At 72.1% G+C, this 55889-nt stretch carries 53 protein-coding genes (1 of these 53 running past the window's edge); 24 read left to right on the plus strand and 29 right to left on the minus strand.

What is annotated here, in order from left to right; all coding sequences use genetic code 11:
- Nucleotides 1-169: 169 nt before the first annotated feature.
- A complete protein-coding gene (locus ACH4LD_RS32430) occupies nucleotides 170-964 on the minus strand; it encodes an enoyl-CoA hydratase/isomerase family protein (protein WP_398057626.1) in 795 nt (264 codons plus the stop codon).
- Between the two features lie 152 nt (nucleotides 965-1116).
- Between ACH4LD_RS32430 and ACH4LD_RS32435 the strand changes: the two genes are divergently transcribed.
- Entirely contained in the window at nucleotides 1117-1746 is a 630-nt protein-coding gene (locus ACH4LD_RS32435; protein ID WP_398057625.1) for a hypothetical protein, read from the plus strand.
- Nucleotides 1747-2045: 299 nt separating this feature from the next.
- Here ACH4LD_RS32435 and ACH4LD_RS32440 read toward each other — a convergent pair whose 3' ends face one another.
- Nucleotides 2046-3170 carry an adenylate/guanylate cyclase domain-containing protein gene (locus tag ACH4LD_RS32440; RefSeq protein WP_398057624.1) on the minus strand — a complete coding sequence of 375 codons (1125 nt, stop codon included), beginning with the start codon at nucleotides 3168-3170 and terminating at the stop codon, nucleotides 2046-2048.
- A 214-nt stretch (nucleotides 3171-3384) separates the two neighbouring features.
- Nucleotides 3385-4245, minus strand: coding sequence for a biotin--[acetyl-CoA-carboxylase] ligase (locus ACH4LD_RS32445; RefSeq protein ID WP_398057623.1), 861 nt, complete (start codon nucleotides 4243-4245; stop codon nucleotides 3385-3387).
- A 110-nt stretch (nucleotides 4246-4355) separates the two neighbouring features.
- Between ACH4LD_RS32445 and ACH4LD_RS32450 the strand changes: the two genes are divergently transcribed.
- From ACH4LD_RS32450 to ACH4LD_RS32465, 4 genes are all read left to right on the plus strand, one after another.
- Nucleotides 4356-5969: an acyl-CoA carboxylase subunit beta gene (locus ACH4LD_RS32450; RefSeq protein ID WP_398057621.1), complete on the plus strand. Its 1614-nt coding sequence runs from the start codon at nucleotides 4356-4358 to the stop codon at nucleotides 5967-5969.
- A gap of 23 nt (nucleotides 5970-5992) precedes the next feature.
- Complete coding sequence (locus tag ACH4LD_RS32455; protein WP_132792877.1) at nucleotides 5993-6202, plus strand: acyl-CoA carboxylase epsilon subunit; 210 nt, start codon at nucleotides 5993-5995, stop codon at nucleotides 6200-6202.
- A gap of 82 nt (nucleotides 6203-6284) precedes the next feature.
- A complete protein-coding gene (mmpB, locus tag ACH4LD_RS32460; protein ID WP_398057620.1) occupies nucleotides 6285-6413 on the plus strand; it encodes a morphogenic membrane protein MmpB in 129 nt (42 codons plus the stop codon).
- A gap of 32 nt (nucleotides 6414-6445) precedes the next feature.
- Nucleotides 6446-7063, plus strand: a complete 618-nt coding sequence (locus tag ACH4LD_RS32465) for a Maf family protein (protein ID WP_398057619.1) — start codon at nucleotides 6446-6448, stop codon at nucleotides 7061-7063.
- On the opposite strand, the gene ACH4LD_RS32470 is transcribed toward ACH4LD_RS32465, so the two are convergent.
- Nucleotides 7035-7610 (minus strand): hypothetical protein, encoded by a 576-nt coding sequence (locus tag ACH4LD_RS32470; RefSeq protein WP_398057618.1) that lies wholly within the window; start codon nucleotides 7608-7610, stop codon nucleotides 7035-7037. The two genes, ACH4LD_RS32465 and ACH4LD_RS32470, sit on opposite strands and share 29 nt — an antisense overlap.
- A 378-nt stretch (nucleotides 7611-7988) precedes the next feature.
- On the opposite strand from ACH4LD_RS32470, the gene ACH4LD_RS32475 reads away from it, so the two are divergent.
- Entirely contained in the window at nucleotides 7989-9761 is a 1773-nt protein-coding gene (locus ACH4LD_RS32475) for an acetyl/propionyl/methylcrotonyl-CoA carboxylase subunit alpha (protein WP_398057617.1), read from the plus strand.
- Nucleotides 9762-10014: 253 nt separating this feature from the next.
- On the opposite strand, the gene ACH4LD_RS32480 is transcribed toward ACH4LD_RS32475, so the two are convergent.
- Together ACH4LD_RS32480 and ACH4LD_RS32485 are read right to left on the minus strand one after the other, a co-directional pair.
- Complete coding sequence (locus ACH4LD_RS32480) at nucleotides 10015-10923, minus strand: DeoR/GlpR family DNA-binding transcription regulator (protein ID WP_398057616.1); 909 nt, start codon at nucleotides 10921-10923, stop codon at nucleotides 10015-10017.
- Between the two features lie 202 nt (nucleotides 10924-11125).
- Nucleotides 11126-12574: an NAD(P)H-quinone dehydrogenase gene (locus tag ACH4LD_RS32485; protein ID WP_030659166.1), complete on the minus strand. Its 1449-nt coding sequence runs from the start codon at nucleotides 12572-12574 to the stop codon at nucleotides 11126-11128.
- A 105-nt stretch (nucleotides 12575-12679) separates the two neighbouring features.
- Here ACH4LD_RS32485 and ACH4LD_RS32490 point away from each other — a divergent pair, with 105 nt between their 5' ends.
- The 3 genes from ACH4LD_RS32490 to ACH4LD_RS32500 all read left to right on the plus strand — a co-directional run bounded on the left by ACH4LD_RS32490 (nucleotide 12680) and on the right by ACH4LD_RS32500 (nucleotide 16267).
- A complete protein-coding gene (locus tag ACH4LD_RS32490; RefSeq protein WP_103816328.1) occupies nucleotides 12680-13117 on the plus strand; it encodes a gamma-glutamylcyclotransferase in 438 nt (145 codons plus the stop codon).
- A 134-nt stretch (nucleotides 13118-13251) separates the two neighbouring features.
- Entirely contained in the window at nucleotides 13252-14076 is an 825-nt protein-coding gene (locus ACH4LD_RS32495) for a purine-nucleoside phosphorylase (protein ID WP_132786692.1), read from the plus strand.
- Nucleotides 14077-14635: 559 nt separating this feature from the next.
- A complete protein-coding gene (locus ACH4LD_RS32500) occupies nucleotides 14636-16267 on the plus strand; it encodes a phospho-sugar mutase (RefSeq protein WP_398057615.1) in 1632 nt (543 codons plus the stop codon).
- Nucleotides 16268-16434: 167 nt separating this feature from the next.
- Here the strand turns inward: ACH4LD_RS32500 and ACH4LD_RS32505 are convergent, their stop codons facing one another.
- Both ACH4LD_RS32505 and ACH4LD_RS32510 read right to left on the minus strand, forming a co-directional pair.
- Nucleotides 16435-18129 (minus strand): hypothetical protein, encoded by a 1695-nt coding sequence (locus ACH4LD_RS32505; protein WP_398057614.1) that lies wholly within the window; start codon nucleotides 18127-18129, stop codon nucleotides 16435-16437.
- Nucleotides 18130-18536: 407 nt separating this feature from the next.
- Nucleotides 18537-19232, minus strand: coding sequence for a PH domain-containing protein (locus ACH4LD_RS32510; protein ID WP_398057613.1), 696 nt, complete (start codon nucleotides 19230-19232; stop codon nucleotides 18537-18539).
- Between the two features lie 135 nt (nucleotides 19233-19367).
- Between ACH4LD_RS32510 and deoC the strand changes: the two genes are divergently transcribed.
- Genes deoC through ACH4LD_RS32525 form a run of 3 tightly spaced genes read left to right on the plus strand, consistent with a single transcriptional unit; the run spans nucleotide 19368 to nucleotide 22641 of the window.
- Nucleotides 19368-20327 carry a deoxyribose-phosphate aldolase gene (deoC, locus tag ACH4LD_RS32515; RefSeq protein WP_398057745.1) on the plus strand — a complete coding sequence of 320 codons (960 nt, stop codon included), beginning with the start codon at nucleotides 19368-19370 and terminating at the stop codon, nucleotides 20325-20327.
- A 6-nt stretch (nucleotides 20328-20333) separates the two neighbouring features.
- On the plus strand, nucleotides 20334-21764 hold the full coding sequence (locus tag ACH4LD_RS32520; RefSeq protein ID WP_398057612.1) for an aldehyde dehydrogenase family protein: 1431 nt from the start codon (nucleotides 20334-20336) through the stop codon (nucleotides 21762-21764).
- The gene (locus ACH4LD_RS32525) at nucleotides 21757-22641 is read left to right on the plus strand and encodes an aldehyde dehydrogenase family protein (RefSeq protein WP_398057611.1); all 885 of its coding nucleotides are present in this window, start codon (nucleotides 21757-21759) and stop codon (nucleotides 22639-22641) included. Before ACH4LD_RS32520 ends, ACH4LD_RS32525 begins: the two co-directional genes overlap by 8 nt.
- A 111-nt stretch (nucleotides 22642-22752) precedes the next feature.
- Here ACH4LD_RS32525 and ACH4LD_RS32530 read toward each other — a convergent pair whose 3' ends face one another.
- A complete protein-coding gene (locus ACH4LD_RS32530; RefSeq protein WP_398057610.1) occupies nucleotides 22753-23154 on the minus strand; it encodes a hypothetical protein in 402 nt (133 codons plus the stop codon).
- A 160-nt stretch (nucleotides 23155-23314) separates the two neighbouring features.
- Between ACH4LD_RS32530 and ACH4LD_RS32535 the strand changes: the two genes are divergently transcribed.
- A complete protein-coding gene (locus ACH4LD_RS32535) occupies nucleotides 23315-23917 on the plus strand; it encodes a uridine kinase (RefSeq protein WP_398057744.1) in 603 nt (200 codons plus the stop codon).
- Nucleotides 23918-24066: 149 nt separating this feature from the next.
- Here the strand turns inward: ACH4LD_RS32535 and ACH4LD_RS32540 are convergent, their stop codons facing one another.
- Nucleotides 24067-24837, minus strand: coding sequence for a SigE family RNA polymerase sigma factor (locus tag ACH4LD_RS32540; RefSeq protein ID WP_398057609.1), 771 nt, complete (start codon nucleotides 24835-24837; stop codon nucleotides 24067-24069).
- Nucleotides 24838-25078: 241 nt separating this feature from the next.
- Between ACH4LD_RS32540 and afsQ1 the strand changes: the two genes are divergently transcribed.
- The 5 genes from afsQ1 (at nucleotide 25079) to ACH4LD_RS32565 (ending at nucleotide 29145) form a co-directional block, all read left to right on the plus strand.
- Nucleotides 25079-25756 (plus strand): two-component system response regulator AfsQ1, encoded by a 678-nt coding sequence (gene afsQ1 / locus ACH4LD_RS32545; RefSeq protein WP_106980762.1) that lies wholly within the window; start codon nucleotides 25079-25081, stop codon nucleotides 25754-25756.
- Nucleotides 25753-27342, plus strand: a complete 1590-nt coding sequence (locus tag ACH4LD_RS32550; RefSeq protein ID WP_398057608.1) for an ATP-binding protein — start codon at nucleotides 25753-25755, stop codon at nucleotides 27340-27342. The genes afsQ1 and ACH4LD_RS32550 overlap by 4 nt, the downstream gene beginning before the upstream one ends.
- Nucleotides 27339-27941 (plus strand): hypothetical protein, encoded by a 603-nt coding sequence (locus ACH4LD_RS32555; protein WP_398057607.1) that lies wholly within the window; start codon nucleotides 27339-27341, stop codon nucleotides 27939-27941. The genes ACH4LD_RS32550 and ACH4LD_RS32555 overlap by 4 nt, the downstream gene beginning before the upstream one ends.
- Before the next feature lie 329 nt (nucleotides 27942-28270).
- On the plus strand, nucleotides 28271-28834 hold the full coding sequence (locus ACH4LD_RS32560) for a VanZ family protein (RefSeq protein ID WP_132786701.1): 564 nt from the start codon (nucleotides 28271-28273) through the stop codon (nucleotides 28832-28834).
- 110 nt (nucleotides 28835-28944) lie between these two features.
- On the plus strand, nucleotides 28945-29145 hold the full coding sequence (locus ACH4LD_RS32565) for a PspC domain-containing protein (protein WP_014674578.1): 201 nt from the start codon (nucleotides 28945-28947) through the stop codon (nucleotides 29143-29145).
- 93 nt (nucleotides 29146-29238) lie between these two features.
- Here ACH4LD_RS32565 and ACH4LD_RS32570 read toward each other — a convergent pair whose 3' ends face one another.
- Together ACH4LD_RS32570 and ACH4LD_RS32575 are read right to left on the minus strand one after the other, a co-directional pair.
- A complete protein-coding gene (locus tag ACH4LD_RS32570) occupies nucleotides 29239-29622 on the minus strand; it encodes an ATP-binding protein (protein ID WP_132786702.1) in 384 nt (127 codons plus the stop codon).
- 151 nt (nucleotides 29623-29773) lie between these two features.
- Nucleotides 29774-30937 (minus strand): adenosine deaminase, encoded by a 1164-nt coding sequence (locus ACH4LD_RS32575; protein ID WP_398057606.1) that lies wholly within the window; start codon nucleotides 30935-30937, stop codon nucleotides 29774-29776.
- A 134-nt stretch (nucleotides 30938-31071) separates the two neighbouring features.
- Between ACH4LD_RS32575 and ACH4LD_RS32580 the strand changes: the two genes are divergently transcribed.
- A complete protein-coding gene (locus ACH4LD_RS32580) occupies nucleotides 31072-31839 on the plus strand; it encodes an alpha/beta fold hydrolase (protein ID WP_165951674.1) in 768 nt (255 codons plus the stop codon).
- Nucleotides 31840-31851: 12 nt separating this feature from the next.
- Here ACH4LD_RS32580 and ACH4LD_RS32585 read toward each other — a convergent pair whose 3' ends face one another.
- Complete coding sequence (locus ACH4LD_RS32585) at nucleotides 31852-32805, minus strand: LysR family transcriptional regulator (RefSeq protein ID WP_132786704.1); 954 nt, start codon at nucleotides 32803-32805, stop codon at nucleotides 31852-31854.
- Nucleotides 32806-32868: 63 nt separating this feature from the next.
- On the opposite strand from ACH4LD_RS32585, the gene ACH4LD_RS32590 reads away from it, so the two are divergent.
- On the plus strand, nucleotides 32869-34161 hold the full coding sequence (locus ACH4LD_RS32590) for an MFS transporter (RefSeq protein WP_398057605.1): 1293 nt from the start codon (nucleotides 32869-32871) through the stop codon (nucleotides 34159-34161).
- Nucleotides 34162-34310: 149 nt separating this feature from the next.
- Entirely contained in the window at nucleotides 34311-35324 is a 1014-nt protein-coding gene (locus tag ACH4LD_RS32595) for a sigma-70 family RNA polymerase sigma factor (protein WP_398057603.1), read from the plus strand.
- On the opposite strand, the gene ACH4LD_RS32600 is transcribed toward ACH4LD_RS32595, so the two are convergent.
- The 9 genes from ACH4LD_RS32600 to ACH4LD_RS32640 form a co-directional block, all read right to left on the minus strand.
- The gene (locus tag ACH4LD_RS32600; RefSeq protein ID WP_398057602.1) at nucleotides 35208-35594 is read right to left on the minus strand and encodes an STAS domain-containing protein; all 387 of its coding nucleotides are present in this window, start codon (nucleotides 35592-35594) and stop codon (nucleotides 35208-35210) included. The two genes, ACH4LD_RS32595 and ACH4LD_RS32600, sit on opposite strands and share 117 nt — an antisense overlap.
- A 69-nt stretch (nucleotides 35595-35663) precedes the next feature.
- Nucleotides 35664-36248, minus strand: coding sequence for a Uma2 family endonuclease (locus ACH4LD_RS32605; protein WP_398057601.1), 585 nt, complete (start codon nucleotides 36246-36248; stop codon nucleotides 35664-35666).
- A 119-nt stretch (nucleotides 36249-36367) separates the two neighbouring features.
- On the minus strand, nucleotides 36368-37645 hold the full coding sequence (locus tag ACH4LD_RS32610; RefSeq protein WP_398057743.1) for a thymidine phosphorylase: 1278 nt from the start codon (nucleotides 37643-37645) through the stop codon (nucleotides 36368-36370).
- 80 nt (nucleotides 37646-37725) lie between these two features.
- The gene (locus ACH4LD_RS32615; protein ID WP_398057599.1) at nucleotides 37726-38130 is read right to left on the minus strand and encodes a cytidine deaminase; all 405 of its coding nucleotides are present in this window, start codon (nucleotides 38128-38130) and stop codon (nucleotides 37726-37728) included.
- A complete protein-coding gene (locus ACH4LD_RS32620; RefSeq protein WP_132786710.1) occupies nucleotides 38127-39413 on the minus strand; it encodes an ABC transporter permease in 1287 nt (428 codons plus the stop codon). Before ACH4LD_RS32620 ends, ACH4LD_RS32615 begins: the two co-directional genes overlap by 4 nt.
- Complete coding sequence (locus ACH4LD_RS32625; RefSeq protein WP_058081670.1) at nucleotides 39413-40540, minus strand: ABC transporter permease; 1128 nt, start codon at nucleotides 40538-40540, stop codon at nucleotides 39413-39415. Before ACH4LD_RS32625 ends, ACH4LD_RS32620 begins: the two co-directional genes overlap by 1 nt.
- Nucleotides 40537-42063, minus strand: coding sequence for an ABC transporter ATP-binding protein (locus tag ACH4LD_RS32630; RefSeq protein ID WP_398057742.1), 1527 nt, complete (start codon nucleotides 42061-42063; stop codon nucleotides 40537-40539). The genes ACH4LD_RS32625 and ACH4LD_RS32630 overlap by 4 nt, the downstream gene beginning before the upstream one ends.
- Before the next feature lie 197 nt (nucleotides 42064-42260).
- Entirely contained in the window at nucleotides 42261-43316 is a 1056-nt protein-coding gene (locus tag ACH4LD_RS32635) for a BMP family ABC transporter substrate-binding protein (RefSeq protein ID WP_132786713.1), read from the minus strand.
- 300 nt (nucleotides 43317-43616) lie between these two features.
- Entirely contained in the window at nucleotides 43617-44852 is a 1236-nt protein-coding gene (locus tag ACH4LD_RS32640) for an amidohydrolase (protein WP_398057598.1), read from the minus strand.
- 232 nt (nucleotides 44853-45084) lie between these two features.
- Between ACH4LD_RS32640 and ACH4LD_RS32645 the strand changes: the two genes are divergently transcribed.
- A complete protein-coding gene (locus ACH4LD_RS32645; RefSeq protein WP_398057597.1) occupies nucleotides 45085-45738 on the plus strand; it encodes a class I SAM-dependent methyltransferase in 654 nt (217 codons plus the stop codon).
- Between the two features lie 13 nt (nucleotides 45739-45751).
- Here ACH4LD_RS32645 and ACH4LD_RS32650 read toward each other — a convergent pair whose 3' ends face one another.
- The 7 genes from ACH4LD_RS32650 to ACH4LD_RS32680 all read right to left on the minus strand — a co-directional run bounded on the left by ACH4LD_RS32650 (nucleotide 45752) and on the right by ACH4LD_RS32680 (nucleotide 53807).
- Nucleotides 45752-46330 carry a hypothetical protein gene (locus ACH4LD_RS32650; RefSeq protein WP_398057595.1) on the minus strand — a complete coding sequence of 193 codons (579 nt, stop codon included), beginning with the start codon at nucleotides 46328-46330 and terminating at the stop codon, nucleotides 45752-45754.
- A gap of 15 nt (nucleotides 46331-46345) precedes the next feature.
- Nucleotides 46346-48148, minus strand: coding sequence for an alpha/beta hydrolase (locus tag ACH4LD_RS32655; protein WP_398057593.1), 1803 nt, complete (start codon nucleotides 48146-48148; stop codon nucleotides 46346-46348).
- 9 nt (nucleotides 48149-48157) lie between these two features.
- Nucleotides 48158-48604 (minus strand): hypothetical protein, encoded by a 447-nt coding sequence (locus ACH4LD_RS32660; RefSeq protein ID WP_398057591.1) that lies wholly within the window; start codon nucleotides 48602-48604, stop codon nucleotides 48158-48160.
- Between the two features lie 147 nt (nucleotides 48605-48751).
- A complete protein-coding gene (locus ACH4LD_RS32665) occupies nucleotides 48752-49759 on the minus strand; it encodes a hypothetical protein (protein WP_398057741.1) in 1008 nt (335 codons plus the stop codon).
- 524 nt (nucleotides 49760-50283) lie between these two features.
- Nucleotides 50284-51222, minus strand: a complete 939-nt coding sequence (locus tag ACH4LD_RS32670; protein WP_014674560.1) for an N-acetylneuraminate synthase family protein — start codon at nucleotides 51220-51222, stop codon at nucleotides 50284-50286.
- Between the two features lie 12 nt (nucleotides 51223-51234).
- Entirely contained in the window at nucleotides 51235-52464 is a 1230-nt protein-coding gene (locus ACH4LD_RS32675; protein ID WP_103816301.1) for an N-acylneuraminate cytidylyltransferase, read from the minus strand.
- A gap of 23 nt (nucleotides 52465-52487) precedes the next feature.
- Nucleotides 52488-53807, minus strand: a complete 1320-nt coding sequence (locus tag ACH4LD_RS32680; RefSeq protein WP_398057590.1) for a DUF6716 putative glycosyltransferase — start codon at nucleotides 53805-53807, stop codon at nucleotides 52488-52490.
- A 198-nt stretch (nucleotides 53808-54005) separates the two neighbouring features.
- On the opposite strand from ACH4LD_RS32680, the gene ACH4LD_RS32685 reads away from it, so the two are divergent.
- Both ACH4LD_RS32685 and ACH4LD_RS32690 read left to right on the plus strand, forming a co-directional pair.
- Entirely contained in the window at nucleotides 54006-54983 is a 978-nt protein-coding gene (locus ACH4LD_RS32685; RefSeq protein WP_398057589.1) for a glycosyltransferase family 2 protein, read from the plus strand.
- Nucleotides 54980-55889, plus strand: partial view of a polysialyltransferase family glycosyltransferase gene (locus ACH4LD_RS32690; protein ID WP_398057588.1) — the 5' portion only. 425 nt of this gene lie beyond the right edge of the window; only the first 910 of its 1335 coding nucleotides appear in the window; it begins with the start codon at nucleotides 54980-54982; the stop codon falls past the right edge of the window. Before ACH4LD_RS32685 ends, ACH4LD_RS32690 begins: the two co-directional genes overlap by 4 nt.

A 55889-nucleotide genomic window follows, 5' to 3' on the forward strand; every position in this document is an offset into this window, starting at 1 on the left:
TCCCCGTTGCCGCGTGCGGGTGCGGTGTGGCTTGCGGCGTGCGGCCAGCGACTCGGGGGCCCAGACCGTTGCCCGGTGCGGGGTGCGGTGTGGCTGGTCGCGCAGTTCCCCGCGCCCCTCCGGGCGCCGGCTGGCGTCGGCACCGGCGGCGCGCCCCTTCAGGGCGGTTCTACTCCCCCGGCCACTCCGGCTTGCGCTTCTCGTTGAAGGCCGCCACTCCCTCCGCCCGGTCGCCCGAGAAGGCCACCGAGCGCCAGGCCGCGTCCTCCACCTCCAGTCCGGCCCGCAGGTCCAGCCCGTGCCCCAGGCGCAGCGCCCGCTTCGCCGCCCGGAGCCCCACCGGCGAGTTCCCGGCGATCCGCTCGCCCAGTGCCAGCGCCTCCTCGCGGTCCCGGCCGGGGTCCACGAGCCGGTCCACCAGGCCCAGCTCGGCCGCCTCGGCCGCCTCCACCCGCCGCGCCGAGAAGATCAGCTCCGCCGCGCGGGCCGCGCCGACCCGCCGGGGCAGCAGCTGGGTGCCGCCACCGCCCGGGATCACGCCCACGGACACCTCCGGCAGCCCCACCACGGCCGTACGGTCCGCCACGATCAGGTCGCAGGACAGCGCCAGCTCGAACCCGCCGCCCAGCGCGAAGCCGTGCACCGCCGCGATCGTCGGCATCGGCAGCTCCAGCACCCCGGTGTACGCCCCACGGGCCACCGGCCGCTGCCGTACCAGGTCGGCGTCCGTGAAGGAGTTCCGCTCCTTCAGGTCCGCCCCCACGCAGAACGCGCGTTCGTGCGACGAGGTCAGGACGACCACCCGGGCGTCCCGGTCGACGGAGAGCGCGGCGCACGCGCCCGCGAGGGAGCGGGCCATCTCCGTGGAGACCGCGTTCATCGCCTTGGGCCGGTCCAGCACCAGCTCCGCGACATGCCCGTGCCGCCGCACCAGCACGAACTCCCCGAACCGCTCCTCACCCATGACACCCTCCGGTTAACGCGGGTTAACTGCCGTCGACCCGATCATCGCAGCCGTGCCCTTTCTCGTGAAGTCCAGGGGGCTACACCCGTTCGAGTGACATCCCGGCCTTCTCCGCGCACACCGCCCACACGAGCGCATAGCGTGCGGGACCCATGACACCGATACCTGCACACTCCGACGCGGAGCGGGAACGCGCGCCGGAGCGTGCGCCGGGAGTACGGCGCGGCCGGCATCGCAAGCCCCGACCGCGCAAGGTGCTGCTCGCCGCCGGTGGCCTCGCCCTGGCCGCGGGCGTGCTCAGCCTGGTCCGGGCCGCCCCGGACGCGGGGGTCGGCGCGCCCGGCACGGCGGAGGCCGAGCCCCGGGTCGGCCCGGGCGGCGGGCCCACGGGCCGCTCCGCCGACACCGCGGCCACCATCGCCGCCGCCCCGACCGCACTGCCGTCGGCGACCTCCGTCATGGGCGGCAGGAGCCCCGCGCCGACGCCCACCGGCTCCCCGCTCCCCGCGGCACCGGACCCGGGAACGGCCACGCCGGCGCCCGGCGACCCCGTCGTACCGACCGCCCGGCCGGGCCGGACCCCGGGCCGGCCGAGCGGCACGTCCCGGCCGCCCGCGCCGACGGCCTCCGCCCCGCGCCCGGACCCGGCCACCACCACACCGACCCCGGCCCCGACTCCGCCCCCGAGCCACGGCCCGGATGAGCCGGAACCCCGTCCGGGCGGGGTGTGCGTGCCGGTGATCGGGCTGTGCGTGGACGTACTCGGCGACCGGCACGGCTAGGTCCTGTCGTCGAACTCCCGTCGTCCGCCCGGAGGGCGGGCCGTGCGGCGTCAGGTGCGTGCTCTCGCCGTGCCAGCCACAGGCCCTCGTACCGGGCGTACTCGGGACTGGGGCCGGTGCGGCGAGAGTGCGTGCATGGCGTCGCGCGGCAGACGGGAGTTCGACGACAGGGCCCAGGGCCCGGCGCACATGGGAATCGCGCCCGGGCGGTCGAGTGAGGCGCCCCCGGGGCAGGGGGCGGGCCCGTCAGGCTTCGCGGGGCGGACGGGAACGCGACGACGGGCCCTCGCGGCCGACGGCTACGGCTGGCCGTCGCGGCGCGTGAGCAGCCACGGTTCGACCACGCCGAGCCCGCGCACCGGGCGCTGCCACATCGGCTGGAGCGCGAAGCGGTACACCGGCGGGTCCTCGCCCTCCTTCTCGGCCGCCGCAGCGGCCTCCGCCATCTCCGCCTCCGAGGCGGGCGCCTCGCCGCTGCGGATCAGCTCCTCGGCGAACGCGCTGTCCACGAGGACGGCGTCGCGCGGGGCTATCGAGGTCAGCCGGGAGGCCAGGTTCACCGTCGTACCGAACACATCGCCCATGCGGGTGGTCACCGTGCCGAACGCCATGCCGACCCGCAGCTCGGGCATCGTCTCGTCGTTCGCCAGCGTCTCCACCAGCCGCAGCGCGATGTCGGCGGCCACACCGGCGTCGTCCGCCGCGTACAGCACCTCGTCCCCGAGGGTCTTGATGAGCCGGCCGCCGCGCGCCGCCACCAGGTCGGCCGCGGTCGTCTCGAACGCCTCGACCAGCTCGCCCAGCTCCTCCTCCTCCATGCGGCGGGTGAGCCGGGTGAAGCCGACGAGGTCGGCGAAGCCTACGGCGAGCCGCCGGTCGACCATCTCCTCGTCGTCGGCGGTCTGGACGACCCGGCCGGCCGACGCGGCGAGCTGGCGCCGCCAGACGTAGACGAGGAACTCCTCCAGCTCGGGCAGGAGCAGCTCGACGATCGGGTACGTCACCTCGGTGCGGGTCATCCCCGGTTCCGGCGGCTCGGTCAGGCCCTCCAGGAAGGAGTCGATCTGCCATTCCGCCAACCGGGCGGTGGTCTGCCCGGTGGACCGCGCCACCTGCACCGCCATGGCCTCGCTCAGCAGTCCCGCCTCCACCAGGCCGGCGAGGCGGCGCAGGGCCAGGACGTCGGCCTCGGTGAGGGCCTTGGCCTGGCCGATGTCGGCGAAGCCCATCGCCCGCCAGAACCGGGACGCCAGCTCCATGGAGACGCCGGCGCTGCGCGCGGCCTGGAACGGGGTGTAGCGGCGCTCGGCCCCCAGGATGAGCTGTTCGAGACGCAGGGCCAGCGGGTCATCGCCGGTCTCGGGGGCGTGGGGGTCCACCCGGCCGTCCCCGCCAGCGCCGGAGCCCGTGTCGTCGACGGTCACGCCTGCTGCCCTTCCGATCTGCCGCGGTCAGGTATCGACCGGCCTCAACTCTACGGCAGGTGTGCGCCAGCTCACTCCGTCGGGTTGGGCCGACGGCACGCGTCCCGGGCACCGGTCGAGCGAACCGGCGTGGTCCGACGGCGCGTGATCGCCGTGCCCGGCTGCGGCTCCATTGTGGCTGGTCGCGCAGTTCCCCGCGCCTCTTCGGTGCGCTCTACGCCGGCCGCAGGTGGACGATGTCGCCCGCCCCCACCGGCTCCTGCACCCCGTTCTCCGTGGCGATGATCAGCCGCCCGTCGCCGTCCAGCGCCACGGCCTCACCCACCACCGAGCGGTCGCCCGGCAGTTCCGCCCGCACCGTCCGCCCGAGGGTCGCGCAGCCCGCGGTGTACGTCTCCTGGAGCCCGCACGCCGAGGAATCGCCCCTCACGGCCCGCCAGCGCCCGTACCAGTCCTCCAGCGACCGCAGCACCGCCCGCAGCAGCGGGTCGCGGTCCGTGCCCAGCGCCCCGGCCAGGGCCAGGGAGCCGGCCTGCGGGACCGGCAGCTCGTCCGCCCTGAGCGTGACGTTGATGCCGACGCCGATGACGACGCCGTCGTCGCCGGCCCGCTCGGCGAGGATGCCCCCGGCCTTGCGCTCCTCCCCGTCCACGGTCACCAGCAGGTCGTTCGGCCACTTGAGCGCCGTGTCGACGCCCGCCGCGCGGGCCAGCCCGGTCGCCACCGCCACGCCCGTCAGCAGCGGCAGCCACCCCCAGCGGGCCACGGGCACCTCGGTGGGCTTGAGCAGGACGGAGAAGAACAGGCCCGACCGCGGCGGAGCCGTCCAGCGGCGGTCCAGCCGGCCCCGGCCCGACGTCTGCTCCTCGGCCACGAGGACGGCGCCCTCGTCGGCGTTCCCGGCGGCGGCCAGGGCGGCCAGGTCGGAGTTGGTGGAGCCGGTCCGCTGCACCACCTCGATGTCGCAGTACAGGCCCTGCTCCCTGACCAGCCCGCGGCGCAGGGCGGCGCCGTTCAGGGGTGGACGGTCCAGGTCGGACCAGCGGCTGTCGTCTGATGGATTCTGCGGCGTCATGCAAGCCACCCTAGGTGTGGTAAACGACGCACTGCTGATCCGTAGGCCCGCCACTACTCTACGGATGAGTAACCGTCCCCCCTTTTGAGCAGGCAGGGAGCCGCATCCCGATGTCCGAGCCGGAAGAGCGTCACGAGGTCCAAGAGATCGACATCCACACGACCGCGGGGAAGCTCGCGGATCTCCAGCGCCGTATCCACGAGGCGACGCACGCCGGCTCGGAGCGCGCCGTCGAGAAGCAGCACGCCAAGGGCAAGCTGACGGCGCGTGAGCGGATCGAACTGCTGCTCGACGAAGGGTCGTTCGTCGAGCTGGACGAGTTCGCCCGGCACCGGTCGACCAACTTCGGGCTGGAGAGGAACCGCCCGTACGGGGACGGCGTCGTCACCGGCTACGGCACGGTCGACGGCCGCCCGGTCGCGGTCTTCTCGCAGGACTTCACCGTCTTCGGCGGCGCCCTCGGCGAGGTCTACGGCCAGAAGATCGTCAAGGTCATGGACTTCGCACTGAAGACCGGCTGCCCGGTCATCGGGATCAACGACTCCGGCGGCGCCCGCATCCAGGAGGGGGTCGCCTCCCTGGGGGCGTACGGCGAGATCTTCAGGCGCAACACCCACGCCAGCGGTGTCATCCCGCAGATCTCGCTCGTCGTCGGGCCCTGCGCGGGCGGCGCGGTCTACTCCCCGGCGATCACCGACTTCACGGTCATGGTCGACCAAACCTCGCACATGTTCATCACCGGTCCGGACGTCATCAAGACCGTCACCGGCGAGGACGTCGGCTTCGAGGAGCTGGGCGGCGCCCGCACCCACAACACCGCCTCCGGTGTGGCCCACCACATGGCCGGGGACGAGAAGGACGCCATCGAGTACGTCAAGCAGCTGCTGTCGTACCTGCCGTCCAACAACCTCTCCGAGCCCCCGGTCTTCCCGGAGGAGGCGGACCTCTCCCCCAGCGACGAGGACCGCGAGCTGGACACCGTCGTACCGGACAGCGCCAACCAGCCGTACGACATGCACACGGTGATCGAGCACGTCCTGGACGACGGCGAGTTCTTCGAGACCCAGGCCCTGTTCGCGCCGAACATCCTCACCGGGTTCGGGCGGGTCGAGGGCCACCCGGTCGGCATCGTCGCCAACCAGCCGATGCAGTTCGCCGGCTGCCTCGACATCACGGCGAGCGAGAAGGCCGCCCGTTTCGTGCGGACCTGCGACGCCTTCAACATCCCGGTCCTGACCTTCGTGGACGTGCCGGGCTTCCTGCCGGGCGTCGACCAGGAGCACGACGGCATCATCCGGCGCGGCGCCAAGCTGATCTACGCCTACGCCGAGGCCACCGTCCCGCTGATCACCGTCATCACCCGCAAGGCCTTCGGCGGCGCCTACGACGTCATGGGCTCCAAGCACCTGGGCGCCGACCTCAACCTGGCCTGGCCCACCGCCCAGATCGCCGTCATGGGCGCCCAGGGCGCGGTCAACATCCTGCACCGCCGCACGATCGCGGAGGCGGAGGCGGGCGGTGAGGATGCCGAGGCGGTGCGCGCCCGGCTGATCCAGGAGTACGAGGACACCCTCCTCAACCCCTACGTCGCGGCCGAGCGCGGCTACATCGACGCGGTGATCATGCCGTCCGACACCCGCGCGCACATCGTCCGCGGGCTGCGTCAGCTGCGCACCAAGCGGGAATCCCTCCCTCCGAAGAAGCACGGCAACATCCCCCTCTAGGCCCGCGGACCCCGGGAGCGGTCATGAACATCAAGGTCGTACGAGGCAACCCGACCCCGGAGGAGCTGGCCGCCGCCCTGGCGGTGGTCCGCGCCCGCGCCGCGGCGGCAGCGGTGACGCCGTCCGGCGCGGAGCCCCCGAGGGACGCGTGGTCCGACCCGTCGAGGATCGCCGCCCACCGCGTCCCCCGGCCGGGCCCGACGTCCTGGACCCGCACCTACTGGCCGAGCTGAGGGATCGCGGGAACCACGCCGGGCGCGAACTTGAGTAGCTGTACTCAGGCGCCCTCCCCGGCCGAGGCCCCACGCTGGTGGAGTGCTGTGGTCAGATCCGGAGAACGAGCCGCCGAAGGACCTGCGCGACGCGCAGGACATGCTCCGGCGGCTCGGTCTTCTCGTGGCCCTGGCCATGGTGCTGTTCATGATCGTCAGTGGTCTGAGGTGAGCCGGACGGCGCACCCTGACTAACCTGACCGCATGACTGCCAAACGCCGCAGGCGACTCGTGCTCGCCTCCCAGTCCCCCGCCCGGCTGGCCCTGCTCCGGCAGGCCGGCCTCGCCCCCGAGGTGATCGTGAGCGGCGTCGACGAGGACGCCGTCACCGCCCCCACCCCGGCGGAGCTCGCCCTCGCCCTCGCCGAGGCCAAGGCGAGCGTCGTGGCGGCCAGGCCGGAGGTCCGGGGCGCCCTGGTGATCGGCTGTGACTCGGTGCTGGAGCTGGACGGGCAGGCGCTCGGCAAGCCGGCCGACGCGGAGGAGGCCACCGCCCGCTGGAAGAGCATGCGCGGGCGGGCCGGAGTGCTCCAGACGGGGCACTGCGTGTGGGACACGGAGGCCAAGCGGTACGTGTCGGCGACCGCGTCCACCGTCGTCCGGTTCGGCGAGCCCAGTGACGAGGAGATCGCCGCCTACGTGGCCTCGGGGGAGCCGCTGCACGTCGCCGGCGCGTTCACCCTGGACGGCCGTTCGGCGCCGTTCATCGAGGGCATCGACGGCGACCACGGCAACGTGATCGGCATCAGCCTGCCGCTGCTCCGCAAGCTGCTCGCCGAACTGGGCGTGGGCATCACGGAGTTGTGGGCACCGGAGCGCTGATCTGGGCGGGGACCGAGTCCTGCGGCTCGCCGTCCCCGTCCCCGTCCTGCGGTTCGTCCGGACGGCTCACCGGCGCGCCCGCTCCGGCGGGGGCCGCGCCCGGCTCCGCCCGCGCCAGCGGCCCGGCACCCTCCCCGGGCGTGCCGCCGGGCGCCACGCCCTCCGGTCCGCCCGCACGGTCGTACGTCATCAGGAGCAGCACGATCAGCCCTAGGACGACCACCATGAACAGGAACGCCGTCCAGCCGACCAGGCCCCAGGCGAACGCGCCGAGCAGGCCGTGCACCACGGCCGCGCTGATCAGCAGGACGCGGCCGAGGCCCGCCGGGGCGCGGTCGCGTACCGCGACCAGCGCCGCCACCAGCGCGCACAGCGCGAAGTAGAGGCCGAAGACCACTCCGCCGATCTTCGAGGACGTCGACATGACGTCCGGGTCGAGACCGGCCAGCGACATGTCCTGCCGGTCGACGACCACTCCGAGGAACCAGTTCAGCGCGGCGATGAAGACGGCCTCCGCCAGGAGGACGACCGCGACGACCCCTGCCACCGGTCTGCGCACCACCGGTCCCACCCACTCTCACACCAGCAGCCTGTTACCCCAGGTACGTTCGGGACAGCGCGAACGCTACTAACGGGTAAACCCAGGGACAAGGGTTCGGGCCGCAGCAAAGAATCATTGGGCCATTCGTAGGGACTCGACAAAGAATCCGAGTGGGCCGCAGCACGCCTTCACAGAGACCTTGGCCACATGGCAGGGCTAGGGTTTTCCGCAGGAGTCCTGCGTACCGAGGTGCGACATGGGCTTTCGCGGGTCGCGCGGGCCTCGCATCACGCTCCGTGTGGGCAAGCTCACCACAGGGGACGGGTCGAAGTGCCGTGTCGGCAGTCCCTAAACTCGGCTTGTTTCAAGGAGGGAGCCTCAATCGTGCGCAAGGTGCTCATCGCCAACCGTGGCGAAATCGCTGTCCGCGTGGCCCGGGCCTGCCGGGACGCCGGGATCGCGAGCGTGGCCGTCTACGCCGACCCGGACCGGGACGCTCTGCATGTCCGCGCCGCGGATGAGGCGTTCGCTCTGGGCGGTGACACCCCGGCCACCAGCTACCTGGTCATCGAGAAGATCTTGAACGCGGCGCGTGAGTCCGGCGCGGACGCCGTCCATCCGGGGTACGGCTTCCTCTCGGAGAACGCCGAGTTCGCGCAGGCCGTCCTGGACGCCGGCCTGATCTGGATCGGCCCGCCGCCGCAGGCGATCCGCGACCTGGGCGACAAGGTCGCCGCCCGGCACATCGCCCAGCGCGCCGGCGCGCCGCTGGTCGCGGGCACCCCGGACCCGGTCTCGGGCGCCGACGAGGTCGTGGCCTTCGCCAAGGAGCACGGCCTACCGATCGCGATCAAGGCCGCCTTCGGTGGCGGTGGCCGCGGTCTGAAGGTGGCCCGCACCCTCGAAGAGGTCCCCGAGCTGTACGACTCCGCGGTGCGCGAGGCGGTCGCCGCCTTCGGCCGCGGCGAGTGCTTCGTCGAGCGCTACCTGGACCGTCCGCGGCACGTGGAGACCCAGTGCCTGGCCGACAAGCACGGCAACGTGGTCGTGGTCTCCACCCGTGACTGCTCCCTCCAGCGCCGCCACCAGAAGCTGGTCGAGGAGGCCCCGGCGCCGTTCCTGTCCGAGGAGCAGGTCGCCGAGCTGTACCGCGCGTCGAAGGCCATCCTGAAGGAGGCCCGGTACGAGGGCGCCGGCACCTGTGAGTTCCTGGTCGGCCAGGACGGCACGATCTCCTTCCTGGAGGTGAACACCCGCCTCCAGGTGGAGCACCCGGTGACCGAGGAGGTCGCCGGCATCGACCTGGTCCGCGAGATGTTCCGCATCGCCGACGGCGAGGAGCTCGGGTACGGCGATCCGGTGCTGCGCGGTCACTCGTTCGAGTTCCGCATCAACGGCGAGGACCCGGGCCGCAACTTCCTCCCGGCCCCCGGCACGGTCACCCGGTTCGACCCGCCGTCCGGCCCCGGCGTCCGCCTGGACGCGGGCGTGGAGTCCGGCTCGGTCATCGGCCCGGCCTGGGACTCGCTGCTCGCCAAGCTGGTCGTGACCGGCCGTACCCGCAAGGAGGCCCTGGAGCGGGCCGCCCGCGCGCTGGACGAGTTCCAGGTCGAGGGCATGGCGACGGCGATCCCCTTCCACCGCGTGGTCGTGCGGGACCCGGCGTTCGCGCCCGAGCTGACCGGCTCCACGGATCCCTTCACGGTCCACACCCGCTGGATCGAGACCGAGTTCGTCAACGAGATCAAGCCGTTCACCGCGCCCGCCGACGCCGAGGCGGAGGAGGAGCTGGGCCGCGAGACGGTCGTCGTCGAGGTCGGCGGCAAGCGCCTGGAGGTCTCGCTGCCGTCGTCGCTGGGCATGAGCCTGGCCCGCACGGGCCTCGCGGCCGGTGCCAAACCGAAGCGCCGCGCGGCGAAGAAGTCCGGCCCGGTCGCCTCCGGTGACACCCTCGCCTCGCCGATGCAGGGCACGATCGTGAAGATCGCCGTCGAGGAGGGCCAGGAGGTCAAGGAGGGCGACCTGGTCGTCGTTCTGGAGGCCATGAAGATGGAACAGCCCCTGAACGCCCACAAGGCGGGCACCATCAAGGGCCTGACCGCCGAGGTCGGCGCGTCCATCACGTCGGGCGCGGCGATCTGCGAGATCAAGGACTGACCCGATCCGAGTCCCGTCCCCACGCCCGGCGTACCGCCCCGGTCCGCCGGGCGTGGCGTTTGCGCCGTCCCGTCCGGAGAACGGGCGGGCCGCACACGGCCGTATGCCCCGGGCGGATGAACCAGCGGCCCGACCGGTACGGGGCCGGTGACCGAGGGAACGATTCCCCGTCGGTCCGGCGAGACGCCGGACCGGTCACGGTCACCGGTTGCCGGTCGCCGGGGACCGACCGGGTCCCGGGGCCCCGTCGGCGCTAACGGCGGCGCAGGTCGGCGACGCGGCCTCGGTCTGTGGTCGTCGGTTCGCCCAGGCCGGCGGCGGAGCGGAGGGCGGAAGCGCCTGGTACGTGGCCCCTGCGCGGTCCCGGCAGGGGAGCGCGGCGGCCCGCCGGGACCTGGTCACCCCCCGGGTTCCCGCTCGCCCCCGTGACGGCGATCTGCACGCCCTGGTCGGCGAGCGCCTGCAACTCCGTGGCGGCGCGGTCGTCGTGGGGCGGCGGCTCGTCGGTGACGAGTCGGGTGATGAGGTCCGTCGGCACGGTCTGGAACATGGTGTCCGTGCCGAGCTTGGTGTGGTCGGCGAGGACCACGACCTCCGCGGCGGCCTGGACGAGGGCCCGGTCGACGGATGCCGAGAGCATGTTGGAGGTGGACAGGCCGCGCTCGGCCGTCAGACCGCTTCCGGAGAGGAACGCCTTCGACACGCGCAGACCCTGGAGGGACTGTTCCGCGCCGGAGCCGACGAGGGCGTAGTTGGAGCCGCGCAGGGTGCCTCCGGTCATCACGACCTCCACCCGGTTGGCATGGGCCAACGCCTGGGCGACCAGGAGGGAGTTGGTGACGACCGTCAGCCCCGGCACACGCGCGAGCCGGCGGGCCAGCTCCTGCGTGGTCGTACCGGCCCCGACCACGATCGCCTCGCCTTCTTCGACGAGACCCGCGGCGAGATCGGCGATGGCCGTCTTCTCCGCGGTCGCGAGATGGGATTTCTGCGGAAAGCCGGACTCTCGCGTGAACCCGCCCGGCAGTACCGCACCGCCGTGCCGGCGGTCGAGGAGTCCTTCTGCCTCCAGTGCCCGCACGTCCCGCCGTACGGTCACTTCGGAGGTCTGGACGACGCGGGCGAGCTCACGGAGCGACACGGCACCGTTCGCTCGCACCATTTCTAGGATCAATTGGCGACGTTCAGCAGCGAACACGAAACTGACAGTAACCCCAGCGACCGTCTGCTTTCAGCAGTTTGCGCCGAATAGCAGAAGTTGTTCGCATGGCAGGGCGGGAAGTGGTATAGAACCCGCCCGCCCCGACTATGCCGACCGCATGCGCCACAACACCCCCTGACCAGGGGGAAGTCGACAGCGGCCGTCAGGCCTCCGCGCTCGCCTTGCGCGTGTGCAGCTGCCGGGCGACCTCCGCGATCGACCCCGAAAGGGAGGGGTACACCGTGAACGCGTTCGCGATCTGTTCGACCGTCAGATTGTTGTCGACGGCGATCGAGATGGGGTGGATCAGTTCCGAGGCGCGCGGAGCCACCACCACACCGCCCACGACGATCCCGGTGCCCGGCCGGCAGAAGATCTTCACGAAGCCGTCCCGGATGCCCTGCATCTTGGCGCGCGGGTTGCGCAGCAGCGGGAGCTTGACGACCCTCGCGTCGATCTTGCCCGCGTCCACGTCCGCCTGGGTGTAACCGACGGTGGCGATCTCGGGGTCGGTGAAGACGTTGGACGACACCGTCTTCAGGTTCAGCGGGGCCACCGCGTCGCCCAGGAAGTGGTACATGGCGATACGTCCCTGCATGGCCGCGACGGACGCGAGAGCGAAGACCCCGGTCACGTCACCGGCCGCGTACACGCCGGGAGCGGTCGTCCGGGAGACCTTGTCCGTCCAGATGTGGCCCGACTCGCGCAGCTTGACGCCGGCCTCCTCCAGACCGAGGCCCGCGCTGTTCGGGATGGCGCCGACGGCCATCAGGCAGTGCGTGCCGCTGATGACCCGGCCGTCGGCCAGCGTCACCTCGACCCGGTCGCCGACGCGCTTGGCGGACTGCGCGCGGGAGCGGGCCATGACGTTCATGCCACGGCGCCGGAAGACGTCCTCCAGGACGGCGGCGGCGTCCGGGTCCTCACCCGGCAGCACGCGGTCGCGGGACGACACCAGCGTGACCTTAGACCCCAGGGCCTGGTACGCGCCGGCGAACTCGGCACCGGTCACGCCCGACCCGACGACGATCAGCTCTTCCGGCAGCTCGGTGAGGTCGTAGACCTGGGTCCAGTTGAGGATGCGCTCGCCGTCGGGCCGGGCGTCGGGCAGCTCGCGCGGATGACCACCGGTGGCGATGAGGACGGCGTCGGCGGTGAGCGTCTCCTCGGTGCCGTCGGCGGCGGTGACGACGACCTTCCGGGACCCGTCCAGCGCCTGCATGCCGTCCAGCCGGCCGCGCCCGCGCATGACCCGGGCACCGGCACGGGTGACGGAGGCGGTGATGTCGTGGGACTGGGCGAGGGCCAGCCGCTTCACCCGGCGGTTGACCTTCCCGAGGTCCACGCCGACCACCCGGGCCGCCTGCTCCAGCGGCGGGGTGTCGTCGGCGACGATGATGCCGAGCTCTTCGTACGACGAGTCGAAGGTCGTCATGACCTCGGCCGTAGCGATAAGGGTCTTCGACGGCACGCAGTCGGTCAGCACCGACGCTCCGCCCAGACCGTCGCAGTCGACGACGGTCACCTCCGCGCCGAGCTGAGCGGCCACCAGCGCCGCTTCGTATCCGCCGGGTCCGCCACCGATGATCACGATCCGAGTCACGTACTCCATTGTCCCGCACGCTTCAAGGTGCTACTGCCCGGGGGCGCCACCGGGGCGCTCCCGGGGCGCCCGGGGCGCCCGGGGCGCGCGGTGCGCCTGCCGTACCCTCTCCCCATGTCGCTCTATGCCGCGTACGCCGGCAACCTCGACGCGCGCCTGATGTCCCGCCGCGCCCCGCACTCCCCGCTGCGCGCCACCGGCTGGCTGAACGGCTGGCGGCTGACCTTCGGCGGCGAGCAGCTCGGCTGGGAGGGCGCGCTGGCGACGATCGTCGAGGACCCGTTGGCCGAGGTCTTCGTCGGCCTGTACGACATCGCACCCATGGACGAGGAGTCGCTCGACCGGTGGGAGGGCGTGGGCCTCGACATCTACCGTCGGGTACGCGTGCGCGTGCACACCCTGGACGGTGAGGAGACGGCCTGGGCGTACGTCCTCAACGCGTACGAGGGCGGGCTGCCGTCGGCGCGCTACCTGGGCGAGATCGCCGACGCGGCGGAGTCGGCGGGGGCTCCGCACGACTATGTGATGGAGCTCCGCAAGCGCCCCTGCTGATCCTCCGCGCATCCCCTGTGCCGCGTTTTGCTCCGATTTTTACGGCTGCTTGTGGAAACCGACAAGACAACGAAGGCAAACCCGTGGGCTCTGTCATCTACGCGCGTAGGCGAAGACCGGCTACCCTCATCGGCGTGAACGCATCTCTTCTTCCGGACGACATCAAGGGCGACCCCTACGCGGCCGCCGACGCCGCCGCCGCGCGCCTGCGCGCCCTCACGGGCGCCGAGACCCACGACGTCGCCCTCGTGATGGGCTCCGGCTGGGCTCCGGCCGTCGACGCCCTCGGGGCACCCGACGCCGAGTTCCAGGTCACCGAGCTGCCCGGCTTCCCGCCGCCGGCGGTCGAGGGCCACGGCGGCAAGATCCGCTCGTACTCCTTCGGTGACAAGCGGGCCCTGGTCTTCCTGGGCCGCACGCACTACTACGAGGGCCGTGGCGTGGCCGCGGTGGCGCACGGCGTCCGTACGGCCGTCGCGGCCGGCTGCAAGACCATCGTGCTGACCAACGGCTGCGGCGGTCTGCGCGAGGGCATGCGGCCCGGCCAGCCGGTGCTGATCAGCGACCACATCAACCTGACGGCGACGTCCCCGATCGTCGGCGCGAACTTCGTCGACCTGACGGACCTGTACTCGCCGCGCCTGCGCGCCCTGTGCAAGGAGATCGACCCCACGCTGGAGGAGGGCGTCTACGCCCAGTTCCCCGGCCCGCACTACGAGACCCCGGCCGAGATCCGCATGGCCCGCGTCATCGGCGCGGACCTGGTCGGCATGTCCACGGTCCTGGAGGCCATCGCCGCCCGCGAGGCCGGCGCCGAGGTGCTCGGCATCTCCCTGGTCACCAACCTGGCCGCGGGCATGACCGGCGAACCCCTCAACCACGAGGAGGTCCTCCAGGCCGGCCGCGACTCGGCAGCCCGCATGGGCGAACTGCTGGCACGGGTACTGGGCAGGATCTGAGGAACCCCCGCACCCGGCTCCGACCGGGAACCGCCCCGGCCGGCTCGGGGCGAGGCACCGGGCTCGGCCAGGGGCGGGCGTCGGGCTCGGCACGGCGTCGGGCCCGGCTTCGGGCAGGCGTCGGGCTCGGCTTCGGCCGGGGTCGCTGGGCTCGGCTCCGGCAGTGCGCTCGGTTTGAGCGGGAGCGGTACGGCGGCCGGCTTGAGCGGGAGCGGTACGGCGGCCGGCTCTTAGGGGTGCGGCGACAGCGCCGTCGGCGGCCCGGCGCGGTCGCGGTACGGCGCGGTCGCGGTACGGCGAGCAGCCGCCGAGCGGCTCGCTGTACGGCCGGCGGCTCACAGCGGGCGCGGTGGTGCAAGCGGCCGTGCGCGGTGCGCGGGCCCGGGCGGCGTGGATGCGGCAAGCTCCCTTCCATGCCGCGGCCGGCTCCCAGGGGGGTCGGCGGCGGGCCGTTCGTCCGCCTTTCGGCCGACCGAGTCGGGTGGGTGGGCGAAGGACGGGGGGCTGGGGGCGGAGCCCCCAGTTGGACCAGGCAGACACAGGAGAGGTTGATCCCAAGGTGCACGACGATCTCATCGCCCGGGCAAAGGCCTGGCTCGCCGAGGACCCGGACCAGGAGACCCGCGACGAACTGGCCGAGCTGATCGACGCCGGTGCCGTCGAGGAACTGTCGGCCCGCTTCTCCGGCACACTCCAGTTCGGCACCGCCGGCCTGCGGGGCGAGCTGGGCGCCGGCCCGATGCGCATGAACCGCGGCGTCGTCATCCGCGCCGCCGCCGGCCTCGCCGCGTACCTGAAGAAGAGCGGTCACCCCGATGGACTGGTGGTCATCGGTTACGACGCCCGCCACAAGTCCGCCGACTTCGCCCGGGACACCGCCGCCGTGATGACCGGCGCCGGCCTGCGCGCGGCCGTACTCCCCCGTCCCCTCCCCACCCCGGTCCTGGCCTTCGCCATACGGCACCTGGGCGCGGTCGCGGGCGTCGAGGTCACCGCCAGCCACAACCCGCCCCGGGACAACGGCTACAAGGTCTACCTCGGCGACGGCTCCCAGATCGTCCCGCCCGCCGACGCGGAGATCGCCGCCGAGATCGACGCGATCGCCTCCCTGCACGACGTACCCCGTCCGGAGAGCGGCTGGGAGACCCTGGACGAGTCGGTCCTGGACGCCTACCTCGCCCGCACGGACGCCGTACTGGACCCCGCCTCCCCCCGTACCGCCCGCACGGTCTACACCGCGATGCACGGCGTCGGCCGGGACGTCCTGCTGGCCGCGTTCGCCCGCGCCGGCTTTCCCGAGCCGATGCTGGTCGCCGAGCAGGCCGACCCGGACCCGGACTTCCCGACGGTCGCCTTCCCGAATCCGGAGGAGCCGGGCGCCATGGACCTGGCGTTCGCGCGGGCCCGTGCCACCGACCCGGACCTGGTGATCGCCAACGACCCCGACGCGGACCGCTGCGCGGTGGCCGTGAACGACGGCGGTGACTGGCGGATGCTGCGCGGCGACGAGGTCGGCGCCCTGCTCGCCGCCCACCTGGTCCGCCGCGGCGCCCAGGGCACCTTCGCCGAGTCGATCGTCTCCTCCTCCCTGCTCGGCCGGATCGCCGGGAAGGCGGGGCTGCCGTACGAGGAGACCCTGACCGGCTTCAAGTGGATCGCCCGTGTCGACGGCCTGCGCTACGGCTACGAGGAGGCCCTCGGCTACTGCGTGGACCCGGAGGGCGTGCGCGACAAGGACGGCATCACCGCCGCGCTGCTGATCACCGAGCTGGCGTCCGTGCTGAAGGAGGAGGGCCGTACCCTCCTCGACCTGCTCGACGACCTCGCCGTGGAGCACGGCCTGCACGCCACCGATCAGCTCTCGGTCCGCGTGCAGGACCTGTCGCTGATCGCGGACGCGATGCGCCGGCTGCGCGAGCAGCCGCCGGCCGGGCTGGCGGGCCTGCGCGTCGTCCGGGCCGAGGACCTGGCCCGGGGCACGGAGAAGCTGCCGCCCACGGACGGTCTGCGCTACACCCTCGACGGCGCCCGGGTCATCGTCCGCCCCAGCGGCACCGAACCGAAGCTGAAGTGCTACCTGGAGGTCGTCGTACCGGTCTCCGCGCACGCCGACCTGCCGGCCGCCCGCGCCCGCGCGACGGAGCTGCTGACGGCCGTCAAGCGCGACCTGTCGGCGGCCGCCGGCATCTGAGGGTCCGGGGGCCCTGCTGTCCGTCCCCAGGACAGCGACGACAGCAGGGCCCCCGTCCTCGTGGCAGCCGCCGCCCGTCCTCACCACAGGAACAGCAGGTCCGCCGTCCTCACCACAGGAGCAGCGGGTCCGCCGTCCTCACCACAGGAACAGCTGGCCCGCCGTCCTCACCACAGGAACAGCAGGGCCGCCGTCCAGCCGGCCGCGAGCACCAGTGCCAGGGGCCACAGCGGCCTGCCCCGGCGGCCTGCGTCGGCGGGTACGGACGGGCGCAGCGACGGGTCGCGCCACAGGGCGGTGATCTCACTCGCGGTCCGCTCGTGCGGATGCACCAGCCCGAACCGGCGCTCCAGCCACGGCCAGCGGGGAGCGGCTGCCGACCAGGGCGTGAAGGAGGCCCGCCGGCTGTCCACCTTCAGCTCGGTGCTCGTGCACGTGACGGCCCTGATCTCGTCCCACGGCAGGTGCCGGGGGCCGCGCAGCCCGTTGAACCACAGCCCCTCGCTGTCGGCCGTGATCCGCCAGGCGAGCCAGTGGGGCAGCCACAGCGCCCCGGCGAAACCGGCGAGGGCGCCGAGCACACCACGCCACTGGCCGGTCGCGCCCCAGAAGAAGCCACTGCCCCACAGCACGAGCAGCAGCGCGCAGAGCCGGTGCAGCAGCCCCGCACGCCACTGTCGTACTCCTGCCGGCGCCGCACCGTCCGCCTTCCCGACGACCGCCTCCGCCGCGACCGCTTCCCCGGCCGACCGGCTCAGCTCCGCGTACGTCGTCCGCCGGGCCGCCCGGCGCTTCTCCCCGGCCGTCTGCCGCCGTACCGACGCCTCGGACAGGGGCCGTACGGGCCCCGACGACCGTTCCACCACGGGTGGCGCGTCCGGCTTCTCGGCGGCGGTGACCAGCAGGATCTCGGCGCCGTCGCAGGGCACGCCGTACAGCACGGCCTCCCGCAGCGGGCCCGGCCCCTCCCGGTCGATCCGCTCCAGGAACTCCTCCAGCTCCTCCTCGTCGTCCGTGCTGTCCTCGCCGTGCGCGTCGTCGTGAGCGTCGTCGGGCTCCGCGTCGCGGACCTCCGTGACCCCGACGCGGAACAGGGGACGCGCGCCAGCCGTGTCGTCGGCGGCGAAGACCTCGGTGTCACCGTCGGCGCCCTCCCGTACGAGCACCCGCAGCACGGGCGCCGCCGCCGCGCGCAGCACGGTGGCCCGGCGCCGGCCCAGCAGCCCGGAGACGAGCGCGGTGAGGCCCTGCCCCGCCACCAGCCAGGCGAGCGCCGGCAGCGCCCGCGCACCCTCGCCCGCGTCCGGGCCGTGGGCGGGCAGGACGGCGGCGGCACCGAGCCCGAGCGCGAGCAGGACGGCTCCGCACCCCGTGAGGAGCAGGCCACGGGGCAGTGACCGGCCGGCGTCCGGCAGCGGAGCGGTCGTGCCGCCGGCCGCGTCGCGGATCCGCTCCCGCTGCCTGCCCCGCACCACCAGCCGCAGCACGGCCACCGCCCAGACCGACGCCAGGACGAGCACGGCGGCCGGCCACAGCCTCCCGGGCCGCAGCACGGCCAGCAGCACCGCCAGCACGGGCGCCGACACCGGCACGATCTCCGGGCGCACGCACAGCCACAGCCCGTGCAACGCCAGCAGGGCCGCCGCCCAGGGGCGCCACCCGGCGGGCAGCGCCAGCAGCCCGGTGATTCCCGCGGTGGCGGCGGACGCGGCCACCAGGTGCCCGGCCCGGGTGGGCAGCGGCACCCAGCGCGGTGGCAGCGCGTCGAGCCAGCGGCGGGGGCGCTCACCGCTCCAGGAGGTGCAGTCGGCGGGCACGGTCGCGGCGGGCAGCGGCAGCGGCCGTCCGGGATTCGTACTCATGGAGGTCCAGACACTCGACAGCGGCGAACGGTTGGTTCCGGTCGCAGGGCCACCACGACGCCCGCCCACGGCCCACAGGGCCACACCGGGCTCGCCGGGCACCCCGTCCCGGCGAGCCACCCGGCCGGGCACGTCACACGGGTCACACGGGAGTACGACCCTCAGCACACGGGGAGACGACCCTCCACACACGGGAAGTACGACCCTCGACACACGGAAAGTACGGCCCTCGACCGGGAGAACGGAGACGGAGCACCCCGGGCCCCGCCCTCCCCCACAGCGGCGGACCGGCCCCGTCACACCCCCGCGGGCACACGGCCCGGGACAAGAGAACTACGCGCCGGACCTCCCAGGCCCCGGCCCCTGCTCTGACCCCGAAGGCACCGGGAGAAGCCTCCCGGGGCCCCTCAGCCCACAGCCAGCAGAATCGCCAGCAGCACCGCTCCGGCGACCGCGGGCGCGGCCACCTCGTAGGCCCAGCGCACGGTGATCTCGCCCTGCGCCGACTCGGCCTGCCCGCGCCGCTCCAGCATGTCCCCCAGCTCGGCCATGATCTGGTCGGTCTGCGCCCGGGTCGGCCCCGCGTCCGGGCCGCGCACGCCGAACCCTCCGAAGCCGCCCGGTGCGAGCGCCCCGCCCCGGCCGCCCGGCGCCCCGCCCCGGGCCGCGTCCGCCGCCGCCCGTTGCTGCCGGCGGAGCGCCTTCTTGCGGGCCCGCAGCGAGACGGGGATCGCCCACAGCTGGTACTTGGTGCCGGACTTGGCGAGGACCTCGTTGGAGTAGCCGGAGCGCAGGCCGGAGATCTCGCCCCAGGGCAGGGTGATCACCCGGAACGGGTTGCGGACGCGCAGCCGGTCCTCGCCCGCGAACACCGCCGGGCGGAGCGTGAAGGCGAGGACGAGCGGCACGATCAGGATCATCCCGGCCAGCGCCAGCCACGGGGTCCGGCCGTGACCCTTGAACAGGGCGTCGAAGCCCAGCCAGAGGACGACCAGGAGCAGCAGCGTGCCGCCCGCCAGCCCGAGGGGCGAGCGGTAGACGCGGTCCTTGGCGACGGGCGCCGGCGGCTGTGACGCGGGTGACGGATGGTCCGGGGTGGTCATGGCCCCGATTCTGCACGACGCCGTCCGTGGTGCGGCCACGCGCCCGGGAACCGGCGCTCATCCGTGATCTCGGCCTCGGTGACGAGCACGGGGGTGTACAGCCGCTACGCGCGTAGATATGCTCGTCTGGTGACCATGCCCACTACCGCACCCACAGCTCACGCTCTCGCTGACGTCACCGCGTCCGACAGCACGCTGCGCCGCTTCCTCCACGGGCTGCCCGGCGTCGACGCGGTCGGCCTGGAGGCGCGCGCCGCGTCCCTCGGCACCCGTTCCATCAAGACCACCGCGAAGGCGTACGCCATCGACCTCGCCATCTCGATGGTCGACCTGACGACGCTGGAAGGCGCGGACACCCCGGGCAAGGTCCGGGCGCTCGGCGCCAAGGCGGTCCACCCCGACCCCACCGACCGCACGACGCCGACGACGGCCGCGGTCTGCGTCTACCCCGACATGGTGGCCGTCGCCAAGGAGGCCGTCGCCGGTTCCGGCGTCAAGGTCGCCTCGGTGGCCACCGCCTTCCCGGCCGGCCGTGCCGCGCTCGACGTGAAGCTTGCCGACGTCCGTGAGGCCGTCGCCGCCGGCGCCGACGAGATCGACATGGTCATCGACCGGGGCGCGTTCCTCGCCGGCAAGTACCTGAAGGTGTACGACGAGATCGTCGCCGTGAAGGAGGCCTGCGCGACGAGCGCCCGGCTGAAGGTCATCTTCGAGACCGGCGAGCTGTCGACGTACGACAACATCCGCCGCGCCTCCTGGCTCGGCATGCTGGCCGGCGCCGACTTCATCAAGACGTCGACGGGCAAGGTCGCCGTCAACGCCACGCCCGCGAACACCCTCCTGATGCTGGAGGCGGTCCGCGACTTCCGGGCCCAGACCGGCGTCCAGGTCGGCGTGAAGCCGGCCGGCGGCATTCGCACCAGCAAGGACGCGATCAAGTTCCTGGTCCTGGTCAACGAGACCGCGGGCGAGGACTGGCTGGACAACCACTGGTTCCGCTTCGGCGCCTCCTCGCTCCTGAACGACCTGCTGATGCAGCGCCAGAAGCTGGCCACCGGCCGCTACTCCGGTCCCGACTACGTGACGGTGGACTGATCCCCCATGGCATTCGAGTACGCACCCGCCCCCGAGTCGCGCGCGATCGTCGACATCGCGCCCTCCTACGGCCTGTTCATCGACGGCGAGTTCACCGAGGCGGCCGACGGCAAGGTCTTCAAGACGGTCTCGCCGTCGACGGAGGAGGTCCTCGCCGAGGTCGCCCAGGCCGGTTCCGAGGACGTCGACCGTGCCGTCAGGGCCGCCCGCAAGGCGTTCGAGAAGTGGTCCGCGCTGCCCGGCTCCGAGCGCGCCAAGTACCTGTTCCGCATCGCGCGGATCATCCAGGAGCGCAGCCGTGAGCTGGCGGTCCTGGAGACGCTGGACAACGGCAAGCCGATCAGGGAGACCCGCGACGCGGACCTCCCGCTGGTGGCCGCGCACTTCTTCTACTACGCGGGCTGGGCCGACAAGCTCGGCCACGCCGGCTTCGGCCCGGACCCCAAGCCGCTGGGCGTGGCCGGCCAGGTCATCCCGTGGAACTTCCCGCTGCTGATGCTGGCCTGGAAGATCGCCCCGGCCCTCGCGACCGGCAACACGGTCGTCCTGAAGCCCGCCGAGACGACCCCGCTGTCCGCCCTGTTCTTCGCGGACGTCTGCCGCCAGGCCGGCCTGCCCAAGGGTGTCGTCAACATCCTCCCGGGCTACGGCGACGCGGGCGCCGCGCTGGTCGCGCACCCCGACGTGAACAAGGTCGCCTTCACCGGCTCCACGGCCGTCGGCAAGGAGATCGCCCGCACGGTCGCCGGCACCCGCAAGAAGCTCACCCTCGAACTGGGCGGCAAGGGCGCGAACATCGTCTTCGACGACGCGCCGATCGACCAGGCCGTCGAGGGCATCGTGGGCGGCATCTTCTTCAACCAGGGCCAGGTCTGCTGCGCGGGCTCGCGCCTCCTGGTCCAGGAGTCGATCCAGGACGAGCTGCTGGACTCCCTCAAGCGCCGCCTGTCCACGCTCCGCCTCGGCGACCCGCTGGACAAGAACACCGACATCGGCGCGATCAACTCCGCCGAACAGCTCGCCCGGATCACCGCGCTGGCCGAGCAGGGCGAGGCGGAGGGCGCCGAGCGCTGGTCGCCGGCCTACGAACTGCCCTCGTCCGGCTACTGGTTCGCCCCGACGCTCTTCACGAACGTCACCCAGGCGCACACCATCGCCCGCGACGAGATCTTCGGCCCGGTGCTGTCGGTCCTCACCTTCCGTACGCCCGACGAGGCCGTCGCCAAGGCCAACAACACCCAGTACGGCCTCTCGGCCGGCATCTGGACCGAGAAGGGCTCGCGCATCCTGGCCGTCGCGAACAAGCTGCGTGCCGGTGTCGTCTGGTCCAACACGTTCAACAAGTTCGACCCGACCTCGCCGTTCGGCGGCTACAAGGAGTCGGGCTTCGGCCGCGAGGGCGGCCGCCACGGCCTGGAGGCGTACCTCGATGTCTGACCGACTCAGTGTGTTCAAGACCTACAAGCTGTACGTCGGCGGGAAGTTCCCGCGTTCCGAGAGCGGCCGGGTGTACGAGGTGCAGGACTCGAAGGGCAACTGGCTGGCCAACGCTCCGCTGTCCTCCCGCAAGGACGCCCGTGACGCGGTGGTCGCCGCGCGCAAGGCGTTCGGCGGCTGGTCCGGCGCGACCGCCTACAACCGCGGCCAGGTCCTCTACCGCGTCGCGGAGATGCTGGAGGGCCGCAAGGAGCAGTTCGTCCGGGAGGTCGCGGACGCGGAGGGCCTGTCGAAGTCGAAGGCGGCGGCCGTCGTGGACGCGACGATCGACCGCTGGGTCTGGTACGCGGGCTGGACCGACAAGATCGCCCAGGTGATCGGCGGCGCCAACCCGGTCGCGGGCCCGTACTTCAACCTCTCCTCCCCGGAGCCGACCGGCGTGGTCGCCGTCCTGGCCCCGCAGGAGTCGTCCTTCCTCGGCCTGGTGTCGGTCGTGGCCCCGGTGATCGCCACCGGCAACACGGCGGTCGTGATCGCCTCCGAGAAGGCGCCGCTGCCGGCCCTGTCCCTCGGCGAGGTGCTGGCCACCTCCGACGTCCCGGGCGGTGTCGTCAACGTCCTGTCCGGCCGTACGGCGGAGATCGCGGCGCCGCTGGCCGCGCACCAGGACGTCAACGCGATCGACCTCGCGGGCGCGGACGAGGACCTGGCGAAGGAGCTGGAGATCGCGGCGGCCGACAACCTGAAGCGGGTGCTCCGTCCACAGGCTGTGGATTACTTCGAGACGCCGGGGACCGAGCGGATGACGGCGTTCCTGGAGACGAAGACGGTGTGGCACCCGACGGGGGCGCTGGGCGCGGCGGGGTCTTCCTACTGACGGGTCCGCCGGGGGACTGCTGCGGTTCGCCGACCGCGTATTCGTAGTGGCATGTCGCGCCCGCGCGGCGGAGTCGCATCGGACTCCGCCGCGCGGTTCTTCGGGGGCGCCTCAGTGGTCCAGGGCTCCGAGGGCCTGTCCGGCCACCGGAATGCTCCCCAGCGACTCGGCCTCCGCGACCGGTCGCGTCAGCATCTGGGAGCCGACCGGCTTGAAGTCGGCCAACTGCGTGCCCACGCCGTTGTCGAGCGGGTCCACGCCCGTGCCCGCGAGCGGGTTGGGCTTGAGTCCCGCGACCGGGCCGGTCACGTAACCCACCGTGCCGGTCAGGGCGCGCGCTCCCGTCCGGGGGTCGACGTTGCCGAGGTTGACGGGGCGGTGGTTGAGGCCCACGCCGGGGATCGAGTCGGCGGACGCCGTCGCCGCCCCCGCGCCCAGGGCCGCTCCGGCGGTCGCGAGGACGATCAGGGCGCGCTGCGCGGCGGAGTGCTGGGGGGAGGTGTGTCGGGCCATCGCTGATGCCACCTTCTGGTGCGCAGGGTAAGGATGTCGACACGTAGGGTAGTTGAGGCGAGACTCACGCTCAAAAGCCGACCCGCGGGGTCGGCAGGGCGCCCCCCATGCGTCAAACTGGTGTTCCGTGAGCATTCATCCTCCGTCCCCCGCCCGTGTCGTGCTGCTGTGCGGTCCCTCGGGCTCGGGCAAGTCACTCGTCGCCGCCCGTTCCGGGCTCCCCGTGCTGCGCCTGGACGACTTCTACAAGGAGGGTGACGATCCGACTCTGCCCCTGGTGGAGGGGAGTTCGGACATCGACTGGGACCACCCGGAGTCGTGGGACGCGGACGTCGCGGTCGAGGCCATCGCCCGGCTGTGCGCCACGGGGTCGACGCCGGTGCCGGTGTACGACATCTCGCTGAGCGCCCGGACCGGCGAGGAGACGCTGCACATCGGCCGTACCCCGCTGTTCATCGCGGAGGGCGTCTTCGCCGCCGAGATCGTCGAGCGCTGCCGGGAACGGGGCCTGCTCGCGGACGCGCTGTGCCTGTCCCGGGGGCCGGTCACCACCTTCCGGCGGCGCTTCCTGCGCGATCTGAGGGAGGGCCGCAAGTCGGTGCCGTTCCTGCTGCGCCGCGGCTGGCGGCTGATGCGCGCGGAGCGGTCGATCGTCGCCCGCCAGGTGTCGCTCGGCGCGCATCCCTGCGACCGCGACGAGGCGCTGGGCCGGCTCTCGGCAGCGGCGGCGGGCCGGCAGGTACGGCAGCGGACGGCGGCCTGACCCCCGGACCACCCCCTGCGCACGCAAGAGCGGGGCCAGCAGGCCACCGGCCCACCAGCCCCGTTCCCTTGCTCCCCCGTTTCCCCCGTGGGCCCACCCCCCAGTGGTCCCCGGCCCTTCCCCCGTTTCCCCCGTCGTCCCCCCGGACCTCAGGCGACCAGTTCGCCGAAGGCGTCCTCCTCGTCACGGCCGAAGCTGAGGACCTCGTCCTCGCGCAGCCGGCGCAGCGAGCGCCAGATGCTGGACTTCACCGTGCCGACACTGATGCCGAGGATCTCCGCGATCTCCGGGTCCGTGCGGCCCTCGTAGTAGCGCAGGACCAGCATGGTGCGCTGGAGTTCGGGCAGCCGGGCCAGCGCCTGCCACAGGACCGCGCGCAGCTCGGTGCCGCGCATCGCGTCCGTGTCGGAGGGCGTCTCCGGCAGTTCCTCGGTCGGGTACTCGTTGAGTTTGCGGCGCCGCCAGGCGCTGATGTGCAGGTTGGTCATGGTGCGGCGGAGGTATCCGCCGACCGCGGCCTTGTCGCTGATCCGGTCCCACGCCCGGTACGTCGAGAACAGCGCGCTCTGCAGCAGGTCCTCGGCCTCGAAGCGGTCACCGGTCAGGTGGTAGGCGGTGGCGTACAGGGAGGCGCGGCGCTCCTGGACGTAGGCGGTGAACTCCGCCTCCGTCAGCGAACGGCGCTCCCCCTGGTCCTCCCCGTACGCGGCTCCCCCGTGAGCTTCCCCCCGTGTGTCGACCACCGCCATGTACGCGGTGTGCTGACGCCCGGTGCCGCGAGCGCACCCCCGCCCTCCCCCGCGCTCGAACGCGCTCGCGCGGGAGGGACCCCCCTCGGCACCGGACTTCTCCGGTCCCCGGTGCACGTCGTGCAGACGCGTGACCACTGCGCTGGTGCTGATGCTGTGCAGCGTGTTCATCTCGCGCTCCCCGTCGTGGACTTCCGGTGACTCCGTCTTGCCCGGGCTGGTTCCGGCCGGCGGCCTTGCCCGTGCCCAAAAGACTGCCGGGGTGACTTCATGGCCATGTCTGCCGACTGTCACAGACCTGTCACAGGGGTCCCGCCCAGGCGGGTCACACACCGCGCACAGCCGGTGGCGCTACGGATGACCTGGTCCCGGCAGGTCGTACGGCGACCCCTCCATGGGCCAGAATGAGCCCGTGCCTTCCCTGTTGCTGATCGAGGACGACGACGCCATCCGTACGGCCCTGGAGCTCTCCCTGACGCGCCAGGGACACCGGGTGGCCACCGCTGCCAGCGGCGAGGACGGTCTGAAGCTGCTGCGTGAGCAGCGGCCGGACCTCATCGTGCTGGACGTGATGCTGCCCGGCATCGACGGGTTCGAGGTGTGCCGGCGCATCCGGCGCACGGACCAGCTGCCGATCATCCTGCTGACCGCGCGCAGCGACGACATCGACGTCGTGGTCGGGCTGGAGTCCGGCGCCGACGACTATGTCGTCAAGCCGGTGCAGGGGCGGGTGCTGGACGCCCGGATCCGGGCCGTGCTGCGGCGCGGGGAGCGCGAGTCCAGCGACTCGGCGACCTTCGGCAACCTCGTCATCGACCGGTCGGCGATGACCGTCACGAAGAACGGCGAGGACCTCCAGCTGACCCCGACCGAGCTGCGGCTGCTGCTGGAGCTGAGCCGCCGGCCCGGTCAGGCGCTGTCCCGGCAGCAGCTGCTGCGGCTGGTGTGGGAGCACGACTACCTCGGTGACTCGCGCCTGGTCGACGCGTGTGTGCAGCGGCTGCGCGCGAAGGTGGAGGACGTGCCGTCGTCGCCGACGCTCATCCGTACCGTCCGTGGTGTCGGCTACCGCCTGGACGCCCCTCAGTGACCGATAAGCAAGGGGGGCTGCGCGGCTGGGCCGCGGGGCGCAAGGGAAGTCTGTCGCGGCTAAGGTTCACCAGTCTCAGGCTGCGCCTGGTCGTCGTCTTCGGGCTGGTGGCCCTCACGGCCGCCGTGTCGGCGTCCGGCATCGCCTACTGGCTCAACCGGGAGGCCGTGCTCACCCGTGCCCAGGACGCGGTGCTGCGCGACTTCCGGCAGGAGATGCAGAACCGCGCGGGCGCGCTGCCGGAACACCCGACGCAGGACCAGGTGCAGCGCGCGGCCGGCCAGATGGCCGCCAGCAGCCAGCACTTCAGCGTGCTCCTGGTCGCCCAGGACGCCGACGGCAAGACCGTGTACGGCAACTCGGGCGGCATCAACGGCTTCTCACTGGAGGACGTGCCCCGGTCGCTGCGGACCGCCGTGACCAAGCGGCAGACCGTGACCGACTCCAACAAGGAGCCGTACCACCTGTACTGGCAGCGGGTCGTGGACCACGGCACGCCGTACCTGGTGGCCGGTACGCGCGTGATCGGCGGCGGTCCGACCGGCTACATGGCGAAGTCCCTGGAGCCGGAGGCGAAGGACCTCAACTCGCTGGCCTGGTCGCTGGGCATCGCCACCGGGCTCGCGCTGATCGGCGCCGCGCTGCTCGCGCAGGCCGCCGCCACGACCGTGCTGAAGCCCGTGCACCGCCTGGGCGTGGCCGCGCGACGGCTCGGCGAGGGCAGGCTGGACACCCGGTTGCGGGTGTCCGGCACCGACGAACTCGCCGATCTGTCCCGCACGTTCAACAACGCGGCCGAGGCGCTGGAGCAGCGGGTCGCGGAGATGGCCGCGCGGGACGAGGCCTCGCGCCGGTTCGTCGCCGACATGAGCCATGAGCTGCGGACGCCCCTCACCGCCATCACCGCCGTCACGGAGGTGCTGGAGGAGGAACTGGAGGCGGAGACCGGCAGCATGGACCCGATGATCGAGCCCGCCGTCCGGCTGGTGGTCAGCGAGACCCGGCGGCTGAACGACCTCGTCGAGAACCTGATGGAGGTCACCCGCTTCGACGCCGGCACCGCCCGGCTGGTCCTGGACGACGTCGACGTCGCCGACCAGATCACCGCGTGCATCGACGCCCGCGCCTGGCTGGACGCCGTCGAGCTGGACGCCGAGCGCGGCATCCACGCCCGGCTGGACCCGCGCCGCCTGGACGTCATCCTCGCCAACCTGATCGGCAACGCGCTCAAGCACGGCGGGTCGCCGGTGCGGGTGTCGGTCCGGGAGGCGGACGACTCGGTCGAGATCCAGGTCCGCGACCACGGGCCTGGCATCCCAGAGGATGTCCTCCCGCACGTCTTCGACCGCTTCTACAAGGCGAGCGCCTCCCGGCCGCGCTCCGAGGGCAGCGGGCTCGGCCTGTCCATCGCCCTGGAGAACGCCCACATCCACGGCGGCGAGATCATCGCCGCCAACTCCCCGGACGGCGGCGCGGTGTTCACACTCCGGCTGCCACGGGACGCCTCCCTGCTGACCGAGGAGGACGGCGGGGACACCAAGGCCGGCGAGACCGGCCGCGAAAGCTCGGGGAAGGAGGGGTCATGACCGTACGACGCCTGCTGGCGCTGCCCCTCCTGGGCGTGCTGCTCACCGGCTGCGGCATCCGGGCCACGGAGGTGCCGACCGACTTCGGGCCTGCGCCGTCCCGGGTGCCGTGCTCGCTGGCCGGGCCCGACGCGTCCGCGCAGTCCGCGCGCGGGGTGCCGGTGCAGGTGTTCCTGCTGTGCGGGGCGTCCCTGGTGGCCGTCGACCGGACCGTGCGGGTCCCGGAGGGTACCCCGGACGCCCGGCGGCGGGTGATCGTGGCGCAGGGACTGCTGGACCAGCTCGCCACGTCGCCGTCCGCCGCGGAGCGCTCCGCGGGCTATACGACGTACGTGCCGGGCGGCCTCCGGGTGAGCGGGCCCGGCCCGAAGGACCCCGAGGACACGCTCCGGCTGGGCACGGCGCCGTCGCGGCTCACCTCCTACGCCCTGGCCCAGCTGGTGTGCACCCTGTCCGACTCGGCGGCGACGGAGGACGACGGCTCGGTCATCCTGGCCGGCCCCGTCCCGGACCCCCTCCGCCGCTACGCCTGCACGGACGAGGTCCGCGACCACCCGGGCACCGCACAGCCGCCGTCGAGCGGGGTACCGGACGCGTAGCGCTGTGCTGGGCCGGAGCGGCGTAACGGTTGGCCTTCGCCGGGGGGCGGTCGTGGCGCGTCGTTGCGGTTGGCCTTGGCGGGGGGCGGCGTAACCGTTGCCCTGCGCCGTGGCGGGGGGAGCGGGTTCCCGCCGTGGGGCTCGCGTCCGTCGCCCGGCTGCGGATCCGTCGTGGCCGGTCGCGCCGTTCCGCGCCCCTGCGGGGCGCTCCCGACGTAGCGGTACCGGGCAGGTGAGCGGGTCCCGCCGGCCGGCCACCGCACGCGCCGCACGAGCCGAAACGTTTCCACGGCGGAACCAATCGGTCCCGCCCCCGCGTCTAGGGGGTCGTGCAGCGTCAAGGCTCCATCGGCGGCAGCGCCGCGATCCGCATCCGTGTGACGGGAGGTGTCCTCCTCGTCGCACATCTCGCCCTCGTCGCCTGGCTGATGCTGCGCCCCCTGGACGTCCCCTGGGTGATGCCCCCGAACCTGCGCCCGCTGGCCGGCATCCGGGCAGACCTGGCGCTGGGGTGGCCCCGGGCGGTCAGACCCCTCGGCGAGGGACTCGCACTGCTCGCCCCGCTGGGCGTGCTGCTCCCGATGGCGCACGGCAGGCTCACCGTCTCCCCGGTCGCGTCCCTGATCCGTACGGCCGCGGCCGGCGCCCTCCTCTCCCTCGGCATCGCCCTGCTGCAGACCGGTGTGCCGGGCAGGGTCGTGGACGTCGACTCGCTGCTGCTGAACACGGCGGGGGTCGTCCTGGCCCACCTGGCCGTCGTACCGGCGGCCCGCGCCCTGCTGCGACGCCGGGACACCCGGGAACCCGGCACTCCCGAACCCGCGCTCTCCGTCCAGGAGGAGCTGTCTCAGGGCCGTACCCCGACGATTCCCAGGGTCGGTATCGCCCCTTAGAGTGATGCTTCGTCCGCTTCGTCTCCGTACCGTTGAAGGCAGTTGAGGGGTCCCGGACCAGGGACCCGCCACCGGCTCGCGAGCGAGCCGACGACCACGGAGGAGCCGACATGACCGCCCTTTCCCGCCCCACCCACGGCCGCGTGATCGGCGGAGTCTGCGCCGGACTGGCCCGGCGCTTCGGCACCTCGGCCACGACGATGCGGGTGATCTTCCTGGTGTCCTGCCTGCTGCCGGGCCCGCAGTTCCTGCTCTACATAGCGCTGTGGCTGCTGCTCCCGTCCGAGGACAAGGCCCGCACCGCCTGGTGAGCCCGAGCCCGGGCGTGGACCCGGGCGCGGGCACGCCACAGGGGCGCGTCCGGACACACCGGAGCGCCCCGCGCGCGTCGGACGGAAGCCGGCTCAGCCGACCGGAATGCCGTTGACCGGAACGCCGTGCGTGGGCAGGCCCCGCACCGGCAGTCCGCCGAGCAGACCGGCGACCGGCTTGGTAGGCCCCTTGGCGAGGACGCTGTCGACGACGGGCCGCGCCGCGGCCGCGCCCTTGCCGGCGGTCGGCAGAGCCGCGGCGGCACCCCGCTTGGCCACGGGCTTCACCGTCTTCACGGCACCGCTGTCCGGCAGCGCCTCGATGACCTGCTCGGGCGGCAGCATCTTGGTGACGGTGTTCAGCGTCTGGCCGGCGTCCGGGCTGACCGGGGCCGCGTCGGCCGCGCCCGCACCGGCGGCGGCGAAAGCGGCGCCGAGGGCGGCGACACCGAGGGTCTTGGCAGCAGACTGCTTCATGGTGAATGCGTCCTTGCATGCGGAGACGGGAGATCACGAACGATCTGAGCGGTCCACGACCGTAAACATCCCCGGCCGTCCGCCGCAAACACCGAAATGCGGACGCCGCGTGAAACCGCGCCCGCATTCCGGTCCGGGAAGGACCCGGCCGCTATGCCTCAGAACCGGCAGAACCCCTGGTGGACGCGGTCTGGCGGAACAGCCATTCGGATTTCAGCTCGGCGTATCCGGGCTTGATGACGTCATTGATCATCGCGAGTCGTTCATCGAAAGGAATGAACGCTGATTTCATCGCATTGACGGAGAACCACTGGAGATCGTCGAGCGTGTAACCGAACGCCTCGACGAGGTGCTCGAATTCCCGGCTCATCGTGGTGTGCGACATCAGCCGGTTGTCGGTGTTCACGGTGGCCCGGAAGTGGAGCCGGCGCAGCAGCCCGATGGGGTGCTCGGCGTAGGAGGGCGCGGCCCCGGTCTGGAGGTTGGAGCTGGGGCACAGCTCCAACGGGATCCGCTTGTCCCGCACGTAGGAGGCGAGCCGGCCAAGCTTCACCGAGCCGTCCTCGGCGACCTCGATGTCGTCGATGATCCGCACTCCGTGTCCGAGCCGGTCGGCACCGCACCACTGGAGCGCCTGCCAGATGGACGGCAGCCCGAAGGCCTCGCCCGCGTGGATGGTGAAATGGTTGTTCTCGCGCTTGAGGTACTCGAAGGCGTCCAGGTGCCGGGTGGGCGGGTAGCCGGCCTCGGCACCGGCGATGTCGAAGCCGACCACACCCGAGTCCCGGTAGCGGTTGGCGAGTTCGGCGATCTCCAGGGAGCGGGCCGCGTGCCGCATGGCGGTCAGCAGGGCGCCGACCCGGATGCGGTGGCCGTTCTCGCGGGCGAGCCGCTCCCCCTGCCGGAACCCCTCGTTGACGGCTTCGACGACCTCCTCCAGGGACAGGCCCCGGTCGAGGTGCTGCTCGGGCGCGTAGCGCACCTCGGCGTAGACGACCCCGTCCTCGGCGAGGTCCTCGGCGCACTCGCGGGCGACCCGGACCAGGGCCTCCTTGGTCTGGAGCACGCCGACGGTGTGCCGGAAGGTCTCCAGGTACCGTTCCAGCGAGCCGGAGTCGGCGGCCTCCTGGAACCAGATGCCCAGCTTGTCCGGGTCGGTCTCGGGAAGGTCGGCGTACCCGGTCTCCCGGGCGAGGTCTACGACGGTGCCCGGGCGGAGCCCGCCGTCGAGATGATCGTGCAGCAGTACCTTGGGCGCCCGGCGGATCTGGTCCGCGGTGGGGGCGTTCCCGGTCGGTGCGGTCTGGCTCGTCATTTCCGCACTCTAACTCCTACGCGCGTAGAGCACCCGGTGCGCGGGACAACGGATTCCCGGCGCTTTTCCGTCGATACGCAACGGTGACCGGGCGCACGGGTTCAGTACACCGCGCCTTCTGACACTGTTCTGCCATGGGACAGCAAGCGACGCCGGTCCGAACGGCCGGGCTGGGGAAGGCAGTCGGCGCGGAGCCGACGTCGGTGAGCGGAGCGGTGCTGCTGCTCCCCGGCGGGGAGGAGGTCTCCGTCCGCCGGCCGTCCCCTGTCCGGGCGATGAGCCTCGTCCGCTCCCTGGGCCGCGCGCTGGCCCGCGCGGGCCGGGACGAGGGGCTGGCCGTGCATCCCGTGCAGTACCGCTACCGCGGCTGGAACGGCAGCGAGGCGCATCTGGCGGTGGATGCCGAGTGGGCCGCCGACGAGGTCGTACGGCGGTACGGGGACGTTCCCGTGTGCCTGGTGGGCGTGGACATGGGCGGACGCGCGGCGCTGCGGGCCGGCGGGCACGAGGCGGTCGACGCCGTGGTGGCGCTGGCCCCGTGGCTGCCGGAGGAGGACGTCGCCGCGCCGGCCGAGCCGGTGAAGCAGCTCGTCGGCCGGCGGGTGCTGATCGCCCACGGCACCAACGACGAACGGACCGACCCCGAGCTGTCGTTCCGGTTCGCGGCGCGGGCGAAGAAGGTGAACCGGGAGGTGTGCCGGTTCGAAGTGCACTCCGACGGGCACGGGTTGCACGGGCACCGGGACGAAGTGCGGTGTCTCGCGGTGGATTTCGTGATGGGCGCGTTGTTCGGACACTCCGTGTCCCGCCCCGTGGAGGACGCGTTGGCGGCGCCGCCGCCGATCGGACTGCGGATGCCGTTGGCCGCGGGGTTCGGCAGGTCGTGGAAGCTGAAGCGGTAGGGCCGGGCGGCCTCAGGTGGGCAGCAGGTTGCCCCTCCTGGAGAGCAGGAACTTCTTGAAGGCCGCCACCGGTGGGGTGTCCGGGCGGTCGGCCGGCCAGGCCACGCCGATCTCGCGGACCGCCCTGGGGGCCGTGACCGTCAGTTCCACCACGCCCGGGCGCGGGACGGTCGGGGGTGGCAGAAGGGCGACCCCGAGGCCCGCCGCCACCAGGCCGCGCAGCGTTTCCGCCTCTTCGCCCTCGAAGGCGATGCGGGGCTTGAAGCCGGCCTCGCGGCACAGGTCGTCCGTGATGCGGCGCAGGCCGTAGCCCGGTTCCAGGGTGACGAAGATCTCCTCGGCCGCTTCTGCCAGGCGGATGCGGCGGCGGGCCGCCAGGCGGTGGTCCGCGGGGACGACCAGGCGCAGTTTCTGCTCGTCCAGGCGGCGGGCGACCAGGTCGGGGGCGTCGGGGACGGGTGAGGTGAGGCAGAGGTCGAGTTCACCGGCGCGCAGTCCTTCGAGCATGGCCTCGCCGTAGTTCTGGACGAGGCTGAAGCGCACGCGCGGGTGGTCGGCGCGGAAGGCGTGCAGCAGGCCGGGTACGGTCTCGGCGCCCATGGTGTGCAGGAAGCCGAAGGCGACCTTGCCGGTGGCCGGATCGGCGTCCGCGCGGACCTCCTCGGCGGCCCGCCCGATCTCCGCGAGGGCCCGCTCGACGGAGGCGAGGAAGGTGCGGCCGGCGGTGGTCAGGGACACCGTGCGGCCGTGGCGGGCGAACAGGTCGACACCCAGGTCCCGCTCCAGGCGGACCATCGCCCGGGACAGCGTCGACTGGGGGACGTTCAGCTCCTGCGCGGCCCGGGTGACGTGCTCGGTACGGGCCACGCCGGCGAAGTACGCGAGGCGGGGCGCGAGCAACAGCGCCATGTCTTCTGTGTCACTGGACGGTGACAGTCGCGCCTGTGAGCTCTGCTGATGCGCCATGGGAACGATTATGGCGTTTCCATGCATTGGACGCATGAGTGGGGCCGTGTCTACGTTCGAGGCATGTCTCCCGCCAGTACCGGGGCGTCCACCGGCGTGGACGCCGTTCCGCCCGTCCGTACCTCCGACGCCGACTCCGACTCCCGGCTGACCCCGGGCGGCCCCGGCTACCGCCGGATGAGCCTCGCCCTGTTCCTCGCCGGAGTCGCGACCTTCGCCCTCCTCTACTCCACCCAGGCCCTGCTGCCGCTGATCTCCGGGGAGTTCGGGGTCGCGGCGAGCGAGGCGAGCTGGACCGTGGCCGCCGCGACCGGTGGACTGGCGCTGTTCGTCCTGCCGATGAGCGCGCTGTCGGAGCGGTTCGGACGCCGTGCGGTGATGACCGCCTCGCTGGCCGTGGCCGTCACGGTCGGCATGCTGGTGCCGTTCGCGCCGTCGCTCGGCGCGCTGGTGGTGCTGCGGGCCGTGCAGGGCGCGGCCCTGGCCGGACTGCCGGCCTCGGCACAGGCGTACCTGGCGGAGGAGGTGCGGCCGAAGGCGCTGGTCACGGCGATCGGCCTGTTCGTGGCGGGCAACAGTGTGGGCGGCATGAGCGGCCGGGTGATCACCGGCTGGGTCGCGCAGGAGTGGGGCTGGCGGGTGTCGGTCGGGGTGATCGGCGCACTCGCGGTCGCCTGCGCGGTGGCGTTCCGGCTGCTGCTGCCGGCCCCGAAGCACTTCACGGCGGGCTCGCTGCGCCCGCGGGTGCTGCTCGGCACCGTCCGCGGTCACCTCTCCGACCCGCTGCTGCGCCGCCTGTACGCGATCGGCGCGCTGTTCATGACGGTGTTCGGCGGTGTCTACACGGTGATCGGCTACCGGCTGACGGCGGCGCCGTTCGGACTGCCGCAGGGCATCGTGGGCTCGATCTTCCTGGTCTACCTGGTCGGTACGGTCTCCGCGTCGGCCGCGGGCCGGCTGGTGGGCCGGTTCGGCCGCCGGGGCGCGCTGTATCTGGCGGGCGGTACGACGGCGGCGGGGCTGCTGCTGTCCCTGACCGCCTCCCTGCCGCTGGTCCTGGCGGGCCTGGTGCTGATCACGGCGGGCTTCTTCGCCGGGCACGCGGTGGCTTCCTCGGCCGTCAGCAAGACGGCCACGCGGGGCCGGGCCCAGGCGTCGGCGCTGTACCAGTCCGCGTACTACATCGGCTCCAGCGTCGGCAGTACGGTCGGCGCGCTGGCCTTCCACGCGAACGGCTGGACCGGCACGGTCGGGGTCGGTCTGCTCGCGGTCCTCGGCGTCGTCACGATCACCGTCCTCGGCTCGCGGGCGGCCCGGGCGGAGGCGGCCCGGCGGGCGCCGGTGGGCGCGCACTGAACCGGCGCACGCCGCCCGGCTTCCCCGAGCAACCATGGTGAGCTGGTCCTTTTCCCACTCCGGGGGCCATTGTCAGTGGGCTGCGGTAGCTTCCCAAGTGCTGGGGCGCGACGGCGCGCTACAGGGACGGCCACAGGGGTGGGTGGACGATGGGCAACAGCACGGCGACGGCGGATCTGGACGTCGCACTGGAGAAGCACCGGACCGAGCTGACCGGGTACTGCTACCGGATGCTCGGTTCCTCCTTCGAGGCCGAGGACGCGGTGCAGGACACCCTGGTGCGGGCCTGGCGGAGCTACGACAAGTTCGAGGGCCGTTCCAGCCTGCGCTCGTGGCTGTACCGGATCGCGACGAACGTGTGCCTGGACATGCTGGCGGCGGGCAGCAAGCGGGCCCGGCCGATGGACCTGTCGGAGGCCACCCCGCTCGCGCGGGCGGCGCTCTCCCCGCGCCCGGACAACACCTGGCTGGAGCCGATGCCGGACGCGCGCGTGCTGCCGGTCGTGGAGGACCCGGCGGAGGCGGCGGTCGCCAAGGAGTCGATCCGGCTGGCCTTCATGGCGGCCCTCCAGCAGCTGCCGCCCAAGCAGCGGGCGGTGCTGATCCTGCGTGAGGTGCTGGCCTGGAAGGCGAGCGAGGTGGCCGAGCTGCTGGACACCACGGTCGCCTCGGTGAACAGCGCCTTGCAGCGGGCCCGGGCCACGCTCGCGGAGCGCGGGGACGCGGGGGCCGAGGGGGCGGTGTCCGATCCCCTGGACGAGGAGCAGCAGAAGCTGCTGGAGCGTTACGTGAAGGCGTTCGAGGGCTACGACATGACGGCGCTCACGGCTCTGCTGCACGAGGACGCCATCATGACGATGCCGCCGTTCGACCTGTGGCTGCGCGGTACGGCGGACATCACCGGTTTCATGACCACCCTGGGCGCCTCCTGCGCCGGTTCCCGGCTGCTGCCGGTCCGGGCCAACGGCCTGCCGGGCTTCGCGCACTACAAGCCGGACCCGGAGAACGGGGGGTTCAGCCCGTGGGCGGTGCAGGTGCTGGAGATCTCAGACGGCCGGATCACCGGATTCCACTGCTTCCTCGACACCCAGCGCTGGTTCCCGCTCTTCGGTCTGCCCCTCCACCTGGAAGCGGAGTCCGACGAGGCCGAGAAGTCCGTGTAGCGCGGGGTCGGGGTCCCGCAGCCGTATCCGCCCGCCGGCCCGGCGGGCGGTGAGCTCCAGCCGGGCCAGCAGGTCGACGGCCGCCAGCCCCGGCGGCCCGAGCCCGCCCACGTCGCACACGACCACCCCGGTCCCGCCGGCCTCCAGCAGCGCCCGCACATCGGCACACAGCCCCGGCACATCGTCCCGACGAACGGGCCCGGGCAGCACCAGCACGGCGGGGGTCTCGGCATCCACGTGCGGTAGACCGGCGGGGCGGGCGGAACTCATCGGGGGCGGTGGCGGGGCCGCGGTGCCGGTCCGGCCGGCGGGGCGGCGACGGTGTCGGGATGACGCCGGTCAGTCGACCGGGAACTCGCCGGTGTCGAGGGTGAGGCCGAACGGCTCCGGCAGCTCGATCAGGTCGCCGAACTTGACCGCCTTGAGAACCCGGTAGACGTCGCCCTTCGGCTCGCCGTAGAGCGTCACGGTGGGGCCTCCGGGCGCCCATCGGTCGACCAGGAGGTACAGCGGGATACCGGCGGTGGCGTAGGCGGCGGGCTTGCTGACGCGATCGTGGCCGGCGTTGGACTTGGAAGTGACCTCGACGACGAGTTCGGCGAGGGCGGCGGGGATGTGGGAGTCGGCCTCGGCGCATTCTCGCACCGGAGCCACCACCAGGTCCGGGATGAGCATGCCCAGCCGTGACGGCACGGCGATGGCCAGTGTCTGGAAGATCCCCCACTCTTCGGGGACCACGGAGTAGAGGCGACGCTGGATACGTTCCGCGATCACGTTGTGACGGGATGCGGGAGCAGGTGACACGGTGATGATCCCCTCGATGATCTCCACCTTGCTGCCCTCGGGCCATTCCATCTCCTCCCAGTACCGGACGAGGTCGTCCCAGTTCTGGTCGGAGTCCTGGCTGACGGTGAGTGCGCTCATGGCGGTCTCCTATCGGTGCGTCACCGATCCCAGCATGCCGAACGGGACCGGCGGCGGTCCACCGGTCCCGTTCACCCGAAAGGGCCGTGACATCAGCGGCCTACGGCCGCGGGCGCAGGTCAGGCGATACGTTCCCGTACCACCGGGGTGGGCTGGAAGGCCGTGCCCGGGGCCGCGATGTCGTAGGAGCCCGCCACCGCCTGGAGCGCGTACTCGAAGCGCTCGGGGGTGTCGGTGTGCAGGGTCAGCAGGGGCCGGCCCTCGGTCACCGTGTCGCCCGGCTTGGCGTGCAGCTCGATGCCCGCGCCCGCCTGCACCGGGTCCTCCTTGCGGGCCCGGCCGGCACCGAGGCGCCAGGCGCCGACGCCGATGTCGTACGCGTCGAGGCGGGTCAGGACGCCGGTGGACGGGGCCTTCACGACATGCTGCTCCTTCGCGGTGGGCAGCGGCGCGTCCGGGTCGCCGCCCTGGGCCGCGATCATGCGGCGCCAGACGTCCATCGCCGAGCCGTCGGCGAGGGCCTTCGCCGGGTCGGCGTCCTTGATGCCCGCCGCGTCGAGCATCTCGCGGGCCAGGGCGATGGTCAGTTCCACGACGTCCGCGGGGCCGCCGCCGGCCAGGACCTCGACCGACTCTCGGACCTCCAGGGCGTTGCCCGCCGTGAGGCCGAGCGGGGTGGACATGTCGGTCAGGAGCGCGACCGTCCTCACCCCGTGGTCGGTGCCGAGGCCGACCATCGTGGAGGCCAGCTCACGGGCGTCCTCGATCGTCTTCATGAAGGCGCCCGTGCCGACCTTGACGTCCAGCACCAGGGAGCCGGTGCCCTCCGCGATCTTCTTCGACATGATCGAGGAGGCGATCAGGGGGATCGCCTCGACCGTGCCGGTGACGTCGCGCAGGGCGTAGAGCTTCTTGTCGGCGGGGGCCAGGCCGTCGCCCGCCGCGCAGATCACGGCGCCCGTGGTGTCCAGGACGTTCAGCATCTCCTCGTTGGAGAGCAGCGCGCGCCAGCCGGGGATCGACTCCAGCTTGTCCAGGGTGCCGCCGGTGTGGCCGAGGCCCCGGCCGGAGAGCTGGGGGACGGCCGCGCCGCAGGCGGCGACGAGCGGGGCCAGCGGGAGGGTGATCTTGTCGCCGACGCCGCCCGTGGAGTGCTTGTCGGCCGTCGGGCGGGACAGCGAGGAGAAGTCCATGCGCTCACCGGAGGCGATCATGGCCGCGGTCCAGCGGGCGATCTCGCGGCGGTTCATGCCGTTCAGCAGGATCGCCATGGCGAGCGCGGACATCTGCTCGTCGGCGACCTCGCCCCGGGTGTACGCGTCGATGACCCAGTCGATCTGCTCGTCGGTCAGCTCACCGCGGTCCCGCTTGGTGCGGATGACGGAGATGGCGTCCATGGCCATGGCGGGTGTGGTTCCTTCCGGGAGGTGCGAAGTGTGCGGCCCCCCTGCGGGCGGGGCAGGGGGGCCGTACGGCATTACTGGGTGAGATGGTCCGGGCCGAAGGCCTGGGGCAGCATCTCGGAGAGCGGGAGGACGCCCGCCGGGGTGTCCAGCAGCAGGTCCGGGCCGCCGAACTCGTAGAGCAGCTGGCGGCAGCGGCCACACGGGACCAGCAGGGCGCCGGTGCCGTCGACGCACGTGAAGTGCGTCAGCCGGCCGCCGCCCGTGCGCTGGAGCTGGGAGACCAGGCCGCACTCGGCGCACAGACCGAGGCCGTAGGAGGCGTTCTCGACGTTGCAGCCGGTGACCGTGCGGCCGTCGTCGACCAGGGCCGCCACGCCGACCGGGTAGCCGGAGTAGGGGGCGTAGGCGTGGCTCATGGCCTCCCGCGCCTCGGCGCGCAGGGCCTCCCAGTCGAAGTCGGCGGCTCGCCCGGTCACTTGCCCTGCCCCTTCCGGTAGCGCATGCCGTCCGCCTTCGGCATCCGCAGGCGCTGCGCGGACAGCGACAGCACCAGCAGCGTGACGACGTACGGGGTGGCGCCGACGAAGTCGCTGGGGACCTCGTCGGTGAGCAGGTACCAGACGAGGACCAGCGCGGCCATGACGGCACTGACCACGCCCTGCACCAGGGCCTTCTTGTAGAGCTTCCAGCCGGCCAGCAGCGCGAGCAGGACGACCAGCAGCAGGAGCAGGGCGTGCACGGTCACGCCGCCGTTGCGGAGCTGGAGCGCGTCGGAGTAGCCGAACAGGCCCGCGCCCATGGCGAGGCCGCCGGGGCGCCAGTTGCCGAAGATCATGGCTGCGAGACCGATGTAGCCGCGGCCTCCGGTCTGACCCTCCAGGTAGGTGTGCGAGGTGACCAGCGCGAGGAAGGCGCCGCCGAGGCCGGCGAGGCCGCCGGAGACGGCCACGGCCGCGTACTTGTACTGGTAGACGTTGACACCGAGGGACTCGGCGGCGATCGGGTTCTCCCCGCAGGAACGCAGCCGCAGCCCGAACGGGGTGCGCCACAGCAGCCACCAGCTGCCGACGAACAGCAGCACGGCGATGATCGTCACCACGGACAGGTTGGTGATCAGACCGCCGATGATGCCGGCGAGGTCGGAGACCAGGAACCAGTGGTGCTTCTCGATCGACGCGAGGCCGTCCGAGAGGCCGGGGACGGTGACGTCGGGCAGCGTGTCCGCGGGCGGGGACTGCTTGGGGTTGCCGCCCGCCTCGGCGGCCTTGCCGTCGGCGAAGAACAGCTTGGCCAGGTACTGGGTGGCGCCGAGCGCGAGCAGGTTGACGGCGACACCGGAGACGATGTGGTCGACGCCGAAGGTGACGGTGGCGACGGCGTGCACGAGGCCGCCGAGGACGCCGAAGGCGACGCCGCACAGCAGGCCGAGCCAGGGGCTGGACTGCCAGCCGATCCAGCCGGCGCCGAAGGTGCCGAGGATCATCATGCCTTCGAGGCCGATGTTGACCACGCCGGCCCGCTCCGACCACAGGCCGGCGAGTCCGGCGAGGCCGATCGGTACGGCGAGGCCGAGGGCGGCGCCGACCTGGCCGGCGGAGTCGAGCTGGTTGGCGCCGGTGATCACGCGGACGGCGGCCAGGAGCAGCAGGGCGCCCGCGACGATCATGAGGGTCAGGCCGAGGGAGCGGCCGGTGCGCTGCGGCGCGCCCGCCGCCTTGGGAGCCGCCGGCGGCGGCGCGTCGGTCATCGTGGCAGTCATCACGCCACCTCCTGCTTCTTCGTCGGGGCGGCGGCCTGGGCGGCGAGTTCGGCGCCGACGCGCTGCTGCTGGCGCTTCAGCCCGTAGCGGCGTACGACCTCGTAGGCGATGACGACGCACAGCACGATGACGCCCTGGATGACGCCGAGGATTTCCTTGTCGTAGCCCTGGAATTCCAGGTGGTTGGTGGTGCGCTCCAGGAAGCCCCAGAGCAGCGCGCCGAGGGCGATGCCGATCGGGTGGTTGCGGCCGAGCAGGGCGATGGCGATGCCGGTGAAGCCGATGCCGGCCGGGAAGTCGTTGCTGAACTGGTGGCTGTCGTTCAGCAGGGTCGGCATGCCGATCAGACCGGCCACCGCACCCGAGATGATCATGCTGGTCGCGACCATCTTCTTCACCCCGACGCCGCTCGCGGCGGCGGCGGTCTCGGACTGGCCGACGGTGCGCAGGTCGAAGCCGAACCGGGTGCGGCCGAGCACGAACCAGTACGCGACGCCGACGAGCACGGCGATGACGATGAAGCCCCACAGCTCACCGGCCGGGCCGGTGTCGAAGCTGAAGAAGTACGAGGACGACGGCAGCGGCTTGGTGGAGACGAGGGTGCCGGCCTGGTCGAGCTGGCCGAGCTTGCCGGGCTGGAGCAGGTAGGCGATGACCGCGGTGGCGATGGAGTTCAGCATGATGGTCGCGATGACCTCGCTGACGCCCCGGGTCACCTTGAGGACGCCGGCGATGGCCGCCCACAGGGCGCCGGTGGCCATGGCGCAGAGGATGATCAGCGGGATGGCGATCCAGCCGGGCACGGTGAGCGCCCCGCCGAGGACGGCGGCGATGAACGCGGCGAGCCGGTACTGGCCGTCGACACCGATGTTGAACAGGTTCATGCGGAAGCCGATGGCCACCGCGACACCCGCGAGGTAGTACGTCGTCGCCTTGTTCAGGATGTAGACCTGGCTGTCGCTGGCGAAGCCGTAGGTCACCATGTCGCTGAAGGCGTCGCCGGGGTTCTTGCCGGTCGCGAGGATCACCAGGGTGGTGACGACGAGCGCGGCGACGACCGCCAGCAGGGGCGCGGCGACGCCGAGGAGCAGCCGCTCCTTGTCGATCCGTGAGGTCAGCTTGTTCATCGCGCGTCGTCCTCTGTGTGCTCCAGGTGGCCGGTGGCCGCACCCGTCATGGCGGAGCCCAGCTCTTCGGGGGTGATCGTGGCGGGGTCGGCGTCGGCGACCAGACGGCCGCGGTACATCACCCGCAGGGTGTCGGAGAGCCCGATCAGCTCGTCCAGGTCCGCGGAGATCAGCAGCACGGCCAGGCCCTCGCGGCGAGCCTCGCGGATGTGGTCCCAGATGGCCGCCTGCGCGCCGACGTCCACACCGCGGGTCGGGTGGGCGGCGATGAGCAGCTTGGGGCTGTGGCTCATCTCCCGGCCGACGATCAGCTTCTGCTGGTTGCCGCCGGACAGGGAGGCGGCGGTGACGTCGATGCCGGGGGTGCGGACGTCGTAGGACTCGACGATGCGCTGGGTGTCGGTGCGGGCGGCCTTGAGGTCGAGCAGTCCGCCGCGCGAGTTGGGCTTCTCGGTGACGTGGCCGAGGATGCGGTTCTCCCACAGCGGTGCTTCCAGCAGCAGGCCGTGGCGGTGGCGGTCCTCGGGGATGTAGCCGATGCCGGACTCGCGGCGGTCGCGGGTCGGAGCCTGGGAGATGTCGGTCCCGTCGAGGGTGACGACGCCGGCGTCGGGCCGGCGCATGCCCATGATCGCCTCGACCAGTTCGGACTGGCCGTTGCCCTCCACGCCGGCGATGCCGAGGACCTCGCCCTTGTGGATGGTGAAGGAGATCTCGTCCAGGATGATCCGCTCGACGCCGTCGAGGTCGGTCTGCGCGAGATGCAGGCCGTCCACCGTGAGCATCGGGACGTCGGTGACCGTGGACTCCTGGGTCTCCGGGGTGGGCAGCTCGCTGCCGACCATCAGCTCGGCGAGCTGCTTGGGGGTGGTGCCGCGCGGGTCGACGGTGCCGACGGTGGTGCCGCGCCGGATGACGGTGATCTCGTCGGCGACGGAGAGCACCTCGCCCAGCTTGTGCGAGATGAAGATGACGGTGAGGCCCTCGGCCTTGAGTTCGCGCAGGTTGTCGAAGAGGGCGTCGACCTCCTGCGGCACGAGGACGGCGGTGGGCTCGTCCAGGATGAGGGTCTTGGCGCCGCGGTAGAGGACCTTGAGGATCTCCACGCGCTGGCGGTCGGCGACGCCGAGCTCCTCGACCAGGGCGTCGGGCCGGACGCCCAGGCCGTAGGCGTCGGAGATCTCCTTGATCCGGGCGCGTGCCCGGCCCCCGATGCCGTGCAGCTTCTCCGCGCCGAGGACGACGTTCTCCAGGACGGTGAGGTTGTCGGCGAGCATGAAGTGCTGGTGCACCATGCCGATGCCGCGGGCGATGGCGTCGCCGGGGTTGTGGAAGACGACCTGTTCGCCACCCACGGTGATGGTGCCCTCGTCCGGCTGCTGCATGCCGTAGAGGATCTTCATCAGGGTGGACTTGCCGGCGCCGTTCTCACCGCACAGGGCGTGGACGGTGCCCGTGCGGACCGTGATGTCGATGTCGCGGTTGGCGACGACGCCGGGGAAACGCTTGGTGATGCCGCGCAGTTCGACGGCAGCGGGAGGGCTGGACGCGTTGATGGCGCACTCTCCTCGGGGAAAGGGGCTGCGGGGAGGGGGCAGGCGTCGGCGACGCTAGCGCGGCAACTCCGTGCTACACGCGTAGAGTTGACACATTGTTATGGCTCGGCGGAGAGCTCCGGAGGGCGCCCCCGCCGAGCCGGGGTCCGACGGGACCCGTCAGGTCACGGGGTGGTCTTGACCTTGATGGAGCCGTCGACGATCTTCTTCTGCGCCGCGTCCAGCTTGGCCTTGATGTCGTCGATGAAGCCACCGCTGGTGGCCAGCGAGACGCCGTCCTTGGCGAGCGAGTAGGTGTTGGTGCCGGTCAGCGGCTTGCCGTCGCGGACGGACTTGACCAGGTCGTAGACACCGACGTCGACGTTCTTGACGACCGAGGTCAGGATCGAGTTCTTGTACTTGGCCAGGCCCGGGATGCTGTACTGGTCCGAGTCCACGCCGATGGCCCAGGCGCCCTTCTTGCCGGCCACGGCCTCTATGGCGCCGTTGCCGGAGGAGCCGGCCGCCGAGTAGACGACGTCCGCGCCGTTGTCGAGCATGCCCTGCGCGGCCTCCTTGCCCTTGTCGGGGCTGGCGAAGCCGGAGGTGTCCGAGCCGTGGGACAGGTACTGCGTGTCGACCTTGATCTTCGGGTTGGTGTCCTTGACGCCCTGGACGTAACCCGCCTCGAACTTCTTGATCAGCGGGACGTCCACACCGCCGATGAAGCCGACGTGCTTGGTCTTGGTCTTCAGCGCGGCGGCGACACCGGCCAGGTAGGAGCCCTGCTCCTCGGTGAAGGTGATGCTGTCGACGTTCTTGCCGTTCACCACCGAGTCGACGATGCCGAAGGTGGTCTTCGGGTACTTCGCGGCGACCTTGGTCATGGAGGCGGCGTAGGCGTAGCCGACACCGATGACGGGGTTGTAACCCGCGTCCGCCAGGTCCGACAGGCGCTGCTCGCGGTCGGCCTCGGTGTCCGAGGTCTTCGCGGTCAGCTCCTTGATGTCGCCGCCGAACTCCTTCTTCGCCTTGTCGGCACCGCGCGCGGCGGAGTCGTTGAACGAGCGGTCGCCACGGCCGCCGACGTCGAAGGCGAGACCGACCTTGACACCCTTGCCGTCGCCCGAGGCGGGCGAGCCGGAGTCGTTGTCGGAGGAGGTGCTGCCACAGGCAGTGGCAGTCAGTGCGAGAGCTGCGGAGGCGATACACGCAGCGGAAAGCTTGGCTACCCGGCGCACGGGAAGGCTCCTTCACCTGACCTGAGCGCCTTGGCGGCGCTTGATGTGAGCACCATGTCAGTGCTTCGGCCGAGACGCCCCGGCGGCGTCGGCTTCGCGGCATCGTAACGCGCGTAGATGTCGCAAAAAACCCTCTCGCGAAGCCGTTATCGATTCGAGGCAAACACTGCCTGAACTCGGCGTCTTGGTCCTCTCACACCACTGTTGCGGACAGTGCACGATTGGCTTGCATCCGTGTTGCGCCGGAGCGGAAATCGGCCCCCGGCCGGCCCGTGAACGGGCTCACCGGGGGCCGTCCGCTCAGCTCTGCGACCCGTTGACGTCGAGGAACGCGGCGGCGGTGAACATCTCCACACCCACCGTGATCGCGTGTTCGTCGGCGTCGAAATCGCCCTGGTGCAGATCGCGCACCGTGCGCTCACCGGGCCGGCGCACCCCGAGCCGGACCATGGCGCCCGGGACGTGCTCCAGGTACCAGGAGAAGTCCTCCCCGCCGAGGCTCTGCTCGGTGCTCTCCACGGACTTCATGCCGCGCCGGGCGACCATGGCCCGGCGCAGCAGCTCGGTCGACTCCCGGTCGTTGACGACCGGCGGCACCCCGCGCACATAGGTGATCTCCGACTTGGCCCGGTGCAGGGTGGCGACCTCGTCGATCGCCGCGTGCACGATGTCGGGGGCTTCCCGCCAGGCCTCCAGGTCCAACAGACGCACGGTCCCGGACAGCTCCGCGTGCTGCGGGATCACGTTCGGGGCGTGGCCGGACTCGATACGGCCCCAGGTGAGGGCGAGACCGGCGCGGGTGTCGAGCCGGCGGGCGACCAGCGCGGGGACGTCGACGGCGACCCGGGCGGCGGCGGTGACCAGGTCGGTGGTCAGGTGGGGGCGGGCGGTGTGCCCGCCGGGGCCGTCGAGCGCGATCTCCAGCCGGTCGCAGGCGCTGGTGATCGGCCCGTGCCGGAGCCCGACCTTCCCTGCCTCCACCTTGGGGTCGCAGTGCACGGCGAGGATGCGGCCGACGCCCGTCAGCGCGCCGTCCTCGATGGCGCCCAGGGCGCCGCCGGGCAGCACCTCCTCGGCGGGCTGGAAGAGCAGCCGCACCGGGCGGGGCAGCAGGCCCTTGGCGTGCAGGTCCGCGAGGACCAGCCCGGTGCCGAGGACGACGGTCGTGTGCACGTCGTGACCGCACGCGTGCGCCCGGTCCGGCACGGTCGACCGGTACGGGCAGTCACTCTTCGTGTCCGGGATGGGCAGGGCGTCGATGTCGGCGCGCAGGGCCAGCAGGGGTACGGACGGCTGCTCACCCTCCGCGAGACCGATGTCACAGACGAGTCCCGTTCCCGTGCTCAGCACGCGGGGCTTGAGCCCGGCCTGCTCCAGCCGCTCCTTGATCGCGGCGGTCGTACGGAACTCCTGGTTGCCCAGCTCGGGGTGCATGTGCAGGTCGCGCCGGAAGGCGACGAGTTCGGCGTGCAGGGACTCGCTCAGCACGCCGGGGAGCACATCCCCCGGGAGGCCGGCCTCGGACTCTAGGGACATCAATTGCTTCACCCTCTGAAGGGTAGGACGCCCGGCCGGTCAACTACCCCACGATCAACAAAAGTTCAGTCCGTTAGGGGAAGAAAATCTGACCGGCGGACGCATGGCGGTGAACTCTGGTGGGTAAAACCTCTGTTTCCTCTTCCACGGATACCACGGTTCACGGGGGTCACGCGCGCGATGTCCACGAACCGGACCCCGCCGCGGTGCCCTCCCGGTAGGGTCCGCCGACGTGAGCGACTCGACCTCGGACTTCCTCCGGACGACCCGTACCTCCTACGACACGATCGCCGAGGACTACGGCGCCCGCTTCCCTCCCGGGGACCTCCACCCGCTGGACCGCACCCTGATCAGGACCTTCGCCGAACTGGTCACGGCGAACGGCTCCGCCCCCGTCGCCGACCTGGGCAGCGGGCCCGGGCACGTCACCGCGCTGCTGCACGAGCAGGGGGTGCCGGTGTTCGGGGTCGACCTCTCCCCCGCGATGGTGGCACTGGCCCGTGCGGCGTACCCCGCCCTGCGCTTCCACGTCGGTTCGATGACCGCACTCGATCTGCCCGACGCCACGCTGGGCGGCGTCCTCGCCCTGTACTCGACCATCCACCTGCCGGACGCGGAGCTGCCGACGGCCTGCGCGGAGTTCCACCGCACCCTGGCCCCCGGCGGCCACGCCCTGCTCGGCTTCCAGTCCGGCCCCCAGCCCGGCCGGCTCCACCTGACCGAGCGGTTCGGCCACGACATCGACCTCGACTACTACTGGCGCACACCGGACCAGGTCGCCGAGGCGCTGACGGGCGCCGGTCTGGAACTGGTGGCGACGGTGCTGCGCGAGCCGGCCGGGGAGGAGAAACGGGCACGGGGGTTCGTGCTGGCCCGCCGGGGGTGAGGCGGGGCGGGGCCTAGAAGTGCTCGACCTCCTGGCCGTCGGGGACCTGGTAGCAGCCGGAGACGACCATCAGGCTCAGCTTGGGCGGGTTCCTCTTCTTCATCTGGGTGATGTGCACCCCGGCCTTCTGCTCGTCGTTGTCGGCGAGCAGGATCAGGTTCTTGTTCTGGCTGGTGTCGGGGCCGTACTCGACGATCTTCCAGCCGTGCTTCGGGAGCCCCTCCTTGAGGTGCTCCATCGCGGCGTCGAGATCGGCCGGCGACGTGGGGTAGAAGCTCCACGGATGGAAGATCTGGAAGTACTTGTCCCTGTCCTTGCCCGGGCACTGCTGCACCCCCGGGCGACCGTCGGACGCTTTCCCCTTGACCTTGATCAGGTCGTAGATGCCGCTGGACACCGCCTCCATCGCGTCCGACGCGTCCCGCGAGGTGCTGGTGCCGGCGGAGCGGATACCGCCGGAAGTGTCGCCAGGGCTGGTGGCGGAACTGCTCTCGGAGCCGCTGACAGCGCTGTTGTCGGTCATACCGCATCCAGTCAGGGTGGTGAGTACCAGGGGTACGGCGAGCAAGAGTGCCCGCTCGGTCATCTTCATGTGGGGGGACTTCTCCTACTTCACGTGCGCCCAGTAGTCGGGCGGCGGCTTCAGCTGCACGTCGCCTCCGTGCCCGGTCACGACGTAGGCCTGGTTCTTCAGGCTGTCGGACCCCGGATTCCAGTACCCGCTGTGCCCCTGCGTGTCCGTGGTCATCTGATGGGCGCCGAACTCCGGGTCACTGGGGATGACGAACCAGTCCCCACCGTGCCCCCAGCGGCCGATGTCGGGAACGGCGTCTCCGTCGGCCTCCTCGTTCCAGACGTGGCCCTTCGGCACGTCCAGCTCGGTGGCATGGGACACCTTGACGCCCGGGCTGCCCGCCAGAACGACGTCGTCCGCGTTGAGCGTGCCCTTCTCGGCCGCGGCTCCGATCAGGGTCGTACCGTACGAATGGCCGATCACGGTGCGGTGCGGCGGTGTGTCGCCCGTGTGGGACGCCTCCAGACCGTCGAGGAATCTGGTGAACGCCGGGGCGCCGTCGTACGCGTAGTGCTCGAACGGCGCGTCCTTGACCACGTCGTCCGGTGCGTCGTAGCCGAGCCAGGTGATCGTGGAGACGGTCTTTCCGTCGGCCTCGTTGCGCGCCTCGCCCCACAGATTGACCATGCGGTCGATGTTGCCGCCGATGCCGTTCAGGTCGGACGTCGTGCCCGGAACGTACACCGCCTGGTGATCAGCCGTGTCGGGATTGCCGTTGGCGATGATCGCACGGCCGTCCCCTTCGGTGCTGAACCCCAGGAGGTAGGCCTCGGGCAGCCCGTTCGTGCCCGTAGCGTCGAAGCGCTTCTGGATGTCCTGCATGCCGTGCAGCGACTTGGTGAGGAAGTCGTACCGGTCCCCGTGCTTCCTGCTCCACTCCATCCACTCGTCGGTGTGCACCTTGGACGGATACCCGCCCGCCGTGATCCAGGCCCATTCGTTGGCCGGCGGCTTCGGGATCGAGTCGAGTTCCATCTGCTGCCGTGCCCGGGTCTCGTCGAACACGACACGGTTGGCCTCGTCGCGGACTGCCGAGGGGAGCCCGTCGAGCTTGCCCACGGCGTCCGGACGGAGGGAGAGCCAGGCCGCGCGTTCCTCGTCGCCGAGGTCCTTCCACCAGGCCGCGTTGTCCTTCGGACTGCCGTCCTTGGGCGGCTGGGGCAGGGAGTCGAGGTACTTCTTGCCTGCCTCGCTCACCCCGTCCTGGTCGGACCTGGCGTCGGACCAGTCCCGGTCGGACACCACCAGGTCGTCGTCGGCCTTCAGCGCGCGCAGCTTCGGCGCCCACTTGGCGTCCGCCTCCGTGGCCTCTCGCAGGGCGTCCCCGATCCGGTTCGCGAAGCCGATGGCCTTGCCGAAGTTCGGGTTCGGGTGCTGGTGGACGGCCTGCTGCTCGATCGCGCTGGCCGTCGGATCCGTCAGGCTGGTCGAGGGCGACACGGTGCCGCCCTCGGGCACCTTGCCGTCGGCCTCCGTGCCGCCGGCCGGGAAGGTGACCGAGCCGTCCGCGCCCACCGTGCAGCCCGCCGCCTCGGCGTCCGCCAGGGCCGCCTCCAGCTTGCGCTTGGCCGCCGCCATGTCGTACGCGAACCCGTTCAGCGCTGTACTGATCAGCGCGCACTCGGTCTGGACGTAGTGGAAGTCCTTGCCCAGCTCTTTCAGCTCACGCAGGGCCGCGTCGGCCGTCTCGCCCTTCAGCTGGTTGCGGATACCGGCGGAGATCCGGTTCTCCACAGTGTCCTTGGCGTTGCTCGCCATCTCGCTCACGGCCCGGTACCCGTCGGCCGCCTCCTCGTACTCGGAGGGCTTCAGGGCCTTCAACGTCGCGATGTCCACGACCCCTCGTCACCGGCCCTTCGTGTCGCCGCCGACGGCCTCGGTGTCGTGGTACTTGGCGCTAATCCTGTCCAGCTCGGCCTTCACGTCGGCGTCCGACAGCGCCAGGTCGTGCCCGGAGCGCTCCAGCAGTCCGCCCAGCTCACCGCAGCGGCCCTGCACGTCACCGACGTACTTCTTCCAGGAGGCGTACAGCTCCTGCTGCGCCGCCGCCGACTGCACGCCCGAGGTGTCCCCCAGCCCCGACTGCCCGTCGTCCAGCTTGCCCAGGGCCTTGCCGATATCATCCTGCAGGCCCTTGGTGTCCTCGCCGGCCTTCGTCCAGGCCTTCCTGTCCGACTTCAGATCACCGGTGCCGCTACCGCCCGGATCCGTCGGAACGTGGTTCAGCCGCATCCCCGTGGAGCCGCGGGCCGCGGCATCCGCCTTCAGTCGCTCCCACTCGTCCCACGCCATGCGTGATGTGCTCCCCGTTTCCCCGATTCCCCGGTTCCAGCGCTCTTCCACCGTCTCATGCAGGTCGCGTGCACGAGGTGAAGGAGCCTACCGAGATGTGGTGACCGGGCGCATGAGTACGCGTACTCATGCCTGCGGTGCCGGCGGTTACGCCGGGCTCACCGCCGCCAGCCGGTGGACGTCGCGCGCCGTGCCGGTCACGCCGGACAGGAAGCCCTGGGCGCGGGGGGAGGCGGTGTCGGTGAGCCAGGTCGGGTCGATGTCGCAGACCGCCACGCGGACGCCCGTGCCGGCCAGGGCCAGTGGCAGGGTGTGGACGACGGTGGAGGGGAAGCTGAGGATCGTCCGGCCGATCGGGCCGCGGCGGGCGATCAGCTCCAGTGGGAGGTCCGGGCGGACTATCTCCAGGCCCGTCTCGACGGCCAGACGGTGCAGTTTCTCGGCGCTCTCGCGGCGGTGGGCGAAGTAGCGGGTGGCGCCGTGGGCCTTGGCCAGGTTCCGGACGGCCTCCAGATAGCGGTCACCGTCCACGACCCCCGTCTCCACCAGGGAGGTGCCGACCAGGTCGGCGCTCTGGGTGATGCGCGGGGGGCCGAAGCGGGCGCGGGTCCAGGCGAAGTCGTTGGCGGTGACGGTCACGCCGTCCGGGATCTCGGTCACCGGCATGGAGGAGAACACCTCGACGCGCCGGCGGTCGCTCGGGGTGAGGCGGCGCCGGGCGGAGGAGGAGACCGGCGCGAAGAGCAGGTCGCGGGCGCCGGGCCGGCCGCCCTTGCGGTGCCAGCGGACCAGGCGCTCACCGCGGGCCAGCTGGGCGACGAACTCCATCGTCGCCGTGCCGTCGTCCACGACCACGAGCTCGCGGGCGCGGGTGATGGTCAGCAGCAGCTGTACGTAGCGGGAGAAGGGGTCTCCCATGACGATCCGGTCGGCCCGGCGCAGGGAGCCGGCCAGGCCGCCGATGGTGTGGAAGGGCGCGGTCGTGCCGCCCCGCGCCTCCTCCCAGCGCACCCGGTACCCCTCGTCGCGGGCGAGGTCCGCCATGCGGCGCAGCTGGCCCCGGGTCATGGGGTCGGTCGGGGACAGCACGACGACGGTGAGCTCCGCACCGCCCGCCACCGTTCCGGCACCACCCGCCACCGCCCCGGCCGCCACCGCCCCGGCAGGCAACCGCCGCCCCTGTGCGGGCACGGCGGACACCGGGCCGGCGTGCGCGGCATCGACGCCGGCGTGGTCGGCCTGCGCGGGACCGGGACCGACGTGTGCCGGCCCGGGCTGCGTGGGCAGCGCCGGCGTCGGCACGGAGCCCGTGGCCGGCCCCGCGCCGCCAGAGTCGAACCGCACACCCGATCCCCCGCCACCAGGGCCGAGCGGCGCACCCGAGCCCGCACCGCCAGGGCCGCCCGGCACACCGGACTCCCCCCGGCCGGGGCCGAACGGTGCGCCCGGATCCGCCCGGCCGGAGCCGAACGGCGCACCCGGATCCGCCCGGCCGGGGCCGGACGGCGTGGCCGGGCCGGAAGCGGCGGGGTCGTGCAGGCCGTGCAGGTGGGCCCACTCCAGTACGTTCAGCAGCTGTACCGGGCTCTCCACGAAGGCGAGCGTGCGGGCGGGGTGGCCGGCCTGGCCGGCGCGGGGGCTCATCGGCGTGCGACCGTCCCGTCGTAAGTGACCTGGATTCACACCGAGACCGGCTCGCCCGCCGCCGCGGCGATCTCCGCCTCGGCGACGACGCCGGTGACGCGGCGCAGCTTCTTCATCGGGCCCAGCTCGGAGTCGTAGACCTTCTTGACGCCGTCGCCGAGGGAGGCCTCGATGGTGCGGATGTCACGGACGAGGCGCTGGAGGCCCTGCGGCTCGACCGAGGCGGCCTGGTCGGAGCCCCACATCGCGCGGTCCAGGGTGATGTGGCGCTCGACGAACGTGGCGCCCAGCGCGACCGCGGCCAGCGTGGTCTGCAGGCCCGTCTCGTGGCCGGAGTAGCCGATCGGGACGTTCGGGTACTCCTTCTCCAGCGTGTTGATCACGCGGAGGTTCAGCTCCTCGGCCTTGGCCGGGTAGGTGGAGGTGGCGTGGCAGAGGAGGATGTTGTCCGAGCCCAGGACCTCCACGGCGTGGCGGATCTGGCGCGGGGTGGACATGCCCGTCGAGAGGATGACGGAGCGGCCCGTGGCGCGCAGGGCGCGCAGCAGCTCGTCGTCCGTCAGGGAGGCGGAGGCCACCTTGTGGGCGGGGACGTCGAACTTCTCCAGGAAGGCGACGGCCTCGGTGTCCCACGGGGAGGCGAACCAGTCGATCCCCTTCTCCTTGCAGTACTCGTCGATCTGGCGGTACTCGTCCTCACCGAACTCCACCCGGTGGCGGTAGTCGATGTAGGTCATCCGGCCCCAGGGGGTGTCGCGCTCGATGTCCCACTGGTCGCGGGGGGTGCAGATCTCGGGGGTGCGCTTCTGGAACTTCACGGCGTCGCAGCCGGCCTCGGCGGCGACGTCGATCAGCTTGAAGGCGTTCTCCAGCTCACCGTTGTGGTTGATGCCGATCTCGCCGCAGATGTAGACGGGCTTGCCGGGGCCGACCTCGCGCGAACCGAAAGTGCGCAGACGGGAGTTGGTGCTCATCAGGGGGTGTCCTTACTTGGGGAGGGAATCGAGAGAGGGGCCGAGGATCCAGCTGGCGATCTCTCGGATCGCGCCGTCACCGCCGGGAACGGTGGTGACCGCGCGTGCGGCGCCGCGTACGACGTCGTGAGCGCTCGCGACCGCCACGGGCCAGCCCACGAGGGCGAAGCACGGCAGGTCGTTGACGTCGTTGCCGACGTAGAGCACGCGCTCCGGCGCGATGCCCTGCTCCTCGCACCACTGCTTCAGCGCGAGGTCTTTCCGGTCGATGCCGTGCAGCACGGGGATCCGCAGCTTGCGTGCGCGGGCGGCGACGACCGGGTTCTGTTCCGTGGACAGGATCAGCAGCTTCAGGCCGCTCCTGCGGAGGGCCGCGATGCCGAGGCCGTCGCCGCGGTGCACGGCGACGAACTCCCGTCCGTCGGAGTCGATCAGCACCCGGTCGTCGGTCTGGGTGCCGTCGAAGTCGAGTACGACCGCGTCCACGTCGTCGGCGGTCGGCAGCGAACCGGGGCGGTCCGCGTCGAAGAGGGGCGCGAGGGCGCGGGCGCGGGCCAGGTCGTGCGGGTCGTCGATCTCCAGCACCCGGGCCGGGTCGGTGCGGACCAGCTCGGTGTGGCCGAAGAAGCGGTGGCGGTGCTCGCGGAAGCCGGCCGCGTCCATCGCGTAGGCGGCGCCGGTCTCCAGGAAGTCCTGGGGGCGGTCCTGGCGGCGCGGGCGGTAGGACTTGTCGTGGTTGACGCCGCGGCCGCCCTCGGTGGGCTCGTCGGCCTCGCGCCAGACGAAGCCGTGGAAGGGGGCCACGGTGACGGCGGTGTCGGCGCCGTTCTCGGCGACCGCGGCGGCGACCCCGTCGACGTCCTCACGGACCAGGAACGGGCTGGTGCACTGCACGAGCAGGACCACGTCGACGGGGGAGCCGTGCAGCGTCTCGTGGGTGTCCATGGCGTGCAGGACGGCGGCCTCGGAGGTGGCGGTGTCCCCGGCGATGGCGGCGGGCCGCAGCACGACCTCGGCGCCGGCCTCGCGGGCGGCGGCGGCGATGGCCTGGTCGTCGGTGGAGACGACGACGTCGGTCACCAGCCGGCTCGCCCGGCACTCGCGCACCGCGCGGGCCACCAGCGGGACACCGCCCACCGGGGCGAGGTTCTTCGCGGGCACGCCCTTGGAGCCGCCGCGCGCGGGGATCACCGCGAGCACCCGGCGGATCGAAGCGCCTGGGCCCGCTGCCGAGTTGGACATGGGGTCTACTCCTTGGGGTGAGGTCACAGCTCGCCCATCCGCCGGATCACGGGGGCGACCCGCTGGACGCCGTGCCGGTAGGCGCCGCGCGCGGCCCGGCGCACGATCTGCCGGACGGGGCCGGGCGCCTTGTCGGCGGCGGGCGCTCCGGGCAGCGGTACGCCGTCGGGGCCGAGGTGGTGGCGGGCGAGGATGCCGGGCAGGTAGCCGGGCGCGGTCTCGGGGGTGTAGTAGGGCGTGAGGGGCGGCAGCCCGCCCGGCCGGTCCAGCAGCTTGGCGATGCGCTCACGGGCGCCGTCGAACGCGGTGGCGTACGAGCCGTCGGCCGCGACGCCCTGCCGGGCCACCCACTCCCCGTCCGGCACCGGCCGGTGCCCGGCGTCGAGCTGGTCCCAGGAGGCGAGGCAGCCGGAGCCGGTGAAGTGGTGGTTGCCGAGCACCTCACGGACCCCGAGGTCGGTGAGGACGGCCGTCGGGATGCGGCGGTGCAGGGCCTCCAGGGCGGCCGTGGAGCTGACCGTGACCAGCAGGTCGGTGCGGTCCAGCACCTCGCCCATGTGCCCGTACACCAGGCGGAAGTTGGCCGGCAGGTCCTGGCCCTGGGCCAGCTTCTGGTACGGCAGCTCCTCGATGTGGGTGGTGTGCTCGCCGGGCTTGGAGCGCAGCTTGAGCAGCACCTCCCGCTCGGGGTGCTTCCGGGCGTGCTCGATGAGGCGGTTCAGCAGGTAGGTACGGTCCCGGCGGTTGTCCGGCACGGACGGCTGGGCCGCGAACACCACGGTGTACGGGTCGTGTTCACCGGCGTACGGCTCACCGCCGAGGAAGGGCAGCGCCACCTCGGTGACCGAGGACGCGTCGGCGCCCACGCCCTCGTACACGGCCCGGAACCGGTCCGCGTCGTGACGGGAGTTGGCGAGGACGAGGTCCGCGCCGTGCCGCAGCAGCAGCCCGTCGGTGAGCTTCTCGTAGACGACGCCGACATAGCCGGTGACGACGACGGGCCGCTTCCCGGAGCCCCAGGCGGCGCGCAGTCCGTGCAGCATCGCCTGCACACCGCCGCCGACCAGGGCGAGCACGAGGACGTCGTACCGGTTGTCGGGGTCCTCGCTCATCGCGCGCAGGAACTCGGCACCGGTGACCTCGCGCAGGGAGTCGGCCCGGACGCCGACTTCCTTCAGCTGGCGGGCGGTGGGGGTGGCGCGTCCCCGCAGGAGGTAGCCGTCGAGCCGGACCTCGGCAGCCGTGGGAGTGAGGCGCTGCGCGGTGAGCGCGCCCCACTTCCACCGGGTGTCGGAGTCCGCGAGGACGGCGACCCGCGGGGACTTCTTCGCACTTGCTGGCACGTCGAAGACGCTAGGAAGCGATTCCGAGGTTCCGCCCAACCCGAATGCAACAAACGGTTAACAGCACATCGCCGAATGGCGAATCGGGACGCCTTCCGCGCCGGGAACAGCCTGGTTCACAGCTTCGCCACGTGCCGTTCACCCGGCATCAAGCAGGCCGTCAAGACGAATGACGGGCCGCGCCCTAACGTCCCTGACGTGGTCAAGCTCTCCGTCATCGTGCCGTTCTACAACGTGCAGCAATACGCGCCAGACACGCTCAGGAGTCTGAAGTCGAATGCGCGTGAGGACTTCGAATTCATTCTCGTCGACGACTGCTCGCGCGACGGGACACCTGAGATTCTCGCGCGTGCGGAGCGCGAGCTGCCGGGCGCGGTCCTGGTCCGGCACGAGCAGAACGGGGGGCTGGCGACCGCGCGCAACACCGGGATCGACCGGGCGCGCGGCGAGTACCTGACCTTCCTGGACGGCGACGACTGGCTCGCCCCCGGCTACTACCCCAGGCTGCTCGCCGCCATCGAGGAGCTGGGCTGCGACTTCCTGCGCACCGACCATGTGCAGTGCACCGCCCGGGCGCGCAGTGTGCACCGGGTGCCGGTGGGCCGGCGGAACACGGTGCTCAGTCCGCGGGAGTCGATCCTGCCCGCCGACCGGTCCACCTCGGTGGACTACGCGTACGCGTGGGCGGGTGTCTACCACCGCCGGCTGCTGGACAAGGGGCTGCTGCACTTCACCGACGGGCTGCGCACGGCCGAGGACCGGCCGTGGATCTGGAAGCTGCACCGGGAGGCGGAGTCCTTCGCGGTGGTGAACCTGCTGGGGGTGTTCTACCGGCGCGGGGTCGCCTCGTCGCTCACGCAGATCGGCGATGTGCGGCAGCTGGACTTCATCCGCGCGTTCGACCAGGTCATCGCGGAGACGGCGGCGGACCGGGAAGCCGGCGTCCTGCTGCCGAAGGCCGTCCGCACCTATTGCGCGATCATCTCCCATCATCTGGGATCCATCGAAAGGTTCGAGCCGGCGGTGGCGAAGCAACTGAAATCCCTGAGCGCCGCCGCCCTGCGGCGCATGCCGCAGGACGTGCTGGACGAGGCGCTGGACTCCATGGACCTCCAGCGCGCCTCCCGGCTGCGCCGGCTGCGCCGCCGTCCCGCCCCCGCGGGAGCCGCCGCGTGACCACCCAGATCTTCCAGGCGTCGACGCTGTACGGCACGGCCACGCTCGCCGCCGCCCTGGACTCCGGCTGCTTCCGCCCGGCCGACCGGCGGATACTGGTGGTCTGCAACAACGCGGCCACGCCCGAGACCTCACCGGCGCTGGACGCGATGCCGGGCTTCGAGCGGCTGCGGGACCGGTTCGACGACGTGGTGTCGTACAACGAGGCGATCTTCCCGTTCCACCCGGGCGGCTGGGCGCCGCGCGGCGAGGATCTGCCGCTGTGGGAGAGGTACGTGCGCCACGAGTGGCAGCTCGGCACCGACGACGTCGAGCTGGCCGTCGAGTCGATCCAGGTCAACCCGTCACTGGCGCTCGCGCAGATCTTCACCGGCGCTCCGGTCACCGTCTACGCCGACGGTCTGATGAGTTACGGCCCCACCCGCAACAAGATCGACCCGCTGGTCGGCACCCGCGTGGACCGGGTCCTCCACCTGGACCTGGTGCCGGGTCTGAAGCCGCTGCTGCTGACCGAGTTCGGGGTGCCCGGCGAGGTCCTGCCGACGGCCGCCTTCACCAAGGTCCTCGCCGGACTGGCGCCACTCGGCGATGAGCTGCCGGACGTCCAGGAGCCCGCGCTGCTGCTCGGCCAGTACCTGTCGGCGCTGGACATCCTCACCGCCGAGCAGGAGGAGAACCTGCACGTGCGGATGCTGAAGGGCGCGGCCGCGCTCGGCCACTCCACGGTGGTGTTCAAGCCGCACCCGTCGGCCCCGGCCCGCTTCACCCGCTCCCTGGAGCAGGAGGCGGAACGGCTGAAGGTGGAGCTGACCGTGCTGGACACCCCGGTGCTCGCGGAGGTGCTGTACCAGCGGATGCGTCCCGCGCTGGTCGTCGGCTGCTTCTCCACGGCCCTGCTCACCGCGT

The organism is Streptomyces sp. NPDC017676, from assembly GCF_044329325.1.
Lineage (GTDB): Bacteria > Actinomycetota > Actinomycetes > Streptomycetales > Streptomycetaceae > Streptomyces.

What these genes read in the sequence shown, in the direction of transcription:
- ACH4LD_RS32430 (WP_398057626.1), bottom strand. Translation starts at nt 964, where the DNA reads ATGGGTGAGGAGCGGTTCGGGGAGTTCGTGCTGGTGCGGCGGCACGGG.
- ACH4LD_RS32450 (WP_398057621.1), top strand. Translation starts at nt 4,356, where the DNA reads ATGTCCGAGCCGGAAGAGCGTCACGAGGTCCAAGAGATCGACATCCAC.
- ACH4LD_RS32620 (WP_132786710.1), bottom strand. Translation starts at nt 39,413, where the DNA reads ATGACTGCCACGATGACCGACGCGCCGCCGCCGGCGGCTCCCAAGGCG.
- ACH4LD_RS32600 (WP_398057602.1), bottom strand. Translation starts at nt 35,594, where the DNA reads ATGAGTTCCGCCCGCCCCGCCGGTCTACCGCACGTGGATGCCGAGACC.
- ACH4LD_RS32480 (WP_398057616.1), bottom strand. Translation starts at nt 10,923, where the DNA reads ATGGTGCGAGCGAACGGTGCCGTGTCGCTCCGTGAGCTCGCCCGCGTC.
- ACH4LD_RS32590 (WP_398057605.1), top strand. Translation starts at nt 32,869, where the DNA reads ATGTCTCCCGCCAGTACCGGGGCGTCCACCGGCGTGGACGCCGTTCCG.
- ACH4LD_RS32530 (WP_398057610.1), bottom strand. Translation starts at nt 23,154, where the DNA reads ATGGCCCGACACACCTCCCCCCAGCACTCCGCCGCGCAGCGCGCCCTG.
- ACH4LD_RS32595 (WP_398057603.1), top strand. Translation starts at nt 34,311, where the DNA reads ATGGGCAACAGCACGGCGACGGCGGATCTGGACGTCGCACTGGAGAAG.
- ACH4LD_RS32505 (WP_398057614.1), bottom strand. Translation starts at nt 18,129, where the DNA reads ATGAGTACGAATCCCGGACGGCCGCTGCCGCTGCCCGCCGCGACCGTG.
- ACH4LD_RS32555 (WP_398057607.1), top strand. Translation starts at nt 27,339, where the DNA reads ATGACCGTACGACGCCTGCTGGCGCTGCCCCTCCTGGGCGTGCTGCTC.
- ACH4LD_RS32445 (WP_398057623.1), bottom strand. Translation starts at nt 4,245, where the DNA reads ATGACGCCGCAGAATCCATCAGACGACAGCCGCTGGTCCGACCTGGAC.
- ACH4LD_RS32565 (WP_014674578.1), top strand. Translation starts at nt 28,945, where the DNA reads ATGACCGCCCTTTCCCGCCCCACCCACGGCCGCGTGATCGGCGGAGTC.
- ACH4LD_RS32650 (WP_398057595.1), bottom strand. Translation starts at nt 46,330, where the DNA reads ATGAAGATGACCGAGCGGGCACTCTTGCTCGCCGTACCCCTGGTACTC.
- ACH4LD_RS32610 (WP_398057743.1), bottom strand. Translation starts at nt 37,645, where the DNA reads ATGGACGCCATCTCCGTCATCCGCACCAAGCGGGACCGCGGTGAGCTG.
- ACH4LD_RS32435 (WP_398057625.1), top strand. Translation starts at nt 1,117, where the DNA reads ATGACACCGATACCTGCACACTCCGACGCGGAGCGGGAACGCGCGCCG.
- ACH4LD_RS32510 (WP_398057613.1), bottom strand. Translation starts at nt 19,232, where the DNA reads ATGACCACCCCGGACCATCCGTCACCCGCGTCACAGCCGCCGGCGCCC.
- ACH4LD_RS32640 (WP_398057598.1), bottom strand. Translation starts at nt 44,852, where the DNA reads ATGTCCCTAGAGTCCGAGGCCGGCCTCCCGGGGGATGTGCTCCCCGGC.
- ACH4LD_RS32540 (WP_398057609.1), bottom strand. Translation starts at nt 24,837, where the DNA reads ATGAACACGCTGCACAGCATCAGCACCAGCGCAGTGGTCACGCGTCTG.
- deoC (WP_398057745.1), top strand. Translation starts at nt 19,368, where the DNA reads ATGCCCACTACCGCACCCACAGCTCACGCTCTCGCTGACGTCACCGCG.
- ACH4LD_RS32605 (WP_398057601.1), bottom strand. Translation starts at nt 36,248, where the DNA reads ATGAGCGCACTCACCGTCAGCCAGGACTCCGACCAGAACTGGGACGAC.
- ACH4LD_RS32660 (WP_398057591.1), bottom strand. Translation starts at nt 48,604, where the DNA reads ATGGCGTGGGACGAGTGGGAGCGACTGAAGGCGGATGCCGCGGCCCGC.
- ACH4LD_RS32485 (WP_030659166.1), bottom strand. Translation starts at nt 12,574, where the DNA reads ATGGAGTACGTGACTCGGATCGTGATCATCGGTGGCGGACCCGGCGGA.
- ACH4LD_RS32670 (WP_014674560.1), bottom strand. Translation starts at nt 51,222, where the DNA reads ATGAGCACCAACTCCCGTCTGCGCACTTTCGGTTCGCGCGAGGTCGGC.
- ACH4LD_RS32490 (WP_103816328.1), top strand. Translation starts at nt 12,680, where the DNA reads ATGTCGCTCTATGCCGCGTACGCCGGCAACCTCGACGCGCGCCTGATG.
- ACH4LD_RS32455 (WP_132792877.1), top strand. Translation starts at nt 5,993, where the DNA reads ATGAACATCAAGGTCGTACGAGGCAACCCGACCCCGGAGGAGCTGGCC.
- ACH4LD_RS32575 (WP_398057606.1), bottom strand. Translation starts at nt 30,937, where the DNA reads ATGACGAGCCAGACCGCACCGACCGGGAACGCCCCCACCGCGGACCAG.
- ACH4LD_RS32570 (WP_132786702.1), bottom strand. Translation starts at nt 29,622, where the DNA reads ATGAAGCAGTCTGCTGCCAAGACCCTCGGTGTCGCCGCCCTCGGCGCC.
- ACH4LD_RS32585 (WP_132786704.1), bottom strand. Translation starts at nt 32,805, where the DNA reads ATGGCGCATCAGCAGAGCTCACAGGCGCGACTGTCACCGTCCAGTGAC.
- ACH4LD_RS32520 (WP_398057612.1), top strand. Translation starts at nt 20,334, where the DNA reads ATGGCATTCGAGTACGCACCCGCCCCCGAGTCGCGCGCGATCGTCGAC.
- ACH4LD_RS32580 (WP_165951674.1), top strand. Translation starts at nt 31,072, where the DNA reads ATGGGACAGCAAGCGACGCCGGTCCGAACGGCCGGGCTGGGGAAGGCA.
- ACH4LD_RS32465 (WP_398057619.1), top strand. Translation starts at nt 6,446, where the DNA reads ATGACTGCCAAACGCCGCAGGCGACTCGTGCTCGCCTCCCAGTCCCCC.
- ACH4LD_RS32525 (WP_398057611.1), top strand. Translation starts at nt 21,757, where the DNA reads ATGTCTGACCGACTCAGTGTGTTCAAGACCTACAAGCTGTACGTCGGC.
- ACH4LD_RS32675 (WP_103816301.1), bottom strand. Translation starts at nt 52,464, where the DNA reads ATGTCCAACTCGGCAGCGGGCCCAGGCGCTTCGATCCGCCGGGTGCTC.
- ACH4LD_RS32625 (WP_058081670.1), bottom strand. Translation starts at nt 40,540, where the DNA reads ATGAACAAGCTGACCTCACGGATCGACAAGGAGCGGCTGCTCCTCGGC.